This is a genomic window from Brevundimonas sp. A19_0 (assembly GCF_017744255.1).
Lineage (GTDB): Bacteria > Pseudomonadota > Alphaproteobacteria > Caulobacterales > Caulobacteraceae > Brevundimonas.
In genome coordinates this window covers 169166-225176 of the sequence record NZ_JAGHQP010000004.1, presented here as the reverse complement: position 1 = coordinate 225176, position 56011 = coordinate 169166, and the positions used below count along the sequence as shown (strand labels likewise).

The window sequence follows — 56011 nt, the reverse complement described above, 5'->3', positions numbered from 1 at the left end:
GCATCACATCATGGCCCACGCCCCCGACCAGATAGTCAACGCCCGCGCCGCCATACAGGGTGTCATTCCCCGCCTCGCCGAACAGGCTGTCACTGCCCGCCCCGCCATAGACGACGTCCGCCCCGGCCCCGCCCAGCAGCAGATTGTCGCCCGCATTGCCCGTCAGGGTGTTGTCCAGCGCATTGCCCACGCCGAACGCATTGCCCGCCGACGACGACAGCGTCAGCGCCTCGATGTTGTCGTACAGATAGAAGCCCGACGACGCGACGATGGTGTCGTAGCCCTCCCCGGCGTTCTCAAACACGAGGTCCTGCTGGGACTGGACATGGAAGGTGTCATTGCCCGTGCCGCCCGACATACGGTCGGGGCCCGAGCCCCCGTAGAGGGTGTCGTTCCCGGCCCCGCCCTGCATGGTCGAGCCCTGCAACGTCGCGGTCACAGGCGTCGCGCTCGGGAGAGAGACGTGCAGGGTATAGGTTCCATTGGCGGGCGGTGCGCTCGAGACCAGGAAATCGCCGGCACCCGACTCCCACTGGCCGACCTCGATGTAATAGGTTCCGGCGAACTGAACGACGAAATTCAACCCGGAATCGGTCGTGGCCCCGCCATCCGGATTATCCGCATCGTCATTCGCCGCCAGGACGTTGCCACTGCTGCTCAGCAGACGCAGGGTGGTGTCGAAGCTGGCGCCGTCGATGTCGAGCACGACGCGATCACCGGCCGCGACCGTTATGGCATAGTATTCGCGGCCCGAACCGCTGGCCGTGCCCCGGATCGTGGAGTGCGGCGTCGTGGTGGAGTTCACGATGTCGTCATTCTCCTCCAGATCGAAGGTGCCGGTCAGGGAGACGGCCGTTCCGGTGCTCGTATTGGCCGTGCTGGCGGGTTTGACGACATCGGGGGCGGCCACGGACTCGGGTGCGCCGGCATACAGGAAGTCGTCCCCTGCGCCGCCGTCGATCTGGTCCGCGCCGCCGTTGCCCCGCAGCACGTCATTGCCCGACGTACCCGTCATCACATCGCCCTGGGTCGAGCCGATCACCTCCTCGATGCCGCTCAGGGTGTCGTTACCGGCCGCACCGCTGACCGAGGTGCCGTTCAGGACGATTGCTCCGGTCGCCGTCGTGTAGTCGGCGATGTCATGGCCGGCCCCGCCATTCAGGGTGTCATTGCCCAGACCGCCGATCAGGACGTCATTCCCGTCGCCCCCGTTCAGGGTGTCATTGCCGTAGCCACCGTCGAGGGTGTCATTGCCGGCCAGGCCGTTGACGGTGTCATTGCCGCCCAGACCCGCGATCGCATCGGCCAGGCCCGAACCATTGATGATCTCGTCGGTAATGTCACCGGCGACCACCAGTCCGCCGGACGGCGTGGCCGCGATCGTCTGGTCGGCGAACTGCAGATATTCGACATTGGTGATGGTGTCGGTGCCATCCGGCCCGACCACGGTGCCGATCTGGCCGTTCCAGGTGATGGTGTACTGGCTGCGATTGCCCGAGAAGACCACCGTGTCCTCGCCCAGACCGCCGTCGATCTGGTCGTTGCCGGCATTGCCGCGCAGGCTGTTGTTGCCGGAGTTCCCGCGCATCTGGTCATTGCCCGAGCCACCGATGGCGTTCTCGATGACCGCGCCGAGGGCGATCGACACATTGCCGGTGTAGTCGCCGACGTTCGAAAAGGCCCCCTGACGCAGGTCGATCAGCTGATTGGTGCTGTAGCCCGAGAAGTCAAAGGTGTCATTGCCACCGGCATCCCAGACCGCAAAGATCATCGTGCCGTTGGTGTCCGGGGTGAACCACGGCTGACCGGCGTTGGAATTGAACCCGTAGGTCGTATCCCCGGTGCGGGTCGTCATGTTGGCGCCGTAGAGGCGCTGGGCCGCTGCGATGTCGTCCATCAGCGGGGCAGCCGAGTACTGGTAGAATCCGGTGGTGCCTTCCCAGCGGATGAAATCCGCCCCCGTATAGCTCTCGCGGAAATAGCTCATCAGCGAGTACTGGCGGGAATCCTCGAAATAGGTGGCGTGCGCCTCATAGGTGATGGAGACCCCGGCCCCGGCGTTGTAGGCCGCCGGGTGGCTCAGCCCGATGGCGTGGCCGATTTCGTGGGTGAGCACCTGATAGCCATAGGCGTTCAGCACCGGCGACGAATTGTAGCCCAGGCTGTTGTTGATCCACACATCGCCTTGCACGGCACTGGTGAGCCGGTTTCCCGGGAGATAGGCGAAGGCGGCCGCGCCGTCAGCGCCATCGGCATAGTTGCCGAACAGGATGGTCGCATTGTTGGAATAGGCGCTGCCCGTATCCGTCACGCGCTGGAAGGTGATGCCCGCCACATCCGCCCAGGATTGCAGCGCCAGCAGGGTTGCCGTGATCTGCGACTGGCTGAACTGCGAGAAGCCCTGGGTGTCGCTCGGCATGGAGGTGGGCTGGGTGGCCCGGAAGGCGAAGGTGACCGTGGTGGGCTGACCGATGCCGGTCGCCCAGCTCAGGTCGGTCCGGGTGATCTGTCGGCCCGCATCGATCGGATTCAGCGAGGGCTTGCCGTTGGGGCCGAACCCGCCCCGATCGTCACCGTTCACGATAACCGATTGCCCGTCGCCCCCGTCGCCAAGGTCGACGGCACCATGGAAGCGACCGCATCCGGCGCACAGGCCGTAGCTCGAGATCGCCCCGAAGGCGGAATAGGTGTCGTCATTCGGCGTGGAATCTTCCACAAACCGGCCCGAGTTACCGGTGCCGCCGAAGACCGAAAGCGCGGTCGACTGACGACCGGTGAACAGGGTGTCGAACATGGGAAGGCCCCTCACATAAATATCCATCGCGCACCCTAGAGCAGGATTTCCGAACGACAAGCGTTACCGGAACGATGGGTATCAACTGCTGGTGAGCGCGGTACCCGGGCCACACGCGTTCCGCGCCCGCTTCCGTTTTGGGGCGATCCGCTCTAGTGAGCGCGGGCCATGGACGAGATCGAACGCCAATCCGAAGACCGCGCCTGGACCACGGCCAAGACCCTGGCCGAGGCGCTGCCCTATATCCAGAACTATGACCGCCAGACCGTGGTCATAAAGTACGGCGGCCACGCCATGGGCGAGACGGCCGTGGCGAAACAGTTCGCCGCCGATATCGTGCTGCTGAAGCTGATGGGGGTGAACCCGGTCGTGGTGCACGGCGGCGGGCCCCAGATCAGCGCCATGCTGGACAAGGCGGGCGTCAAGTCCAGTTTTGTCGACGGCCTGCGGGTCACCGATCCCGACACCATGCAGGTGGCCGAAATGGTCCTGTCCGGCGCGGTCAACAAGGAGATCGCCCACTGGATCACCGTCGCCGGCAAACAGGCCGACGTGCGCGGCGTGGGCCTGTCGGGCAAGGACGCCGGCCTGCTGACCGTCGAAAAGACCCGCCGCACCCGGCGCGACCCTGACAGCCTGATCGAGCAGGAGGTCGATCTGGGCTTTGTCGGCGAACCGACCCGCGTCGACGCCAAGCTGATTACCCGGCTGATCGAATCCGATGCCGACTGGGTGCCGGTCGTCGCCCCGATCGGCGTGGCCGAGGACGGCCAGACCTATAACGTCAATGCCGACACGGTCGCGGGCGCCCTGGCCGGGGCGCTCGGCGCCAGGCGCATGCTGCTGCTCACCGACGTCGAGGGGGTCAAGGGCAAGGACGGCCAGATCATCCGCCAGATGACCCTGGCCGAGGCCGAGGGCCTGATCGCCGACGGCACCGCCACCGGCGGCATGATCCCCAAGCTGCAGACCGCCATGGCCGCCGTGCGTGCCGGGGTCGAGGCCGTGGTTATCCTCGACGGTCGCCGCCCCCACGCCATGCTGGTCGAGCTGTTCACCGAACACGGGGCCGGAACCCTGGTGCGGGCCAGATGAGCGTCGAGCTCCACCGCGCCCGCGTCTGGATCTTCGACATGGACGACACCCTGTATCCGCGCGAACAGGGCGTGATGCGGCTGGTACAGGAGCGCATCAACACCTTCATGATGGCGGCCGTCGGCCTGCCGCGCGAGGAGGCCCGTGTCCTGCAAAAGCAGTTCCTGAACGAGCACGGCACGACGCTCGCCGGCCTGATGGCCAACTATGCGGTCGACCCCGAGGCCTTCCTGACCGAGGTCCATGACGTGCCGCTGGATTCGCTCGAGCCCAATCCGGATCTGGACGCGGCCCTGCGCCGCCTGCCCGGCCGGCGGTTCGTCCTGACGAATGGCGCCCGCTATCATGCCGCCCGGGTGCTGGAGCGCATCGGCATCACCGGCGCCTTCGAGGGCGTGTTCGCCATCGAGGACATGGATCTGGTGCCCAAGCCGGCCCCGGCCACCTTCCGGCGGTTCCTCGCCGCCCACGCCATCGAGGCCGAGGAAGCCGTCTTCTTCGAGGACACGCCGCGCAACCTGGCCCCGGCCAAGGCGCTGGGCATGACCACGGTGCTGGTCGGCGACGGCCATGGCCACGAGATCGGCGACTGGGTCGATCACCACACCCCCGATCTGCTCGAATTCCTGACCGAAACTGCCCTCAAGGAGGCCGCATGAGCGACCCCGCCCACTTCAAGTCCGTCATCGAACAGGCGTGGGAAGACCGCGCCTCGGTCTCGACCGCCACGACCGGCGACATCCGCGACGCCGTCGATCATGTGCTGGCCGGGCTGGACGATGGCTCGCTCCGGGTCGCCTCGCGCGAGGCTGACGGCACCTGGACGACCCACCAGTGGCTGAAGAAGGCCGTGCTGCTGTCCTTCCGACTCAACCCCAACCGGCGTCAGGGCGTCGCCACCAGTGCCGGCACCGGCATGCCGGATTCCACCCCCGGCCCGTACTGGGACAAGGTGCCGGTCAAATGGGCCGGCTGGACCGACAGCCGGTTCGAGGCGGCGGGCTTCCGCGCCGTGCCGGGCGCCGTCGTGCGCCAGGGCGCCTTCATCGGCCGCGACGTCGTGCTGATGCCCTCCTTCGTCAACATCGGCGCCTTCGTGGGCGAGGGCACCATGGTCGACACCTGGGCCACCGTCGGCAGCTGCGCCCAGATCGGCCGGAATGTGCACCTGTCGGGCGGCGCCGGCATCGGCGGTGTTCTGGAGCCGCTGCAGGCCAATCCCACCATCATCGAGGACGGCTGTTTCATCGGCGCCCGCGCCGAGGTGGCCGAGGGCGTGATCGTCCGCGAGGGCGCGGTTCTGGCCATGGGCGTCTATCTGTCGGGCTCGACCAGGATTGTCGATCGCGCCACCGGCGAGGTCTTCCGCGGCGAGGTGCCCGCATACTCCGTCGTGGTGCCCGGCACCCTGCCCGACCCGAACGGCGGTCCCGGCCTCTACTGCGCCGTGATCGTCAAGCGCGTCGATGCCCAGACCCGGGCCAAGACCGGCGTCAACGAGCTACTGCGCGCCTGAGCCATTCCGCCGCGAGGTTCGGGCTTGGGAACCGGCCCCCCTTGCTTTACTCAGGACGCGCGGACCGGATCCGCGGCAACAGTTGGGTGAGTGACGATGCGCGTTCTGGTTCTCGGGGGTGACGGATTCTGCGGCTGGCCCACGGCCTTGCACCTGTCGGCCCGCGGCTGGGATGTGACCATCGTCGACAATCTGTCGCGCCGGAACATCGACAATGAGCTCGAGGTCTCGTCCCTGACGCCCATCCGCTCGATGGGCGAGCGGATCGAGGCCTGGAAGGCCGTCTCCGGCAAGGACATCGGCTTCGTCAATATGACGGTCGGCAAGGAGTTTGACCGGCTGGTCGCCCTGATCCGCGACTTCGCGCCCGACAGCGTCGTCCACTTCGCCGAACAGCGCGCCGCGCCCTATTCGATGAAGTCGGCCCGGCACAAGCTCTACACCGTCGACAACAATCTGAACGCCACCAACCACCTGCTGGCCGCCATCGTCGAGAGCGGCCGCGACGTCCACCTGGCCCACCTCGGCACCATGGGCGTCTATGGCTACACCACCGCCGGCCTGCGCATCCCCGAGGGCTATCTCAAGGTCACCGTCGAGACCGACTTCGGCCCGACCGAACAGGAAATCCTGTTCCCCCCGAACCCCGGCTCCATCTACCATATGACCAAGACGCAGGACGCCCTGCTCTTCCAGTTCTACGCCAAGAACGACGGCCTGCGAATCACCGACCTGCACCAGGGCATCGTCTGGGGCGCCGAGACCGAGGAAACCCGCAAGGACGAGCGCCTGATCAACCGTTTCGACTATGACGGCGACTACGGCACCGTGCTGAACCGCTTCCTCATCCAGGCCGCACTCGGCTATCCGTTGACGGTGCACGGATCGGGTGGCCAGACGCGCGCCTTCATCCACATCCAGGACACGGTCCGCTGCGTCGAGCTGGCCCTGCAGAACCCGCCCAAGGCCGGCGACCGGGTCAAGATCCTCAACCAGATGACCGAGAGCCGCCGCGTGCGCGACCTCGCCGAACTGATCTCGGGCATGACCGGCGCCGAGATCCACAACGTCCCCAACCCCCGTCAGGAAGCCGACGAGAACGAGCTCGTCGTCGCCAATGATCAGTTCCGGGAACTGGGCCTCAAGCCCATCACCCTGGCCGAGGGGCTGATGCAGGACGTGACCGAGATCGCCCGCCGCTATGCCGAGCGGGCCGACCGCTCCAAGATCCCCTGCGTCTCCAGCTGGAACGCCCGGCGCGCCGAGGCCCTCAAGTCCGAGCCCGTGGTGTCGGCGACCGCCGCCGCCCATCTGCGCACGGCCTGATCCCGGATCACGCGTGAGCCCGTCCCGCCCTCACCAGACCCCGTCGATTCTGGTCTTCGGCGGCGGCTGGCTGGGTCAGGCTGCTGGGCGCGACATACAGGCCGGGGGCGGCACGGCCTGGCTGACCTCGCGCTCGCCCGGGACCCGCGCCGAACTTGCGGACGCCGGCTTTCAGGCCGTCGACCCGGCCGATCCCGACGCGCTCAAGGAGGCCGTATCGACCGTCCAGACCCTGCTGATCACCACCCCGCCCGAGCCCACCGGCTGCCCGGGGCTCAAGGCCCTGATCCCGGCGCTGTCGACCGCGGGCGCCTGGCCGGACTGGATCGGCTATATCTCGTCCAGCGCCGTCTATGGCGACCGGGCCGGCGCCTGGGCCTTTGAGGACGAGCCCCTCCATGCCTCCAGCCTGACCGGCGCCCGCCGCGTCCGCGCCGAGGCCGAATGGCTGGAGGCCGGTCAGGGCATGGGCCTGACCATCCAGATCTTCCGCCTGCCCGCCCTCTATGGCCCGGGACGCAATGTCATCGGGCGTCTGCGCGACGGCACCGCCCGGCTGGTGCACAAGCCCGGCCAGGTCTTCAACCGCATCCACGTCGACGATGTGGTCTCGGGGCTCAGGGCCTCGATGGACCGGCCCAACCCCGGCCGCGCCTATACCCTGTGCGACGACGCGCCCTCGCCCGCCGATGCCGTCATGGCCTGGACCGCTCGCCGCATGGGCCTTCCGACCCCGCCCGAGATTGACTGGACCGACCCCTCGGTGTCGGACTCCATGCGCCGCTTCTACCTCGACAACAAACGCCTCTCCAACGCCCGCGCCAAGGCCGAACTCGGCTGGCGCCCCCGCTACCCCAGCTACCGGGAGGGGATGGAGGCCCTGCTGCAGGGGGAGTGAGGCTTCACCGGGCAGGCGGGCTGTCCAGGAGGCCGCCATGGGTGGAATGCGGACGTTCGCTTCGATAGCCTCGACGAATGAAGAAGCGAACACGCGTCCTGTTCGGCATCGCCGCAGTTCTGTTGGCCGCGTATCTCATTTGGCGCGGGCCTTCGCTCTATCAACTCTATCAAGATTGGCCGCTGATTGCTGCTTGCGCCCAAGATGACCGAAGTTGCCCGTAGGGGCGGTTAAAGTCCGCTTTGGGTCGGGTCGGTCGCGGACCGTCGCCTGGCGGTGAGGCGCTGACATTGGTCATTCGTCAGAGGCCCAGGGCCTGTCCTTGTCGAATCCCCTGAGCGCGAACCTGCCATCCGGATAGTTCGTCTCGAACCATACCTTGCCGGCGCTGAAGAAGCACCCGCGGTAGCCTGCGGGATGGAGGCTCCTCTCGCCCCTTCTGGATATCTCCCGCCAATCGGCCAGTGTCGGCAACCGCTCGGCCTGGGGTCCCATCTCCTTGATGCGGAACGATAGCCTTCTGCCGCCCTCGGTGAGGGTGACGACATCTGCATAGAAGTCGAGGGGCACAGGCTCGTCCGAGCGTTCCAGATGCCGGGCAAGGCGGTCGAAATAGGCCGCCGCGGCACCTTCGGGCAACTCCCCACCACAATACTCGCGGTCCGGCTCGTCAGCGAGTTCCTCTCGACCTGGCTGCTCGCCGCTGGGCCCGTCGCGACCGCACGAGGCAGCAAGCAACGTCACTCCCACGCATGCGGCCAGACAGGTCCGTTGTCCGATCGTCCGCCGTCGGTGTTCATCTCGTTGCATGTCGGATCATTGAACACGGAGGGAAGGTCCGCAACGGGTCGCAACCGGCCCTGTCCACTGAGCCGGAGATCCCCCCTTGCGTCTATCGACAGCCCAGATCGACCGGCAGGCCCCACAACTCGATCAGCGCGGCGAGGTTTTCCTCGTCAAAGTCGAGCCGGTTGTCATAGGGATGGAGTACATTTCCCCCCGTGGCCGGAAACAATGCGGGCCAGGCGCTGGCCCCGTGACAGCAGAAGCAGACCGCGATCTCCCCGATCAGGGCGCCCTCCGCATCATAGTACCGGAAAAAATGGTGGGGCACGAAGCAGGCCGCACCGGAGCTGTAGCGCTCCGAAGCCCGTATCAGGGTTGCTCCGAACGCCCGCCGGTCCTGATCGGACAGTTCTCGACCCTCACGATCGTCCGGGGGTCTGCCACCGTCTTCCGAGAGCACCAGACGGACTGTCGTCGCCGTCGGATAGGGCCTGACAGGGGCTTCGCCGACGCGCTCGTAAATCGCAATCCCGTTTTCATCGACCGGCATGGGCCAGATCGCTTCCTCAACGAGCGGCTGCCAAATGCCGAAACTGACCCAGCCCAGCAAGGCCAGCACAACCAGCCCGCCCGTCACCAGAAGTCTGCGCATCTTCATAGTGGACATCCCCCTCCCCTCATAATGGCACCCCGCCCCTCGCCCTCCAAGCCGCTCTTGGTCAAACGCGTCAGCCATCACAGCCGCGCCCGAATTTCCTCGCCCTTTCAGCACCCCCACCGTTTCCCGCCCCGACTTCCCCGCCTTGGTCCAGCCGTGTGCAAACCTCCTCCCGTCCCGTCGCACGGAGGGCTCGTAAGGCCTGCGACCTTGTGAGCGGCGGGAGCGATGGAGCGGGGTTGGAGGGGCCTCAAGCAGCGAGCGACCGCGTCGCGAGCGGTAGGCCATTTCAAACACCCTCGATCACCGCCTCCGGGTGCGTGATGAGGGCAAGGGTCGAGGGGGATACTCGGCCGTTCCGGGAGGTGTCGCAGGACATCCCCGCCCGCCGGGGGCGCTGCGGTAAGGCCCGAATACGGCCACCCGACGCAAGCTTCCGGAAAACCACCGCGCGGAGCGTCAGCCTTCGTCGAAACGGTATTATTCATCATCTCCGGGCGAAGGCCCGGCGCTCCGCCTGCCCTTCAACCCGCCGCAATCACGGACGGGGGCTTGGGCGTGCCTAGAACGGCAGCAGGTTCCGTTGGCGGCTGTAGGCCATGGTGCCGACATTGGCGCCGAGGCGCAGGCCGACCCCGGTCCGTACGGGCGCCAGGATGATGCCGTCGGCCTGCTGGTAGTTCACGCCCACCCCGCCGATCAGATAGGCCGACCCTTCGACCCCCGGATAGCGGCGATAGATCATGTCCGGATAGTAGAGTCCGTAGACCAGGGTGAAGACGCGACTGGCGTTGCCGCCCACGTCCCAGCCGATGGAGATGCCCTGCCAGAAGATTTCCTGCGAGGCGCTGAGGTCCTTCATGTGCAGCGCGCCGCGCCCGTAGCGGACCCCGACGCCCATGGCCCCCGCGCCTTCCTCGCCCGCGATATAGGCCGTCGGGCGATCGCCCTGGTCGGCGAAGATGCGTTCGATGGCGGCGCCCATGGCCTCGGCGGCGATGCCCAGCTCGCGCGAGCCGGCGGCCACCAGTTCATCGGCGGTATAGGCGGGCGCATCCTGGTCCGAGCGGATCGGATAGTTGGGTCCGGCCTGCCCCTGTCCCGGCTGCGAGGTCGCGCATCCGCCCAGCGAAGAGGCGGCCAGCGGCGTGGCGGCGGCCAGGCCGGTCATGATCAGCTTGCGGCGGTCCATGGCGATTCTCCTCAGGCAGCGACGGGCACACCCTGTCGCGGCCCACACTGTCGCTGCATTGAGTCAGACTTGCGGCGACAAGGTTAACCGCACATTGCCGTCAGCACCGGGTGACGATCTCCCGGGGCATCACCGACGGCGTCATATAGACGAAGTCGCTGGTCTCGCCGGGCTCCAGATAGAAGTTGCTTTCATAGCCCGTGTTCCAGGTGACCGTGGCCTGCATCGGGGTCCGTCCGGTGTTGCGCACCCGGTAGTAGGTCTGGTTGTTGACGTGGCCGTACTCGCTGTAGGCCGGGCAGACCCCCGTCACCACATCGGTCAGATGCTCGTCGGGCCACCAGGCCCCGTTCTCCATGTCGAGCTGGTCGGCATAGGCCATCAGCCCGGTCTCGAATTCCGCACAGCCCGACAGGGCCGCGCACGCGGCAACGGCAAACAGCACCTTGAATTTCATGGTCATCCCCTCAGTTCCGGAAAACTGTAATCCGGACTTTGGAAATCGACAATCTGACCGGCCCTGACGATCTACTGACGCAGGGTGGCGCCCAATTTGCCGGCTGCGGCCACGACCTTCGCCGACAGGGCGTCGATCTCGGCCTCGGTCAGGGTCGCCTGATCCGGCTGGATCGTGACCTCCAGCGCCACCGACTTGAAGCCCGGCTCGATACCCTTGCCGCGATAGACGTCAAAGACGGCGACCTCGGTGATCAGGGTCTTGTCCGCGCCCTGCACGGCCCGGACCAGATCGCCGGCCGGCACGCGGTCCTCGACCACAAAGGCAAAGTCGCGGCTGAGCGGCATCAAGGTCGACAGCTTCGCCGACCCGCGCGACTTGGTCCGCGCGCCGCGCGGCTCAGGCACGGCGTCGAGGATCAGCTCGAAGCCCAGCATCGGCGCCTCGGCGTCGAGGGTCTTGAGCGTCGCCGGATGCAGGGCTCCGAACTGGGCCAGCACCATCTTCGGGCCCAGCTGGACCCGGGCCGAACGGCCGGGGTGCCACCACGGGTCGACCGGTGCGCGTTCGGCGTCCTGCACGGTCTGAAGACCCGCCGGCGCGCCGATCAGGGTCAGCAACCGCATCAGGTCGCCCTTCAGCTGGAACAGCGGGTCCTCGCCCGCGCCGCTCCAGTGGCGGGCGGCATGGGGGGCGACCACCACGGTGATCGCCGTGCGCTGGCCGGTCGGGCTGTCGTCGCGATAGACCGGCCCGATCTCGAACAGGGCCACATCGGGGTGGCCCCGGTCGGCATTCCGCGCCGCCGCCTGGATCAGGTTCGGCAGGATCGAGGGCCGCATGCAGTCCAGCCCCTGGGCGATCGGGTTCTCGACGTGCAGCCGGGCATCGCCGCCCCCGAAGGCCCCGGCGATCGCCTCGCTGGTGAAGGACCAGGTTGCGGCCTCGGCATAGCCCATGGCAGCCAGCGCCCGGCGGGCCAGCCGCACGCGGGTTTGCATCGGCGAGAGCAGACCGGCGCTGGGCGCGCCCAGATCGGGCAGCGGGGTCGACGGCAGGGCGTCATAGCCGACGATCCGGGCGACTTCCTCGACCAGATCCGCCGGTCCCTCAACGTCAGCACGCCAGCTGGGCGGGGTCACCGTCCACGGCTGGCCGGTCTCGACGGCAAAGCCGAGCGCGGTCAGCACTTCGGCCGTGCGGTCGGCGCTGATGTCCAGCCCCGTCAGGCGGCCGACCCGCGCCGGGTCAAAGGCAAAGGCCTGAGGCGCCGCCGGAGCCGCGCCGGCGACCACCACCTCGGACGGCTCGCCGCCGCACAGGTCCAGGATCATCCGGGTGGCCAGCTCGATCCCCGGCACCACGGTGGCCGGGTCGACCCGGCGGGCAAATCGATACTGGGCGTCCGAACTGATCCCCAGGGTCCGGCCGGTCTGGGCCGTAACCAGCGGATCGAACCAGGCGCTCTCGAGGAAGACGTCGGTCGTGGCGTCCGAACAGCCGGTTGTCTCGCCGCCCATCACGCCGCCCAGGCCGATGGCGCGGCGTCCGTCGTCATCCGCGATCACGCAGATGTCGGGCGCCGTCGCATAGGTCTTGCCGTCCAGCGCGGCCAGGCTTTCGCCCTCGGCGCCGGCCCGCGCGACCACGGTCGCACCCTGCAGGGCCGCCAGGTCGTAGACGTGCAGCGGCCGGGCGCGGTCATAGGCGATCAGATTGGTCACATCGACCAGCCGGTTGATCGAGCGCAGCCCAATGGCTGTCAGACGCTGCTGCAGCCAGTCGGGCGACGGGCCGTTGGTCACGCCGCGGATCACCCGGCCGGCAAAGACCGGGCACTGCTCCGGTGCGTCCAGCCGGATCGAGACCGGACACGGAAACTGTCCCGCCACCGGGGTGATGGTCGGCGTGGTCAGGGTGCCGAGACCGGTGGCCGCCAGATCGCGGGCGATACCGTCGACGCCCAGCCAGTCGGGCCGGTTGGGCGTGACCTCGAAGTCGATGACCGGCTCGGCCCCGAACACTCCCGCGGCCGGCGTGCCCACGGCGAGGCCCGGGTCCAGATCCAGGATGCCGTCGCTGTCGCCGGCCAACTCCAGCTCGGCGGCCGAGCAGAGCATGCCGTTCGACACCACGCCGCGCACCGGCTTTTCGACCAGGGTCACGTCCAGCCCCGGCACATAGGCCCCGATCGGCGCATAGATGGTCACCAGGCCGGCGCGGGCATTGGGCGCCCCGCACACGATCTCCTTCATCCCGTCCACCGTCTCGACCTGACAGACCTGCAGCCGGTCGGCATTCGGGTGGCGCTCGGCCGAAACGATCCGGGCGACGGTGAAGGGCGCCAGCTTCGCCGTCGGGTCGATGACGTCCTCGACCTCAAGCCCCGCCATGGTCATGGCGTCGGCCACGGCTTTGACGTCGGCGGTCGTGTCGAGGTGCGCCTTCAGCCAGGAGAGTGTGGACTTCACGACGTCTTGCCCTGGGCCTCTTGCTGGGCCTTTTCGGCGACGGCGCGCGCGCTGATCAGCCCTTCCTCCATGAGCGCGACGTCAGCCTCGTTGCTGGAGAAGCCGACCATCATGAAGCGGCAGCGGACGAACCGGCAATGCGCCATGCCCACCACACCGATGACCTTCTGGCTGCGCGGCACGAGAAACAGGGACTTCACATCCTGGGTCATGCCCATGTTGCAGCCGTCGAACTGCACGCCCTCTCCCATACCCATCACCGCCGGCCCTTCGATCAGACAATCGGTGAAGGTCTTGCCCTCGATCATGAATTTGCCGGCGTTCATATGCTGGGCCGCCATGGCCGGCAGCCAGATCGCCTCGTTCTGGAAGGTGTCGCGTTCGACCAGTTCGCGTCCGGACGGGCTGGTGATCGGGGGCTGGGTCGAAGGTTCGGTCATGGGATACGTCCTGAAATCGTTGGGGTCAGCTCAGCCCGGCGGCGGGGCTGGGCGTGGCGAAGGCCGAGAAGCCGTAGTGGGCCAGCCAGCGGCTGTCGGCCTCAAACATGGGGCGGAGGTCAGGGATGCCGTATTTGAGCATGGCCAGCCGGTCGAGGCCCATGCCAAAGGCGAAACCCTGATACTCGTCCGGGTCAATGCCGCAGGTGCGCAGCACATTGGGGTGCACCATGCCGCAGCCCAGGATCTCCATCCAGCTGTCGCCCTCGTTGAGCCTCAACACCCCGCCCGAGCGGTCGCAGCGGATGTCCATCTCGGCCGAGGGCTCGGTGAACGGGAAATGGTGGGGCCGGAAGCGCGCGTCGATTCCCTCGACCTCGAAAAAGCGGGCGACGAAGGTCTCGAGCGTCCACTTGAGGTGGCCCATGTGGATGTCGCGGTCGATGACCAGACCCTCGACCTGATGGAACATGGGCGTGTGGGTCGCGTCCGAGTCCTTCCGGAAGGTCCGACCCGGCGCGATGATGCGGATCGGCGGCTGGCCCGCCATCATGGTGCGGATCTGCACCGGGCTGGTGTGGGTCCGCAGCACCTTGCGCTCGCCCGTCTCCGGGTCGGGCTTCAGGAAGAAGGTGTCGTGCATCTCCCGCGCCGGGTGCTTGGGCGGAAAGTTCAGCGCGGTGAAATTGTGGAAGTCGTCCTCGATGTCCGGCCCTTCGGCGACCGCAAAGCCCATCTCGGCGAACAGGGCAACGACCTCGTCCATGACCTGAAGCGTGGGATGGACACTGCCGGAACGGGCCGGTCGGGAGGGCAGGGTCAGATCGAGGTGTTCGGAGCGCAGGCGCGTCTCCAGTTCCCGGGCCTCCAGATCGGCCTTCCGGGTCGTCAGGGCCGCACTGACCCGGTCGCGCAGGCCGTTGATGCGCGGACCCTCGACGCGACGCTCGTCGGGGCTCATGGCGCCCAGACCCTTGAGCAGGCCCGAGATCGACCCCGTCTTGCCGAGGGCCGAGACGCGCAGTTCTTCCAGCGCCTGCACACTGTCGGCCGAGCCGATGGCGTTGATCAGGTCGAGTTCCAGTTGATTGAGGTCTGTCATGACGCCCGTCGTCTAGCGAGCCGCAGGCCGTTCGTCACCCCGAAAGGCCCCTCCGAGGTCGTCGACCCGACGGGTGGCAAGGGCCAATACCGTCGACGGCCCACCAATTTTCGTCCGGACAAGGATTTATCTCTATGTTTTCGTTGCAAAAACTTCGATTTCAGCAAAGCCATCCTTAAGAGATGAGCGGTCAGGATGCTCCGGTAAGTCAGGAGTACCGGCATGGCCCGCATCAGGGACTATCGCGTCATCGCTGAACCCGTGGGGCCCGATGTCAGGGGATCATTCGTCTTTGAACGCTTCCGGGCCGAGCCGGATACCCTGGCCATCGCGGTCGTGGATGACGCCGGCCAGCCGCTGGGTCTGATCGAGCGGAACGCCTTCACACTCAAGATGGCCGCGGAGTTCGGGCGGGCCCTCTATGCCCGTCGCCCGGTGACGGCGCTGATGGACCCCGCACCTCTGGTCGTCGACGGAGAGATGGACGCCGCCACCCTGTTCGAGAACCTCGACAACGCCGCACTCGGCGGCCTGCTGGGCGGATTCATAGTCACCGAGGAGGGGCGCTACAGCGGAGTGGGATCGGGCGTGCAGCTGCTGCAGGCGGCCAGTGCGCTGGCCCGTGCCTCCAGCCGCGCCAAGTCGGAGTTCCTGGCGGTCATGAGCCACGAGATCCGCACGCCCCTCAACGGGGTGCTGGGGGTGGCGGCCCTGATGGAGCGCGAACTGATGCAGGAGGACCTGCGTCCGTACGTCCGGACCATCCTCGACTCCGGCCAGGGCCTGCTGCGCCTGCTGAACGATGCCCTCGACATGTCACGCGCCGATGCCGGGGCGCTGACGCTGGAGCCCCAGCCTCTGGACCTGACGGTCGTGGCCGATGACCTGAAGGCGCTCTGGCGGGCGCGGGCCGAGGAAAAAGGCATCACCCTGTCGGTGACCTGCGAGAATCCGGACGAGGTCTGGGTGATGGGCGACGAGGTCCGCATCAAGCAGGTGCTCAACAATCTGATCGGCAATGCGCTGAAGTTCACCCCGTCGGGCGAGGTCCGCGCGACCCTGAGGGTGCAGGCCCGGGACACCGGTATTTGCGTCGAGGGCCAGGTTGACGACAGCGGTCCGGGCATCCCTGCCGACCGCATCGAGCAGGTCTTCCAGCCCGTCAACACCGGCGGAGCCGGGCGCGAGGGGGCGGGGGCGGGCATGGGACTGGCCATCTGCCGACAGATCGTGGACCGCATGGGCGGCCGGATTTCCGCAGACCGGTCGGGATCGGGCGGGGCGTCGTTCCGGTTCACCCTCCAACTGGAAGCCGCGACGCCGGAGCACCGGGCCGCGCGTCAGCAGCGGCCCGAGCCGACCGCCCACGACAGTCTGCATGTGCTGGTGGCCGACGACCATCCAACCAATCGCTTCCTGGCCGGAAAGCTGCTGGAACTGTTCGGGTGCAGCCACGAGGCCGTCCAGAACGGCGCCGAGGCGGTCGACGCCGTGCGGACCGGCGCTTTCGACCTCGTGCTCATGGACATCAAGATGCCGGTGATGGACGGGGTAGCGGCGACGCGGGCGATCCGCGCGCTTGGTCCGGCGGGGGCCGCCCTGCCCATCCTGGCGCTTACGGCCAATGCGGATGAGCAGGACGCCCGGTCCTATATCGCTGCAGGCATGAATGCGGTGGTGTCCAAGCCCATCCAGCCGGACGTCCTGCTGGACGCGATCCGGCGGGCCATGGGCGCACCCTCCCTGCAGCAGGCGGCCTGAGCCTAGTCCTTCAGGACGAAGGTGATCTTCAGATTGACGCGGTATTCGGTGATCTGGCCGCCGTCGACGACGACCTTCTGCTCCTGGACCCAGGCGCCGCGCACCTGGTCGAGCGTTTCGTCGGCGCGGGCAATGCCCTTCTTGATCGCGTCCTCGAAGCTGACGGTCGAGGCAGAGGTGATCTCGGTGACGCGGGCAACGGACATGGGGGAACTCCTGTATGGTTGAGGTTCCCTTCCAACGGCGCGGGGCTGTCGGGGTTGCCTCACCACTGAGTCCGGACATGAAAACGCCCGCCGTCCGGAGCCGGAGGCGGGCGTCTTCAGGGTCTCAATGCGGACCGGTTCAGGCCAGGGCGGCGCGAACCTTGTCGGCCACGGCCTTGAAGCCAGCCTCGTCAGCGGCCATCGCGGCCAGAACCTTGCGGTCCATCTCGATGCCGGCCTTGGACAGGCCGTGCATGAACTGCGAATAGGTGAAGCCTTCCAGGCGGGCCGCAGCGTTGATGCGCTGAATCCACAGGGCGCGGAAGTTGCGCTTCTTGGTGCGGCGGTCGCGATAGGCGTACTGACCGGCGCGGTCCACGGCGGCCTTGGCGGCGCGGATGGTGTTCTTGCGGCGGCCGTAGAAGCCCTTGGCCTGCTTCAGGACCTTCTTGTGCTTGGCGTGGGACGTAACGCCCCGGGTAACGCGAGCCATGATGTGTGTCTCTTCGAGATGCGCCCCTGAGGTCGGCCGCGCGGCGGCTCAGTGGTTCAGGGACGAGGTTTCAAACTGATGCGGTGGGAGATCTGGTGATGCGACGCCGATCAGGCGTACGGCATGTAGGACTTGATCTTCTTGGCATCGGCATCCGACATCACCTGCGTGCCGCGGTTCTGGCGAATGTACTTCGAGTTGTGGCTGATCAGCCGGTGGCGCTTGCCCGCCACGCCGGCCTTCACCTTGCCCGAGGCCGTCAGTTTGAAGCGCTTCTTGGCGCCCGACTTGGTCTTCAATTTCGGCATTTTCACTCTCTCTCTTGAAGCCACCGCCCCGGGACCAGAGGTCCGATCGGGAACGGAGAGCGGATGAACGGTCGCCAAGGCATGCCTGTTCGCCCGACGACCGGTACGCGAAGCCGCGCCTCATACGGCAAGGCCCGTCCGAAGGCAAGGGCGTCCCGCCCCTAGTCCGCCGGGTTGTGCTCATTGAGGAAGCGGATCGTCTCGGTCAACATCCGCACACGGGTGTCGGAGCGCGACAGCCAGTGATCCTCGCCATCCAGCTCGATGAATTCCACCGGTTTGCCTGCCCGACGCAGGGCGCGCTACATGATGCGGCTCTGCTCGATCGGCACGACCGTGTCATCGCGACCGTGAATCAGCAGGATGGGGGCGTCGGCCTGGTCCGCGAGGCGGGCAGGCGACCGGGCATCGAGAGAGCGGTCCCCCAGGCGCTCGGCGCCCATGAACCGGTTCCAGTAGCGCGTGGTCGAGTTTTCGCGTCGGGCCCCGCGGGACGCCGCATCGTCCACGAATACGCCGAGGTCCGACAGGCCCGCTACGGCCACGGCGCATCGATAGACGCCGGGATCGAGCGTCGGCCCTGCCATGGCCGCATAGCCCCCGTAACTGGCCCCCACGATGCATACCCTTTCGGGATCGATGATCCCCTGATCGGCGAGATAACGGACCCCGTCGGACAGGTCGGTCTGCATCTTGCGGCCCCATTCCCCATAGCCCGCCTCGAGGAAGGCGTCGCCATAGCCGGTCGAGCCGGGGAAATTCGGTTGAAGAACGGCGTAGCCACGCGAGGCCATCGCCTGGGCCCACCAGTCGAACTGCAGATAGTCGCGCGCCGCGGGCCCCCCGTGGACCAGAACCACCAGAGGCAGGTCCCCTGCCTCCGACATGCCGGGCGGCGTGGTCAGATAGCCATGGATCTCGAGGCCATCCGAGGCGGGATAGGTAACCGGACGAACCGCGGCGACCCGCTCCGGGGTGATGCCCGGATAGCCCCCCCCCGGCGGGCGTCCGGCAAAGGCTCGTTGCACGGTGATCCAGAGCGCCGAGGCGTCGTCGTCAATGAAGGCGTAGACAGGACCCGCATCGCCCCGGCGCATGGCCCCGATGAGCCGACGGGTCACCGGGTGAAAGAACAGGGCGTCGGGCGAAAACTCGAAGCGCAGGGCGCGCCATGCGCCCGTTTCCAGATTGACGTCAAAAAATTCGGCGTCCGGACGGCCGGGCTGACTCAGATCGGGCCTGTCAGCTGCAACGATGACACTGTCCCCGTTGATGCCGAGGCCCATCAGTGCCGGCCTCTCGATCGGCGCAACGGTCTCCCAGTTCTCGCGAAATCCACTGCCCTGCCTCAGGTGCAGGCTCCATTCGCGCGCCTCGTCATTGTACTGGCTGCGCGCCACCGATCGGCCGTCGGGCCCGAGCAGAAAGTCGGTGACGTTCGCACCCATGACCTCGGCCAGATCGCCCCTGCCCGTTGCTGAAGGCGTAGGCCCGGATGAAGACCGATGTCGGGTCACCCCGGACCACGCGGGCGGAGCTGAACATGATCGGAAAAAGATCGAGGGTGTTCTTCAGCACCTCGATGATACGGTTCCGGCCGGGGTCATAGATCTGGCTGCTAAACATCTCGGCGCTCTCGATGCCGAGGCCGGGATGTTTTCCGTCTTGGAGGTCGTGACCAGGATCTGGTCCTCACCGAGCCAGTCCAGGTCCCGGACCTTGGCCACGCCCACGTCCGCCCCGCCGACCTGCTCGCGGGTCGTCAGGTCCAGGAGCACCAGGGTGCGCGCCTCCCCGGTCACGGTGATGAAGGCGAGCCGCTGGCCTGACGGCGACAGTTCCAGCATCTCGAGGGAAGGCAGGGCGCCGTAGACCGACAGCGGCGCCGGTCCGTCCGCCTCCTGGGCGAGTACCGGGGCCGCCAAAAGGGCAGTAGTGGCCGTGAACATCAGGACGAGGAGACTGCCCCGGGCAAGTGAACGCAGCATGGACGCCCCCGCGCATGAAGAACAGCGCTATCATCCCACGCACGCGCACAATCTCAAGTCGTTTTCTGCAGTCGGAGCGCTGCCGGTGGGGCGCGCCCGGGTTGAATGCGGGCAGCGGCGGCAGGCGCCGGATATGCAAACGCCCCGACCGTTTCCGATCGGGGCGCGGGATCCTCGGTGAAACGGCAACCCTAGCGGGGTGCCAGTATCATGATCATCTGACGGCCTTCCATGCGCGGGGCATATTCGACCTTTGCGACTTCCTCGAAGTCGGCCTGCACCTTGTTGAGCAGCTTCATGCCCAGTTCCGGGTGGGCCATCTCGCGGCCCCGGAAGCGCAGGGTCACCTTGACCTTGTCACCGTCCTCGAAGAAGCGGTGCATGGCCTTGGCCTTCACATCATAGTCGTGGGTGTCGATGTTCGGCCGAAGCTTGATTTCCTTCAGCTCGACGATCTTCTGCCGCTTGCGCGCCTCGGCCTTCTTCTTCTGCTCCTGGAAGCGGAACTTGCCGTAGTCGAGGATTTTGCAGACCGGGGTCTCGGCGTTCGAGACCATCTGCACCAGGTCCATACCGGCCTCTTCGGCGGCTTCAAGCGCCGCAGCCAGAGGCATGACGCCCTGTTTTTCACCGTTTTGGTCGATCAGGAGTACGCGCGCGGCGCGGATATCCTGGTTCATGGGCGGCCCATCCTTGACGGGCGGTGTTTGCATCGGACGGCGAATGGGCGTCGTTTCCTTGTGTGGTCAAAAGGGATATCGCGGATGTCGTGCGGAAACGCGCGGCGGGCCGCCCCGTTTCCTGACGGGACAATATGCCCCCGCAAGCCCGTTTCTTCAAGGCGCGGGGACCGAACGCCCCCCGGGCCATGCGTCATGCAGGGCCACCACGGCAGAAAAGACACGCTCGACGGTCAGGTCCTCGATGGGCGCGAACTGGCCGCGGGTCTCGTTTGAGGCGACCGTGCGGGTGCGGGGACCCCAGGGTCCGTAGAGCCACCATTCGGTCGGGCCGAACAGGCCGAGCGTCGGCTGGCCGAGGGCGGCGGCCACATGCATCAGGCCCGAGTCATTGCCGACGAACAGGGTGGCGCGGTCGATCGCGGCCGCCGAACACAGGATGTCACCCTTGCCCACGCAGTCGATGCCCCGGTCCCCCGCGGCCTCGAGGGCGGGGGTGGCCGGCGGCCGGTCACCGGGCCCGCCCACCGGCATGAAGCGGCAGCCGTCGAAGCGGGCGTCGGCGGACAGCTTTTCAACCAGCTGGCCCCAGCGGTCGGCGGGCCAGGACTTGCCCGGCTGGTGGGCGATGGGGGCGAGCGCGAGGATGGGCCCGGGACCCGATCCTGCCTGAAGCTGGGGATCGATGACAGCCGCCGCCTCGGCGCGGGCCTGATCATCAAGGAAGATTTCAGGATCGAGCGGCGCCTCGGCCCCCATCAGGCGCGAGACCATCTCGACCTTGCGCAGGCCGGTCTCCCACTTGCGGGTGTAGACCACGCGCCGCTTAGAGGGGACGGTCCAGGCCAGGGCGGAGCCGCGGATATCGACCACCAGATCCCAGCGTGTGCTGCGTACCTGCTGCCACAGGTCCAGCCAGTGGCCGGACATCGGCTTCTTGTCGAGGATGATGACACGCTCCACCCCGGGCGCGGACCGGAACAGGGGGGCAGGCGGCCGGCCCGCCGCCACCGTGATGCGGGCGCCGGGCAGCTGGCGGCCGATCTCGCGGATCACGCCGGAGGAAATCACACAGTCGCCGATGCGGTTGGAGCTGACGAACAGGACTCGGGGCGTTTGGGGGACTGTGGGGGCGGGGGCCATGCAATTCCGACTTCGCTTCCGGGGCCGGGTCTGGCTATCAGGGTCTGAAGCCCATGGCGAGAGGAGCCGGCAATGCGCGCATCCGACATCGAGTATCTGGCCCGCCCCGACGGCGCGCGTCTGGCCCTGAAGCAGGTCGAGGGACAGGGGCCGGTCATCCTGTGGGTCGGCGGCTTCCGCTCGGACATGGAAGGGACCAAGGCCCTTGCGCTGGATGCCGCTGCCCGCGAGCGCGGCTGGGCCTTCGTCCGCTACGATCACTTCGCCCACGGCCAGTCGTCGGGGAACTGGCGCGACGCGACCGTGGGGCGCTGGTGCGACGACGCTGCGGCCCTCGTCGATCACCTGACGGAGACGACCGGGCGAACGGTCATTCCGGTCGGGTCCTCCATGGGCGGCTGGGTGGCGCTGAACCTGACGCTGGCCCGTCCGGCGGCGGTCAGGGCCCTGCTGCTGATCAATCCGGCCCAGGATTTCACCGAGCGGTTGATGTGGCCCGACCTCGGCCCCGAGCGCCAGAAGGAGGTCCTGGAGCACGGCGAGACGGTGATGCCCGACGAGGGGCTGGGCGCCTATCCGCTGACCCGCACCATGTTCGAGGAAGCCAGGACCCGGATGCTGCCGGAAGGGCCGCTGCCGATCCGGTGCCCGGTGCACATCCTTCAGGGGCGGCAGGACACGTCAGTGCCCTGGCGGCACCAGCTGCCGCTGGTCGAGGCGTTGGAGGGAGCTGACGTCCGGCTGGACCTGATCGCGGGGGGCGACCACCGGCTGTCCGGACCCGCAGACCTGACGCGCATGGTCGAGGCCGTGGAGCGGCTCAGGTCAATCTAGAAGGTCGAGAGCCGGATCAGGCGCCGACGCGACGCAGGCCGTCGGCGGTGGCGGGGCGCTGTTCGCCACCCGACAGGATGACGCGGTCGATACGGGTCTTTTCGGCCCGGAAGGCCGCCAGATCGGCGCCACCGAGGATGGTGCCCTCCTGGGTCTTGACCCCGGCCGGATTGATCCGCTGGCCGTTGCGCCAGATTTCATAGTGCAGGTGCGGGCCGGTCGAGGCGCCGGTCGAGCCGACATAGGCCACGACCTGGCCCTGACGAACGCGGGTCCCGGCGCGGATGCCCGAGCCATAGCGGGACAGGTGGCCATAGCCGGTCTCAAGGCCATTGGCGTGGCGGATGCGCAGCCAGTTGCCGTAACCACCCCAGCGGCGCGCCTCGACCACAACGCCGTCGGCGGGGGCCAGCACTGGCGTGCCCGTACCGGCAGCAAAGTCGATGCCCTGGTGCATGCGGCGGTAGCCCGAGATCGGGTGGCGACGATAGCCGTAGGAGGAGCTGACGCGGGCGCGATCCAGCGGGGTGCGCATCATGGCCGAGCGCATGTTCTTGCCCGAGGCGTCGAAATACTGGGCTTCGGCCGAGTTGGCCGGCTTGAAGCGATAGAAGACCTGGCCCTTCAGCTCGGCATAGAGCAGCTCACCGGCCTCGACCACGCGACCACTCTCGGTCACCGTCTGACTGAAGACCATCACGAACTCGTCCGAGGCGCGGATGTCGCGATCCAGGTCGAACTTGTGCGAGAATAGCTGGGTGGCCTTGCGGATCACCTGGGCATTGGCCCCGGCCTGACGCGCGGTGGCATAGATGGAGCCCTTGACCTGGCTGCGCACCACGACGGTCTCGTGGGTGACCTTTTCCTCGATGGCCCGCAGACGCAGGGCGCCGTCAAAGGTGCGCGAGACGGTCAGCTGGCTGGCCGGCCCCGTGCGCATGGTCAGGCCGATCAGGCGCGCCCCGCCCCGTCCGCCGCGCGGCTGGGCAATGGCGGTTTCGAACCGCAGGCCCGCACGCAACTCGGTGACGTCATAGGCGTTGGCAATGGTCTGGGTGACGGCGCGGGCCTCTTCTTCCGGGATTCCGGTGCGGCGCACGGCCTGCTCGAAGGTCTCGCCCTTGCGGATCTGGACGGGAATGGCTTCCGGGGTGCTCATGCCCACCGGGGTGCCGGCGGCGGCGATCGCCTCGGCTTCCAGCTCGGTGATGTTCTCGGCGACGACCGCGACGGGAACCTCGGCCCTTACGGGGTGGTAGACCCGACCGGCCAGCATGGCGACCACCAGGGCCGCGCAGGCGGTAAAGACATGAGGCGCAAGGCGCATCGGTTGGCGGCGCGGATCAAATTGAGCCATCGTTTCCCGACAAATCGACGACGCCAGCGCGGCGCCACACGTGATACCAGCAAGTTCCGGGCCGAAGACGCCCCTCCGTAACCGGAGGTCCGCCTATAGCCCGTCAGCCTCCGAATGTGAAGCGCAAGGGTTACGAAGCCTTAACGGCCAAGGCTGTTTTCCCGTATCTCCACGCGAAAGGCCGAGAACAAACCGGGCCGTTCCGAGTTACGGTCGCGTGCCGCCCCGTCTTTTCTATTGCTTCACCCCCATGTGCGACAGAAGGTCTCGCGGTTTTCACTAGTGTTCTTGAGGCCACTACTCAGTGTTCCGGATGCAACATCAAGGCCTCGTCCCCGGTCCGGATGACCGGAATCGCGACATCCGCCCGGCTGGCTGTCCCGCAGGGGAACAGGCCGGTTGAGCGCTCCTTCGCCACCTTCGACCGAGCCTTCGCCGCCTGCACGGCGCCGCGCCGCCAGCACCGCCGGACGGGTGGCGCTCGGCATCCTGCTGGGCCTGCTTGTTCTTCTGGCGGCCCTCTATCTGAACCGCCGCCATGTGGCGCGCGAGGTTCTGGTCGGCTGGCTGGACCGGCAGGGAATCGCCGCTGACGTCGAGGTCGAGCGCTTCGAACTGGATGGATTTATCGGCCGCATCCGCATCGGCGACCCGGACAATCCTGACTTTCTGGCCGAGCGGGTCGAGGTCGACTACAGCCTGACCGCGCCCTGGTCCGCCTCGGGTCTGGGCGCGCGCCCCAGCCGCATTCGCCTGGTCCGGCCAACGTTGCGCGGCACCTGGCGGGAGGGTCGCTTCAGCTTTGGCAGCCTTGATCCACTGATCCAGCGGTTCACCGGTCGACCGACCCAGCCCGAGGCAGCCTCGCCCCTCATCCTGGTCGAACAGGGTCAGGTACGCCTGACCACCGACTGGGGCCCGGTCGGCATACTGGCGGATGCGCGCATCGAGGATGGCCGGCTCGTGCGCCTTGAGGCTCAAATGCCCAAAGCTTCGCTGGCGCTGGACGACCAGTCCGTTCAGGGCTTGAGCGCCACGCTCGACCTGACCACCGAGGGCGACCGCAGCACCCTGAAACTGGCCGCGCGCGCGGACGCCATGACCGCGCCCGACCGGGTCGTGCGTGACGCGGTCCTGACGCTCAACGCCATCTTGCCCTACCCCACCGGAACGCCGCTGAGGCTGGACGGCCCCGGTCAGATCGATCTCGAGCTCGCGGCCGACGAGGGTCGTACCGGTACGACCTCCGGTCAGACGCTCTCGGCCCGCCTCGCCGGCCGGGGGCAGTTCGCCGGCGTTCTGACCCGCCCGGTCTTCGACGGACGGGTCGACGGCCAGCTGAACGGCCAGCGCGTAGAGGTCGCCGGTGTGGACGCGCGCGCCGTCTCGACCACACTCGACGCGGCCGCCTTCCGCCTTGACCTGTCAGCGACGTCGCCGCGCTGGAGCCTGTCCGGCCCGGCAAGGGTCCGCATGGACCGGGCCGCCGCCGAAGCCTTTACCGGACAGGGGATCACCCTCGAGACAGCGCGGCTGGAGGCCGGGGGTCAGGAGGGACGGTTCGAGGTCACCGGCCCGTGGTCGGTTTCGGCCAACCGCCTGTCGTCAGGCGACCTTGTGCTGACCAACACCTCGGGCCGGGTCGATCTGGACCTCGTGTCCGACGCCGGTTTGACGCTAGCCGGACGTCTGGAGGCCCGTGGCGGGCGCTGGCCCCTGCTGGGGCAGCCCGCAGCCGACGACGTGCCCGAGCTGGCCGCGATGAAGGCGGCGCTGGGCGATTTCAGTCTTGTGGCGCCGGGCTTTACCTATCGCTCGGGCAGTGGCGGCGGGCGGCTGGACCTGACCCGGGCGGCGGTCCTGCGCCCCCGCACCGGTGGCGCCCTGACGATCGCACCGGCCGGCGCGCCCGTCCTTGTGCTGAGGGACGGACAGGCGCCGGGCGGCCAGTTTCGCATCACCGCCACGCGCGGCGGGGGCCTGCCCGAGGCGGACCTGGCCATCCCCCGCTGGACGCTGGAACCCGGCGGCTTCTCGGCCGACTTCAACGGACGCGCCGCGCTGGATTTCGGACTGGGTCGCGGCCTGAGCGTGCGGGGCGGCGGTCGCCTGCGGAACGACAATGGCGTGGTCAGCATCTCCACGACCGAGTGTCTCGACGTCACGGCGGAACGGCTCGAACTGGGCGAGAACGACGTCATCGACCTCAAGACTGGCCTGTGCCCGACCGGGCGCGTCCCTCTGGTGCGGATCGCAGACGGCAGCTGGCGAGTCGATGGACGGCTGGCCGACGGTTCTGGCAGCGCGCCCTTCCTCGCGCTGGAGGTCGAGGACCTGTCCGGGGGGCTGATGGCCACCGGGCGACCGTCCGGCCTGTCGCTGGATCTGAACGTGGGCGAGGCCCAGGTCGTCGATGCCACCCGGCCGATCCGCTTCAACCCGGTTACTGCACGGGGCGCGGCCCATATGCGGGGCGAGTCCTGGACCGGAGACTTCACCCTGTCGCGCGCGTCCACCGTCGTCGCAACGCTCGACCTCGCCCACGACGGGACCACCGGGATCGGCGGCGTGGACATTGCGACCGGCGATCTGGTGTTCGCTGAAGGGGGTCTTCAGCCCTCGGACCTGACCCCCATGGGCGCCGATGTGCTGGGTGAACCGGTCACCGGGACCGCGCGGTTCGACGGGCGCGTCGCCTGGACGGAAAAGGACGGCACCAGCACCGGGCGCCTCACGCTCGGCAATCTGGGCTTCTCCAGCCCCGCCGGGCGGGTCGAGGGCGTCGAAGGCACGATCGAATTCACCAGCCTTGCGCCGCTGACGACGGCACCGGACCAGTCGCTGACGGCGCAATCACTGGAAGTGGCCGGCGGCGTGTCCGATCTCGGCGCCACCTTCACCCTCGACAAGGCGGCCCTGACCGTTTCGGGCGCCACCCTGTCGGTGGGCGAAGGCCGGGTCACGGTCGAACCGTTCGATATTCCGCTGGACCCGGCCGTGGCCTGGGGCGGCACGATCCGCGTCGAGCGCCTGCAGCTGGGTGATCTGGTGGCGGGCGCGGGCTTTGGCGACAAGGTCCAGCTGGATGCAGTCGTCTCAGGTCGTGTGCCCTTCGTGCGCAGCCCGGACGGCCAGATTCGCATATCGGGCGGCACGCTTGACGCCGTTCAGCCCGGGCGCCTGTCGATCCAGCGCGAGGCCCTGTCCGGGCTGGAGGCCGGCGGCGGTGGCGAGGACGTCCCCCCCAACACGGTCGAGGACCTGGCCTATCAGGCGATGGAGTATCTGGCGTTCGACACCCTGACCGCCCGCGTCGACAGTCTGGACGAGGGCCGGATCGGCGTGTTGTTCCGGATCAGGGGGCGGCACGATCCGCCCGAACGGCAGGAGCTGCGGCTGGGCTGGATGGACCTGATCCGCCGGGACCTCCTGGGTCAGGCGCTGGAGCTGCCGTCCGACACCGGCATTAACCTGACGCTCGACACCACCTTCAATCTGGACCAGATCATTTCGGACATTCTGGCGCTGAACCGCGCGCGGCGCGGCGAAGCCGACCCGCCGCCTTCCGAATGACCTGCACCATGCGCCGACTTGTGCGTTCAGACCCTGTTCACCCCCGCGGGCGCTGTATGGCCGCATCGAATTGAGGAGACTTCCGGATATGAGGCCACCTTCGCCCCTCCGCCTTGCGCCCGCCTTCGTCATGGCCGCGACGGTCCTGTCGCTGGGCGCCTGCACGCCGACGGTCCGGCTGGAAGTCGCGCCGATCGAGATCTACGCCAAGCTGGATGCCGATGTGCGGGTGCGTCTGGATCGGGAGCTGCAGCAGCTCCTGGTCGAAAACCCCAACCTGTTCTGATGATCGAAACCCTGAAGGGTATGACCATGTCTTTCCGCAAACTCTTCGTGATCGCCGCCGCCGTCCTGGCCCTCGGCGTCGCAGCGACCAGCGTCTTCGCCCAGTCGGCCGAACAGAAGGCCATGGTGGATCGCGCCAAGGCCGAGGGCATCGTCGGCGAGCAGTCCGACGGCTATCTGGGCTTCCGTGTCCCGTCGTCGAATGCCGCCCTGACCGAGGCGGTCGAGGTCATCAACCAGGGCCGCCGCCAGGCCTATGCCCGCAGCGCCGCCGAAGCGGGCACCACCACGGCTGTGGCCGGCGCAGTGATGTTCGAGAACCAGCTGCTGCCGCGCATCACCTCGGGCCAGTGGTACCGCACGGCCGACGGTCGCTGGGTGCAACGCTAGACCGGGGCTAGACCCGGATATCCAGATAACTGCCGGGGCGCAGGGGGCGATCCACCGCCTGCGCCTCGCCTTGTGTGCCCTGCGTGTTCACCGGCGTCTGCGTGACAGTGAGGGCCTTCGGGGGGGCCGTGGCCGCGTCGGCGCCGGCCAGCGCCGCCCGGAAAAAGGCCGCCTGGGCCTGACGCGAGGCCGGGGTCGGCGCCGTCTGGGTCGGGCCGTTCAGAGGGGCAGGCAGGAAGGGGCGAATCTCGCTCATCCCCGATACCTTAACAGACGCGGTATATAAGTCGTTAACGCGGGCGCGTAGCCGGGGTGGCCAGCGCCTCGGTCAGGCGGCGAATGTCGGCAGGGTCGGTCAAGGGACCCGTGTGCTTGGCGACAATCCGGCCATAGGGGTCGACCGCATAGGTCTCGGGTACGCCGGCGATGCCCAGCTCCAGCCCGGCTCGGCCCTCGGCATCCACCAGTACCATGGCAAAGGGGTCGCCCAGTTCGTCGAGGAAGGCGCGCGTGGCGGCGGGCTCATCCTTGTAGGCGATCCCGACAATGGCGATCCCCTGATCCTTGAGCGCCATCAGGGCGGGGTGCTCGATACGGCAGGGCCCGCACCAGGAGGCGAACAGATTGATCAGCATGGGCCGCCCGACGCCGGCGGTCTTGAGGTCGACCTGACCGGGCCCCGCGACCGCGCCCGTCAGCATGGGCAGGACGGTTTCCGGCACCGGCTGGCCCACCAGGGCATCGGGCTTGTAGGCCGGGTCCCGGTTGAGCGCCCAGACGCCGAACAGCACCGCCAGTCCCAGCAGGACCACCAGCGGAAGGACAGCCAGCCAGCGCTTCATTGGTCAGGCCCCTGGACCCGGTCGAGCTCGCAGCGCCAGCGCCGGGCCTCGGCCACACAGCGGGCCACGACCGCGCCCAGCACCACAGCGGTGATGCCCCACGCCGGCCAGACGAAGGCGGCATAGCGGCCCATATCCAGATCAAACATGGCGGTCCTCCCGGGCCTGGCGGGCGCGCAGCGCCAGCACGCGGCGACGCATGATCTCGGTATGCAGGGCGGTCAACCAGATCGCCAGGAACAGGCCGAAATAGGCGGCCATCATGACCAGCAGCGGCCACAGATAGGCGGGGTCCAGACTGGTGCCCCCGGCCCGCAAAAGCGACGCCGGCTGATGCAGGGTGTTCCACCAGTCGACCGAGAATTTCACGATCGGCAAATTGATCAGGCCGACCAGACCCAGAACCGAGGCGGCCCGGGCGGCGCGCCCCTCGTCGTCGAAGGCCCCGCGCAGGACCGCATAGGCGATGTAGAGCAGGAACAGCACCAGCATGGAGGTCAGGCGCGCATCCCAGACCCACCATGTGCCCCACATGGGCTGGCCCCACAGGGCGCCGGTGATCAGGGCCAGACCGGTATAGGCCGCGCCCGGCAGTACAGCGGCCCGCGCCGCCGCATCGGCCAGCGAGTGCCGGAAGATTAGATAGAACAGGCAGCTGAGGCCCAGCGAGCCATAGACCGCCAGACCCAGACTGGCCGCCGGCACATGGATGAACAGGATGCGGACGGTGTCGCCCTGCAGGGCATCCTCGGGCACACGGAAGGCCCAGACGGCGCCCGTGATCAGCAGTCCGGCCGCGATGACCCACAGCGGGGCGATCAGCGGGCGGGTGACGCGGGCAAAGGTGTCGGGATTGGCCAGACCGAACATGGGCGCGGCTTACCCCCCTGACCGGGAGGCGGCAAGCGGCCTGCATGTCGCGCCGGTCCGCGCGGTCCGGATCATGTCCGGCTGCCCCTCAGGCCCGCGGCCCCGGCCAGCACTCCCACCACCCCGGCCACCAGAACGCAGGCCGCCAGCAGGGCCAGCGCAGGGCCGGGCGAACGGCCATCCGCCTGGGCGACCAGCGCCCCCGCCCCGAAGATCACCGGGGGCAGGAACAGGGGCAGGACGATGACGGCGATCAGCAGGCCGCCCTTGCGCGCCCCGATGGCGAGCGCCGCTCCCAATCCACCGGTAAAGGAAAAGGCGAGCGCTCCCAGGGCGGCCGTCGCGGCCAGCAGCGGCAGCTGGTCAGGGGCGAGGCCGAGGCTGATGCCGACCGGCAGCGTCATGAGCGCGAGCGGCAGGCCAATGGTCAGCCAGTGGGCGAGGACCTTGACCCCCACCACGGCTTCGTCCGCCAGCGGCCCCATCGCCAGAAGATCAAGCGTCCCGTCCTCGAAATCGCGCTCGAACAGGCGCTCGAGCGTCAGCAGACTGGCGAGCGACAGCGCCAGCCAGACCAGTCCGGGCGCGAGGTTCGCCAGTTGATCCAGCTGCGGCCCGGCGCCCAGCGGCACGATGACGGCGAGGCTGAGCAGAAAGCCGCAGGCCAGCAGCGGCCCCCCACCCCCGTTCCAGGCCAGGGCCATCTCGCGCCGAAGAAGGAGCCCGGCGCCGTTCATGCCGCCTCTCCGACCGGGCAGGTCCGCGCGGGGATCGGCAGGGGATCGTGCACCGCGGCCAGTACCATGCCGCCGCTCTCAAGATGGGCCTGAAGGATCTGGCCGACCTCGGCGCGCCAGTGAGAATCCAGTGGCGACAGTGGCTCGTCCAGCAGCCAGACCGGACGGGGCACGGCCAGCAGGCGTGCGAGGGCGAGGCGCCGCCTCTGTCCGGCCGACAGGCGCCGCACCTCGAGCGGCATCAGGGCTCCGAGCGCGAGTCGGCGAACCGCCGCCTCCATGGCTTCGGCCGTGCCGCCGCACCAGCCGACCTGGAACGCGAGCTCGTCCGCGGCCGTCCGGCCCGAGCGGAACCCGTCCTGATGGCCCAGCAGGTGCAGATGCCGGGCGCGAGCCTCGGCCGGTTCAAGCGCCTGCCCCCCCTCTTCGAACCGCACCGCTCCGGCCACGGGGGCAAGGAGGCCGGCCACGACCCGCAAAAGACTGCTTTTCCCCGCGCCATTGGCCCCGGTCAGGGCCACGGCCTCGCCCGGGCCCACATCCAGACCCAACCCCTCGAACAGGGTGCGGTCGCCGCGCCGGACCGCGAGGTCCTTGAGGGAAAGGGTGATCATTGGCCGGACGCCGTGTTGCGAGCGGCTCTCAATGTCCATGACGCTGACAGGGATACATGGACGACGGCCCGGGCGCGGACTATATCCGCCATGGCCGCAGCAGGCTTTCGCCGCGCGCGCCGGGGACCTGTGTGCCCTTGCGTCTGTCGCGCGATCGCGCAACCGGATGTCCGGGCGGCCTTTGCCAGAGGAAGCTCTCCATGCCGTCAGTCGACACTCACTCCACCCGCCGGGATCTCTCCGTCGGGCGTAAGAAGTATGCCTATTACAGCCTTGCCGCCGCAGAGGAAGCCGGTCTGACCGGGATTTCCCGCCTGCCGCGCTCCATGAAGGTGCTGCTCGAGAACCTGCTCCGCAACGAGGACGGTGTCTCGGTCACGGCCGAGGACCTGAAGGCGGTCGCCGCCTGGGTCGAGAACAAGGGCACGGTCGAGCACGAGATCGCCTTCCGCCCCGCGCGCGTGCTGATGCAGGACTTCACCGGCGTTCCGGCCGTGGTCGACCTGGCCGCCATGCGCGACGCCATGGCCAGGCTGGAAGCCGACCCCAAGAAGATCAATCCGCTCAACCCGGTCGATCTGGTCATCGACCACTCGGTCATGGTGGACCACTACGGCACGCCGGAAGCCTTCGAGGCCAATGTCGCCCGTGAGTATGAGCGCAATATCGAGCGCTACAAATTCCTGCGCTGGGGCTCGTCGGCCTTCAACAATTTCCGCGTCGTGCCCCCGGGCACCGGCATCTGCCACCAGGTGAACCTGGAGCATCTGGCCCAGACCGTCTGGACCGCCGAGGAAGGCAAGAAGACCGTCGCCTATCCCGACACCGTGGTCGGCACCGACTCCCACACCACCATGATCAACGGCCTGTCCGTCCTGGGCTGGGGCGTGGGCGGCATCGAGGCCGAGGCGGCCATGCTGGGCCAGCCGATCCCGATGCTGATCCCCGAGGTGATCGGCTTCAAGCTGACCGGTCGGCTGCCGGAAGGCGCCACCGCCACCGATCTGGTGCTGACCGTCACCCAGATGCTGCGCAAGAAGGGCGTGGTCGGCAAGTTCGTGGAATTCTTCGGCCCGGGCGTGAACGTCCTGACCATCGAGGACCAGGCCACCATCGCCAATATGGCGCCGGAATACGGGGCCACCTGCGGCTTCTTCCCGGTGTCGCAGGCCACCCTCGACTATCTGGCGGCCACCGGCCGCGACAAGGCGCGGGTCGCCCTCGTCAAGGCCTATGCCGAAGCCCAGGGCCTGTGGATCGATGAGTCGTCCGAGGACCCAGTCTTCACCGACGTTCTGGAACTGGACATGGGCGAGGTGGTCCCCTCACTGGCCGGTCCCAAGCGCCCGCAGGACCGCGTCGAGCTGACCAATGCCGCCCCGGCCTTTGCCACTGCGCTCAAGGACGTCTTCAACCGCGAGGGGGACGCCCCGCGCGTGGCGGTCGAGGGCGAGACGTTCGACCTGGGCGACGGCGACGTGGTGATCGCCGCCATCACCAGCTGCACCAACACCTCCAACCCGTCGGTGCTGATCGCCGCCGGTCTGGTGGCGCGCAAGGCCCGCAAGCTGGGCCTGTCAGTCAAGCCGTGGGTCAAGACCTCGCTGGCGCCCGGCTCGCAGGTGGTCACCGACTATCTGACTGCCGCCGGCCTGCAGGAAGACCTGGACGCCATGGGCTTCAACCTGGTCGGCTATGGCTGCACCACCTGTATCGGCAACTCGGGTCCGCTGGATCCCGCCGTGGCGAAGGCCATCAATGACAATGGCCTGGTGGCAACCTCTGTGCTCTCGGGCAACCGGAATTTCGAAGGCCGGGTGAACCCCGACGTCCAGGCCAACTATCTCGCCAGCCCGCCGCTGGTCGTGGCCTATGCCCTGGCCGGCTCGATGCGGATCGACATCACCCAGGAGCCGATCGGCAAGGACAAGAAGGGCAAGGACGTCTTCCTGAAGGACGTCTGGCCGACCACCAAGGAAATCGCCGACATCCAGAAGAAGGCCGTCACCCCGGCCATGTTCGCCAAGCGCTATGCCGACGTCTTCAAGGGCGACAAGCACTGGCAGGCGATCTCGGTCGAGGGCGGCCAGACCTATGCCTGGGACGACAGCTCGACCTATGTGCAGAACCCGCCCTACTTCGACGGCATGACCATGGAGCCGGCGGCGATCACCGATATCGTCGAGGCGCGCATCCTCGGCATCTTCGGCGACTCGATCACCACCGACCACATCAGCCCGGCCGGCTCGATCAAGAAGAGCTCGCCCGCCGGCGCCTATCTGACCGATCACGGCGTCGATGCGCTGGACTTCAACTCGTACGGGGCCCGTCGCGGCAACCACGAGGTTATGATGCGCGGCACCTTCGCTAACATCCGCATCCGCAACAAGATCACCCCGGACATTGAAGGGGGTGTGACCAAGCACTTCCCGTCGGGCGACACCATGTCGATCTATGACGCGGCCATGCGCTACCAGGCCGAAGGCCGCCCGCTGGTGGTGTTCGCCGGCAAGGAATACGGCACGGGCTCGTCGCGCGACTGGGCGGCCAAGGGCACGCGCCTGCTGGGCGTTCGTGCGGTCATCGCCGAGAGCTATGAGCGCATTCACCGGTCCAACCTGATCGGCATGGGCGTCGTGCCGCTGCAGTTCAAGCAGGACGGCTGGACCAAGCTGGGCCTGACCGGCGACGAAATCGTCACCATCCGCGGCCTGTCCGACGCCAACATCGGCAAGCTGAAGCCCCGTCAGGACCTGTGGGTCGAGCTGTTCCGCGCGGCCGACGGCAAGATGGCGCGCTTCCCGGTCCGCTGCCGGATCGATAACGCCACCGAGCTGGACTATTTCCGCGCCGGGGGCGTCATGCCCTACGTCCTGCGGAACCTGGCCCGCAACGAGGGCTAGGTCCCGTCTGATCGATCAGGAGGGGCGCGAGCGATCGCGCCCCTTTTTTCGTGGCAGAATCCCGGCCAGGGTGTCCCCTTCCAGGGAGGGCAATCCATGCGCGCCATCAGTCGCGGGTTCATGAACCTGTTCCGGTTCGGCGGTCGGGACAGCCCCGGCCAATTCTGGCCCTATGCGGCCGTCGTTTTCGTTATCGGTTTTGCCGTGATGAGCTTCGGCGTGGCGATGGCCATGGGGCCGCTGTTTGAACAGGCCCTTCTTGCCGCACAGCAAAACCCGGACTCGGTGCACGTCACGCAGTCGCCGACCCACTACTCCGTCCGGATCGAGCCCGGCGCCGGGTTCGCGCCTGACTTCTCGAACTTCTTCCTGGCCCTCGGGACCGGCGCCGCGCTGCTGATCGGCCTGCTGGCTGCGGCGGTCACGCGAAGGCTGCATGACCGCGGCCTGTCCGGCTTCATCGGACTGGTTCCGGTCGTCTTTCTGGTGACCGGACTGGTCGGAATGCAGAGACTGATGGCCGCCTTTGACTCGCCCGACTTCGACGAGCGCCTGTTGATCCTGATCGTCCTGAACAACCTGGTCTATCTGGCCTCGCTGGCCGGGCTCGTCATCTTGCTGATCCTGCCCGGACAATCCGGCGCGAATGCCTATGGCGCACCTGCGGCCTCTCGCGTCGCGTCACTCGCCGACTGACCAAAGGCCTCGCGACAGAGCTGGGTGCCCAGCGCACTGGCCAACGCCGCCCGGCGGTCGGCCAGGTCGCCCCCGGTCCCCGGCAGGGCCGCCGACAGGGGATACCGCCCGATGACCCGTCCCCGTGAATCCACGAGGTCCACACTGCCGGACAGCCGTCCGCGCCCCTCCTCGTCCAGCAGGGTGCCGCCCCGGTCCAGCGCGTGAATGAAGACGACGGCGCGCAGCGCGGTCTGGCCCCGGGCGCAGGTGTCAGTCCGGCTCCGGAAGGCCGGAACAAACGCCGCCGAGAAGTCATCCGGCGGGTTGTAGAAGCTGCTGCGCACCTCGACCGCCTCGATCCTCGCGCTGGAGGCAACGGCCGGGGCAAGGTCGAGCCTCACCTCAGGATCCAGGTCCCAGAATCCCGCTGAACATCCCGCCAGCGAGACGGCCGCAAGCGATGACGCGATGATCCTGTGCATCAGCCGCGCGTGGCGTTGTGCGGACCCGGGCGGCGCGGATTGCGCGAGAAGGCGGCGTCGCAGAGTGCGCGGCCGAAGGCCTCGGCCAGGATCATCTGACGGTCGCCCAAGATGCCCGCCATACGACCGCCGGCATCCACCTCGACGACCAGCGGGTAGCGTCCCACGACAAGATTATCCCGACGGGGATCGACCAATTCGGCCACGGCGCGGACCTGGTGCCGGCCTTCGCCATTCAGGGCGACCTCCAGTCGTCCCGCGCGGTGCACGTCCTCGACGTGAAGCCGGAGGTCGAGCGGCCAGGTGCCGTAGGCGCACATGCGCATCTCTTCGCCGACCTCGTCCACAAAAGTGTCCGAGAAATCGTCCTCGACCTGCAGCCAGTCGCTGGACATGTAGATGGTCCCGATCGAGGCCGTCTCGGCCAGACCGGGCGGCAGGTCGAGCGGCGGGCCCCCCTCGATGACGGGAGCGCAGGCGGCGGTGGCCAAGACGGCGAAGGCCGCGACGGAGACAAGGGCGGGGCGGATCATTTCAGGGACCGGGGTTATGGAAGACCTGAATTGCCTCATGACCCGGCTATTCGCCGATGCCTAGTGTATTTTCGGCAATAAAGCCGGTGGCCGAGGCCGGTCAGTCGAGGGCCAATCAGTCGAGGGTCAGCGCCTCGGCCAGAAGCCGCGCCTCGGCCGCGCGACTGGAGCCCGTCCGCCAGGCCACCACAATCTCGCGCCGGGGCGCCTCGGCGCTGATCGGCCGGATCACCACGCCCGGATCGTCGGCCAGTCCGGCGCGGACCGCCATTTCCGGCAGGAAGCTGACGCCCAGTCCCGAGGACACCATCTGGACCAGGGTGTGGAGCGAGGTCGCGGCAAACACATCCTCGCCGCGAGGCGCCTCGATGTCGAAGGCCGCCAGCGCCTGGTCCCGCAGACAGTGGCCGTCCTCCAGCAGGATCAGGTCATCGGCGCCCAGCGACCCGGGCGGGATGGGGCCGGACCCGGCCAGCCGGTGGCCGACCGGAGCGGCTGCCAGGATTTCGTCATCGCCGATGCGCGCGTGGTCTATGCCCGGAGCATTGTAGGGCAGGGCAATGACGGCGGCGTCCAGTTGTCCGGCTTTCAGTCCCGCCACCAGACGCGGGGTCAGGTCTTCGCGGATGAACAGGCGCAGCGCGGGATAGCGGGCTTTCAGCCCCGGCAATTTGGCGGGCAGCAGGAAGGGCGCGACGGTCGGGATGACGCCGAGGCGGAACCGGCCCGACAGGGGCCTGCCGGCATTGCGGGCGGCCTCGACCAGATCCTCGGTGCGGGCAAGGACATCCTCGGCCCGGCGCACGGCCTCGGCCCCGACGGCAGTCAGCTGCACCCGGCCCCGGGTCCGCTCGACCACGGCGGCGCCCAGAATCCGCTCCAGTTCCTGCACGCCTGAACTGAGGGCCGGCTGACTGACATGGGCGGCCTCGGCCGCGCGACTGAACGAGCCGTGCTCGGCGAGAAGCTTCAGATATTGCAGCTGACGCAGGGTGGGCAGCACGGGCGGTCTCCTTGAAACGCCCCCTCCTACACCGGCCCTTCGCATAAGCGAAATCTATTCGCAAGCGCGAAAGGATTGATTTGACTTCCGGCCCGTGAGCCCCCAAGTGCCACCCAAGCGGTCGGCTCCCCCCGGCCCTTGACCCTGCAATTCCAGCAACCCAAGGAGAGCCCATGCTCGGCGTTGGCGAAAAACTGCCTGAATTCAAGATCATCGGCGTGAAACCCGGCTTCAACAGCCACGAGGAAGACGGCGTCTCGGCGTTCGAGCCGATCACCGAAACCAGCTTTGAAGGCAAGTGGAAGGTCATCTTCTTCTATCCGAAGGACTTCACCTTCGTCTGCCCGACCGAAATCGCCGAATTCGCCTCGCTGGCCCGCGACTTCGAGGACCGCGACACCGTCGTGCTCGGCGGCTCGACCGACAACGAATTCGTCAAGCTGGCCTGGCGCCGCGACCACGCCGACCTGAACAAGCTGCCGATCTGGCAGTTTGCCGACAACGGCGGCAAGTTCGCCCGCGAGCTGGGCATCCTGAACGAGGAAGAAGGCGTGGCCCTGCGTGCGACCTTCGTCGTCGACCCGCACAACGTCGTCCAGCACGTCTATGTGACCAACCTGAACGTCGGACGCGCCCCGGCTGACACCCTGCGTGTCGTCGACGCCCTGCAGACCGATGAACTGTGCGCCTGCAACCGCCCCGTCGGCGGCGAGACGCTGGCTGCATAAGCAGTGACGTGTGGCGAGTGATGAGTGGCGAGGCCTTCGTCGCCCATCACTCGCCCGTTTCCCCACCCAGTTCTCCGTGGCTCAGGCAGCGAGCAACCGCGTTGCGAGCGTTAGCCACGTCCCGAAGGGAAGGCTTAAAAATATGTCCCTCGACGCCCTGCGCGACCTGATCCCCGCCTATGCCAAGGATATCTCGCTGAACCTCGGCTCGCTGGCCAGCGAGACCGTGCTGAATGACCAGCAGAAGTGGGGCTGTTTCCTCGCCTCGGCCCATGCTGTGGGTACAGTGCCGGTGGTGCGTGCGATCGAGGCCGCTGCGGCCGAAAAGCTGTCGCCGGAGGCCCTGAATGCGGCACGGTCGGCCGCCGCCATCATGGGCATGAACAACATCTACTACCGGTCCCTGCACCTGATGAAGAACAAGGAGTACGGGACCCTGCCGGCGCGGCTGCGGATGAACGTCATCGGCAACCCCGGCGTGGACAAGATGGACTTTGAGCTGTGGTGCACGGCCGTGTCGGCCATCAATGGCTGCGGCGCCTGTATCGACGCCCACGAGGCCCCCCTGCGCCAGCACGGCTTCACCGCACCCCAGGTCCAGGCCGCCCTGCGCATCGGCGCCGTGGTGCATGCCGCCAGCCGCATCGTCGCCTCGGCCGAGGCGCTGGCGGGCTAGGTCGCCCCTAGTCGGGAGAGGGGGCAGTCACTACCGCGAGGCTGCCGCCGCGATAGCCCTCCTGAAACGGCACTCCGGGGATCTCGAGAGGATAAATCCCGACGCCGAAAGGGCATAGGGTGGTGGACCCATTGTTGTATTGCGCAGGACGCAGACGGTCGCGCAGCGTACCGTCCAGCTGCGCCGGCACCTCGCTCACGTCGAGGGTCGGCCCCAGGGTTTCTCCCTCCAGAAGGAATCGACCGGCATAGACGACGTCTCCCGCCGTGATCTCGAAGGCCGGGGAACCTAGGCAGTGATTGACCCATCCGGTGCCGACAATCCTGTATCGACCGGCTGGTACCTCAAAGGCATGCCACAGACCTCTACGGCTGGACCTGAGGCCGAAGGCAATTTCGCCCCCCGTGTCGGCGGTTCGGGCAAAGCCGATCCACCGGTTTCCGAATCCCCCGACAACGACAATGGCCTTCCCCGGGGCAGGGGCGACGATACGATCCAGGGGCACGCCCCGGACATTCGTATATGTGGGCCCACTGGCCTCTTCGGGAGTCCGCAAATGCACCTCCAGACCACTCAGGCGGAAAGACCGGGCACTCAGTTGATCCCCGCTCTGGGCCCGCGGCCGCGAGGGGGTGTGATATCGCGCCGGTCGCGAAGCCTGATTGTCCCACGTCCGAGCCAGAACGCCTGGAGGAGTCGGCGCCCCCACCATACCTGCGAACCGGGCCTTGAAATCGGCGTCCGCGAGTCGGGCGATCGTCCGACCCTCGGCCGCAGGAAGCTGAAACACGCGCCAACCGCTGGCGATCATGCAGTTCTCGATCGCCGATGTGCCGATGGCCTGGATCACACCTCCCCACACCCACTGGTGGGCAACGGAGCCCCCGACACCGTTCCGCTGGACATTGGTCGCCACCAGACAGTCGCGGAACTCCGCGTCGTGCTGTTCGACGGTGGCCCCGGGGCGATTGTAGTAGGCGTACCCCTGCACGGGCTCGCTGATCAGCAGCCGATCAGGACGCGACTGGGCCGACACGCCGAATGCAGCAGCCGACAACGCCACGGCCAGCAGGCCAGTTCTCCAGAGCATTTTATCCCCCCATTCCATTCGAGCCCGCCAATACCCGGGCCTGACCACACGTAACACCCCGCTTCCCCATCAGGATGATCGTCAGTCGCGCGATTGACCCTCTGCTGTCCCCCGCCGTCAAGCCTTCTCGAAAGTCAGGGGTTCGCCCCAGAAGCGTTCGATCCGCTCGCCCTGCCCGCCGGGGGAGCCGGTCGTCAGGAACCGCAGCCGGCCCTGATCGCCCAGCGCATATTCCGGATGGCGGGCGAAATAGCGGTCCAGCGCATCGGCCACGGCATCCGGCTGGCCGATCACGGGTGTGCCCTCGGGCAGGGCCTCGGCGAACAGGTGGGCGACGATGCCATAGTGGGTACAGCCCAGGATGACCTTGTCGGGCCAGCGGCCGATGCGACGGCGCAGGGCCTCCACATGGTCGCGCACCGTGGTCCGGAGTTCATCCTCATCGACACCCGCCTCGATCTGGCCGGCCAGGCCGGGGCAGGGCTCGGTGAAGACCGCCAGGTCCTCGCGCCGCTTGTCGATCTCGATCTCATAGACCCGGCTGTTCGCCGTCGCCTGGGTGCAGAACAGGCCCAGCACCTCGACCGCCGACTTGCGCTCGTCGCGGAAACGGTCGTCGGTCTCGCGCGCATAGGTCCAGGGCAGGCCGGTGGCCGCCTCGATCGTCGGCACGATGATCCCCAGCACATTGACCGGGCGGCCGAGGGTCCGCACGGCCTCGGGCACCCAGGTCTGCTGGAGACGCCGGAGGGCGATGGCCGAGGCGGTATTGCAGGCCAGCACCACTACCGACGCACCTTCGGCGAACAGGCGCTCGCAGCCCGCCCGGGTCAGGTCGACGATCTCCTCGCCGGCCCGGCCGCCGTAGGGCGCATGCTGCTGATCGGCCAGATAGAGCAGGTCCCGGCCCGGGAAACGGCGCGTCAGGGTGTGGTGGATGGTCAGGCCACCCACGCCGGAATCGAACACGCCAATGGCCATACAGGCCCTCCAGGGTCGCGAAAACGGGCAGGCCCGCAAGCCCTCCCTCTTGCCCGCGCACCCTCACCTGATGCAAGTCTTTGCGAAAGAGCGCACCGAAACCCACATGAGGGTGTCAATGACCCATGGCCGCCGTTGGCCCGGGGCGTGCGACAGGACACAAAGGGAGTCATTTATGGACAGACGCCAGCTTCTTGCAGCGGGGGGCAGCCTGTTCGCCCTTACGGGGTGCGCGAACATGGGCATGCGTATGGGCGCTGCGCCCGTCGGCCTCTCGCCCGAGGATCTGGCCCGCGACGCGGCCATCGCCCGCGCGGTCCTGCCGCAACAGACTCCGCGCGCGGAACTGCTTCAGCCCTGGACCGGCCCGTATGAGGGCCTGCCGCCCTTCCCGGCCGCCACGCCCGAGAAGCTGAAGGCCGCGATTGTCGAGGGCATCGCGCTGCAACGCGCCGAGATCAACGCCATCGTCAACAACCCCGAGCCGCCGACCTTTGCCAACACCATGGTCGCCCTGCAGATGGCGGGTGAGCCGCTGGACCGCGCCCTGACGGTGTTTGGGGTGATGACCTCCAACATCGGCTCGGAAGACTATCAGGCCGTCGACACCGAGGTGTCGCCCCTGCTGTCGGCTGCCGGTGACGAGATCACCTTCAACGCCGGACTGTTCGAGCGCGTGCGCACCGTGGCCGACAACGCCCGCGCCATGGGCCTGACCGCCGAGCAGACGCGGGTGGCCGAGCGCAGCCGCGACAGCTTCATCCGCAACGGTGCCGCCCTGGACGCGGCCGGCAAGGCCGAACTGGGCCGGATCAACACCGCCCTGTCGAGCGCCTTCACGCGCTTCGGCCAGAAGGTGGTCGCCGACGAGAACACCTGGACGGTCCTGACCGACGAGTCGCAGACTGCGGGCCTGCCGACCTCGAACAAGGCGGCCGCTGCGGCCGCCGCGCGCAATCGGGGTATCGAGGGCTGGGCCATCGTCAACACCCGCTCCAGCGTCGACCCGTATCTTAGCTTCGCCGACGACCGCGCCATGCGCGAGGTAGTCTGGCGCAAATTCGTGAACCGCGGTGACAATGGCGACGCCAACGACACCAACTCCACCATCGCCGAGATCGTGCGCCTGCGCGCCGAACGGGCCCGCCTGCTGGGCTATGGCAACCATGCCGAATGGCGCATGCAGGACACCATGGCCAAGACGCCCGAGGCCGCCATGGACCTGATGATGCGGGTCTGGGAACCGGCCAAGGCGCGCGTGGCCGAAGAGGTCGCCGACATGCGGGAGATCGCCGGTCACGAGATCGAGCCGTGGGATTACCTGTACTATGCCGAGAAGGTCCGGAAGGCGAAGTACGACCTCGACCAGAACGAACTGAAGCCCTATTTCGAGCTCAACAACGTCAAGCGCGGCGCCTTCTACATGGCCGAGCGCCTGTACGGCTTCACCTTCACCCCGCTGCCGGCGGGCACCGTGCCGGTCTTCCATCCGGACGTCGAGGTGTTCGAGGTCAAGGACAAGGCCTCGGGCCGCCACGTGGGCCTGTTCTATTCCGACGACTTCGCCCGTCCGGGCAAGCGGTCGGGGGCCTGGATGACCACCTACCGGTCCTACTCGACCTATGACGGGGTCAAGAATGTGCTGGCCTCGAACAACAACAACTTCATCAAGGCCGAGGGCGACGAGCCCATCCTGATCTCGCTGGACGACGCCGAGACCCTGTTCCACGAGTTCGGCCACGCCCTGCACTATCTGTCCTACAAGATCACCTATCCGGCGCTGGGCGGCACGCCGCGCGACTACGTCGAATATCCGTCGCAGGTGCATGAGCACTGGGTGCTGTCGCGACCGATCCTGGACGGCTTCATGAAGCACGTCGAAACGGGCCAGCCGATGCCGCAGGCCCTGGTCGACAAGATCGAGGCCGCCTCGACCTTCAACCAGGGTTATGCGACCGTCAGCTATCTGTCGTCGGCCCTGGTCGACATGGATCTGCACACGCGCGCCACGCCGCCGAGCGACATCGACGCCTTTGAGCGGGAAAGCCTGGCGCGCATCGGCATGCCCAAGGAGATCGTGATGCGGCACCGCCTGCCGCAGTTCAATCACCTGTTCACCTCAGATGCCTATTCGGCGGGCTATTACAGCTATCTGTGGTCCGAGGTGATGGACGCCGATACCTGGGCCTACTTCGAGCAGTCGGGCGATGTGTTCAATCCGGACATCGCGGCCCGCTACAAGTCGATCATCCTGTCCGAGGGCAATACGACGGATCGCGGCGAGGCCTATCGCCGCTTCCGCGGTCGCAACCCGGATGTCGACGCCCTGCTGCGCGTGCGCGGCTTCCCGGTGAACTAGGGACAGCCCTGAAGAGACGGAACGGGCCGGTGGAGCGATCCACCGGCCCGTTTTCGTGTCAGCCGCTGTTCCGGAGGCCTGCGGCGATGCCGTTCAGCGCCACGAGGATACCCTCGCGCACGGCCGGGTCGTCGTCGCCCGCGCGACGGCGCCGGATCAGGTCAACCTGCACATGGTTGAGCGGCTCGATATAGGGCAGGCGCAGCCGGATCAGACGGGCCAGCTCCGGCTGGCGCTCGAGCAGACTGGTCTGGCCGGTCAGGCGCATCACGGCATCATGGGTCCGCTGCCATTCCGCTGCGATCCGGCCATGGATGTCCTCGGCCAGGGCCTGATCGGGCACCAGACCGGCATAGCGCCGGGCGATGACCATGTCGGACTTGGCCATGACCATTTCCATGTTCTGGATCAGGGTCGACAGGAACGGCCATTCGGAGACCAGCCCGGTCAGGGTCTCCACATCCCCCGCATCCAGACTGTCGAGGGCCGAGCCGAAGCCGTACCAGCCGGGCAGCATGACGCGCGACTGGCTCCAGCTGAACACCCAGGGGATGGCGCGCAGGTCCTCGATCCGGGTGGACGAACTGCGCGAGGCCGGGCGCGAGCCGATCTTGAGCTCGGACAGCTCCGAGATCGGCGTGGCCGCGCGGAAATAGTCGACGAAGCCCGGCGTCTCATAGACCAGGGCGCGGTAGGCCTTCATCGAGGCCTGGCTGAGGCGCGAGATCAGATCGCCGTGCCGCTCGGCCGGACCCTCGCCCGACTCGCGGCGCAGGGACGCGAGGATCACGCCGCTGGTCAGGGCATCCAGATTGCGGCGCGCCACGCCGGGCTCGCCGTATTTGTTGGCGATCACCTCGCCCTGTTCGGTGACGCGGATCCGGCCCTCGACCGTGCCACGCGGCTGGGCGACAACAGCCCCGAAACTGGACCCGCCCCCCCGACCGACGGCCCCGCCGCGACCGTGGAACAGCTGCAGCCCGACACCCGCCTCGCGCGCCACATCGCGCAGGGCCCGCGAGGCGTGGTTCAACTCCCAGGTCGAGGTCAGATAGCTGCCGTCCTTGTTGGAGTCCGAATAGCCGATCATCACCTCCTGCACCCCGCGCGCACGGGCGAGGGCCAGAGGCGCCGGCTCGGCCATCAGGGCGCGCAGGGTGACGGGGGCCGCCTGCAGGTCAGTGATGGTCTCGAACAGGGGAACGGCCTGGATGGGACAGGTTTCGGGCGATGCCGGGTCGAACAGGCCGACTTCCTTCAGCACCAGATAGACTTCCAGAAGGTCCGAGGGGCTCTCGGTCTTGGAGACGATATAGGTGCGGATCGCGGCCGGGCCGAAGGTCTGGATGGCCTCGGCAGCGGCCTGCAGGATGGCGCGCTCCTTGAGGGTCTCTTCGGCATAGTCGCCCGCCCCCGGCACGAACAGCGGGCGACGGCTGGCCAGTTCGGCACGCAACAGCGCCATCCGTCCGGCCTCGTCGCGCGCCTCATAGTCGTCGGCTACGCCTGCGACCCGGAAAAGGTCGGCCACCACCCGTTCGTGGACATCGGCATTCTGGCGCATGTCGAGCACCGCCAGATGGAAGCCGAAGGCCTCCACCCGGTCGATCAGGCGCGACAGCCCATCGTCACGGAAGGCTTGGGGGTCTGCTGCCAGCAGGGCCTGCCGCAGGATCTGCAGATCGGCGACGAAGGCCTCGGGCCGGCCATAGGGCTCGGCCTTGAAGCCTGCCGGACGCGGCGGCGTAGCACCGACCTTCGCCTGATAGTCGGCGGCCAGGCGCGCATAGATGCGGGTCAGGGCGCGGCGGAACGGCTCGCCCGCCCGGTGGGGCGAGGTATCGCCCGAGGCCGCCGACAGGGCGGCCAGCTCGGGGGTCAGGTCGATCAGGGCATCGGAGAGGCTGAGCTCGGCCCCGAGCGCATGAACATCGTCCAGATAGGCGCCCAGTGCCGCCTGGGACTGGGTGCGGAAGGCAGCCTTCATGACGTCGGCGTCGACATTGGGATTGCCGTCGCGATCGCCGCCCACCCAGCTTCCGACCTTGAGGAAGGGCTTGAGGTCCGGCGCCTCCAGCCGGTCGCGCCAGGCATTCAGATGCTCGGGCACGGCCTCGAGGAAAACCTGCTCAAGGAAGGAAACCACAGTGTCGATCTCGTCCTGGACCACCAGACCCGAGGTGCGGACCAGTCGCGTGGCCCACAGGAGGAAGACCTGACGGCGGAGGGCGCGGCTGGCCCCCTGTCCCTCGCCACGGCCGTCCAGCAGGGCGGACAGGGCGGCAATGCGGTCCAGCACACTCTTGCGCCGCACCTCGGACGGGTGAGCCGTCAGCACCGGAGAAATCAGCCCCTTGGCCAGAATATCGACCACAGCCTTGCGGTCCGCGCCGCCGCGCGACAGCCACGCCAGGGCGGCCTCGGGCGTGGCGGTGGATTCGCCCGCCGGCGCTGAATCCGCCTCAGCCTCGCGGGCACGGCGGCGCGCCTCGCGGTCCTCGGCGACATTGGCCAGCAGGGAGAAAACTGCAAAGCCGTGCGAGAGACCCACCGCCTGCTCCGAGCTGAGGCCTGCCAGCAGGCGCTCCATTTCGGTGACGTCCCGCGTATCCGCGCCATCGCGGTGATAGGCGACGGAGGCCCGGCGGACCGCCTCGATCCGGTCGTACAGATCCTGCCCCCCGGCCTCGCGGATGACATCCCCCAGCACGGCGCCCAGCAGGCGGACCTCCTCGCGCAGGCGGTCGGCAGGCAGGGCATCGGCGGGCAGGGTGTCAGTCATGAGGTCTCCTTGAAGATCGACGATAGGCGTGCGAACCCCCGCGGGGATAGGTGACACGCCCCTGCGTAACGGAATTTGCGCGGTTCGGTGCCCTGCGGACCGGCCCTTTGGCCCGTCCTGCCGGGATCGGCTTGCCCTTTTCGTGGTTTTCCGCCATACACCGCCGCTTCCGGCGCAAGTTGACCTCGCGCCCTCCACCCGGACGACCCCCGGTCCTCGCTTCTGGACACGGGCTGAGCCGGGAGAGGCCCCCAGCCGACGTGATCGTCCGCTGGGGCTGATCTCGTTTGGAGCCTCGGGGTCATTCTGCGCGAGACCTGAGGTTCTGATGTTCGAGGCTCTGAACGAGCGACTGACAGGCGTCTTTGACCGGATCACCGGCCGCGGCGCCCTGTCCGAAAAGGACATTGCCGAGGCCATGCGCGAGGTGCGCGTGGCCCTGCTCGAAGCCGACGTCGCCCTGCCGGTGGTGAAAGACTTCATCGCCTTCGCCAGCGAGAAGGCGAAGGGCGAGGAGGTCATCCGCTCGGTCCGGCCGGCCGACCAGGTGGTCAAGATCGTCTATGACGGCCTGATCGAGATGCTGGGCGGCGAGGAGCCGGTCGGCATCAATCTGAACGCCGCCCCGCCCGCCGTGATCCTGATGGCCGGCCTGCAGGGCTCGGGCAAGACCACCAGCTCGGCCAAGCTGGCGCTGCGCCTGACGAAGTTCGACAAGAAGAAGGTCATGATGGCCTCGCTGGACACGCGGCGTCCGGCGGCCATGGAGCAGCTGGCCACCTTGGGCCAGCAGATCGAGGTCGCGACCCTGCCCATCGTGGCGGGCGAGAGCGCGGTCCAGATCACCAGACGCGCCCTGCAATCGGCGAAACTGCAGGGCTTTGACGTCCTGATCCTGGATACCGCCGGCCGCATCACCCTCGACGAAGGGCTGATGAATGAGGTGGCCGAGGTCGCCGCGGTGTCGAAGCCCGTCGAGACCCTGCTGGTCGCCGACAGCCTGACCGGTCAGGACGCGGTGCGCACCGCGCGCGCCTTCCACGAGCGTCTGCCGCTGACCGGTCTGGTACTGACCCGCGCCGACGGCGACGGGCGGGGCGGGGCCATGCTGTCGATGCGGGCCGTCACCGGCCTGCCGATCAAATACATCGGCGCGGGCGAAAAGGTCGACGCGCTCGACGCGTTCGACGCTCGCCGCGTCGCCGGTCGCATCCTGGGCCAGGGCGACATCGTGGCCCTGGTCGAAAAGGCCAGTCAGGACCTCGATGCTGCCAAGGCCGAGGCCATGGCGAAGAAGCTGGCCAAGGGCAAGTTCGACCTGGACGACCTGGCCGGCCAGCTGGCCCAGATGAAGCAGATGGGCGGCCTTCAGGGCATCATGGGCATGCTGCCCGGCGTGGCCAAGATGAAGGCCCAGATGGCCGACTCGGGCGTCGACGACCGGATGATCGGGCGCCAGCAGGCCATCCTCAGCTCGATGACGAAGGCCGAGCGCAAGAAGCCCGACCTGCTCAACGCCAGCCGCAAGAAGCGCATCGCCGCCGGCGCCGGCGTCGAGGTGCAGGAGATCAACCGCCTGCTGAAACAGCACCGCCAGATGGCCGATATGGTCAAGTCGCTGGCGCGCGGCGGACCCAAGAAGATGCAGCAGATGGCCGCCATGCTGGGCGGTCTCGGCGGCGGACCCGGCCAGCCTGACATGGCCCGGCTGAAGGCCATGGGTGGCGGGCGGATGCCCGAGCCCTCGGCCGAAGAGATGAAGGCCATCCAGGACCGGCTGTCCGGTCTGGGTGGCGGCATGCCCCCCGGTGGACTGCCCGGCCTGCCCGGTCTGCCCACCAAGAAATCCTGACCCTTTTCCCTAAAGAAAGAGACTGAAAATGCTGAAGATTCGTCTGTCGCGTGGCGGCACCAAGAAGCGCCCCTACTACCACATCGTCGTCGCCGACAGCCACTCGCCGCGCGATGGCAAATTCATCGAGAAGGTCGGCAGCTACAACCCGATGCTGCCCAAGGACGGCGAGACCCCGCGCGTGGCCCTGAAGGCCGACCGCATCGCCGAGTGGCTGGGCAAGGGCGCCCAGCCGACCGACCGCGTCGCCCGCTTCATCAGCCAGAGCCAGGACGAAGCCCTGGTCGGCAAGGTCAAGTGGACCCAGGGCAACAACCCGAACAAGGGCCAGCCGGGCAAGAAGGCCCAGGAACGCGCCGCCGAGCGCGCCCAGCGCGAAGCTGACCGTCTGGAAGCCGAAGCCGCTGCCAAGGCCGAAGCCGCCGAAGCCGCTGCCAAGGCCAAGGAAGAAGCCGAAGCCGCCAAGAACGCTCCGGCGGAAGAAGCGCCCGCCGAGGAAGCCCCCGCTGCGGACGCTCCGGCTGAGGAGGCTCCCGCCGCCGAAGAGGCGACCGAGGAAAAGGCCGAGGGCTGATTTCCCCGCGCGCGACCTGAACAGGGGCGGTGTCCATGCGGCACCGCCCTTTTTCATGGGCGCCGGTCTGCTGTAGAGGCTCGGACATGACGACCGACAGACTGATCCTGGTGGCCCAGTTGGGCGGCGCCTTTGGCGTGAAGGGCGAGGTGCGCCTGACCACCTTCACGGCCGAACCCATGGCCGTGATGGACTATGGCCCGCTGTTGCGCGCCGACGGCACCCCGGCCCTGACCCTGACCACCGCCCGGCCGGACAAGAAGGGCGTGGTGGGCCGCGCCGAACAGGTGAAGACCCGTGAGGACGCCGAGGCCCTGCGCGGCCTCAAGCTCTACATCGCCCGCGATACCCTGCCTCCGCCCGGGGAAGACGAATTCTATCTGGCCGATCTGATCGGGCTGGAGGCCCGCGACGCGGCTGACGCCGTGATCGGCACGGTCCGCGCCGTGCAGAATTTCGGCGCCGACGACATGCTCGAGATCACGCCGGCAGGTGGCGGCCAGACCTGGTACCTGCCCTTTACCCGAGAGGCCGTGCCCGAAATCCACACGGCCGACGGCTGGCTGCTCGCCCTGCGCCCTGCCGAGGTGGGCGAACGCGAGCCGGACTGAAGCTCAGTCGAACAAGCACCAACTGAATGACGGCAAGGTGGTGTGGGGCGATGAACGGTCCAGATAGCAATCGATGTCCACTATATCGGACGGACCATAGCCTTCCGGATAGTCAACGAAGTCATGGGCGTCGCCGCCCCTGACGGTCATCCGACGGCCGTCGCGGAAAACCAGGGCGAAGAGAGCGCCGCCCATTCCACCATTGGTCCCCATGTAAGGCTTTGCCGCCCAGTGGGCGGGAATTCGCGTCGGGCTCTCGCGCACGTCGGCGACATCGCGCACATCGACTTCGCTCTTCCCGGGGTCTTGGTCAGGCCATACGCCCCAGACTTCGAACCATGGCGCCGCCTGGGCCAGATACACGCGGTCCATGGTGAGCCCGCTGTGGAGGCGGACCTCGCACGGCCAAACCCATAGGTCGGGCGATGTTTGAACCGGCGCAATCCCTTCAATCTGCTGCCTGAGGTGTGAAGACAGAGAAGGAAAACGCCGCACCCCTACTCCTCCGCGTCGCCTAGGCCCATCATGTGGAAGCCGGCATCAACGTGGACCACTTCGCCCGTGGTTGAGAAGCCGAGGTCCGAGCACAGCCACAGGGCACAGCCGGCGACACCTTCCATCGAGGTGTCTTCCTTCATGGCCGACATGGCGCGGCCCTGGGCGATCATGCCGCGCCCGCCGGAGATGCCGGCCAGCGACAGGGTGCGCATGGCGCCCGCCGAGATGGCGTTGACGCGAATGCCCTTCGGCCCCAGATCGCGGGCGATATAGCGGGTCGCGGCTTCCAGCCCGGCCTTGGCCACGCCCATGGTGTTGTAGTTGGGAATGGCGCGCTCGGCGCCGAGGTAGGTCATGGTGACCATCGACCCGCCGTTCGGCATCAGTTTGGCGGCGCGCTTTGCCACATCGACGAAGCTGAACACCGAGATGTTCATGGCCAGCAAGAAGCTGTCGCGGGTGGTGTTGTCGACGAATGAACCCTGAAGCTCGTTCTTGTTGGCGAAGGCCACCGAATGGACCACGAAGTCGATGGTGCCGAAGGTCTTTTCCAGCTCGGCAAAGGCGGCGTCCATCGAGGCGTCGTCGGTGACGTCGGCCTGGACGATCAGCTTGGCGCCCACGCTCTCGGCCAGCGGACGCACCCGGCGCTCCAGCCCCTCGCCCAGATAGGTGAAGGCCAGCTCGGCGCCCTGGGCGGCCAGTTGCTGGGCAATGCCCCAGGCGATGGAGTTGGCGTTCGCCACCCCCAGGATCAGGCCCTTCTTGCCCTTCATCAGGTCGCCGGTGGGGAAGGTCCAGCCGCTGTCGGAAGCCATGGTCGTCTCCTCGGAAATCAGGGTGGGAGGGTTAGCAGGGCCTCCGCCCGGGGAAAAGCACCTGTTTGCCGTCAGTCCACCGCGCGCCAGCGCCGCAACCGCTCGAGCAGGGGATTGGCGGTCACGCCATGGATGACGATGGAGGCGAGGATGACAAAGCCCAGAATGGACCACAGCCGCTCGCTGGAGCCGAAGTCTCCATGGTTGATGCCATAGGCGACATAATAGACCGAGCCGATGCCGCGGATGCCGAGGAAGGCCATCAGCAGCCGGTCGCGGAAGGGCTCGGGCGAGCCGATCATGGCGATCATCCCGGCGACCGGCCGCACGACCAGCAGGATGGCCAGACCGATCGCGGCATCGGTCCACGTCAGGGAGTCCATCAGGCCGTTGGCGATCGCCCCGCCGAACAGCACCAGCACCAGCATGATCAGCAGCCGTTCGAACTGATCGGCGAAATGGTGCATCTCCTTGTGGAAGTCATTGTCCCGCTCCCAGGCGCGGATGGTCACCCCGCAGACGAAGACGGCGAGGAAGCCGTACCCATGGGCCACCTCGGCCACCGCATAGGCGATGAAGGTGGCGGCCAGCGCCACCAGACCGTCGCCCAGACGCGACAGGCCCGCCTTTTCACTGGCGAAGATCAGCCAGCCCAAACCCTTGCCGACGAGGAAGCCCACGCCGGCGCCGGCCAGCAGTTTCCACACCACCTTGATGGCGAACCAGTCGGTCAGGGCCGCGGTCGAGGCCAGCCCGCCCAGCGACACCAGAATGGCCAGGTGGACAAAGGGAAAGGCGAGAGAATCGTTCAGCCCGGCCTCGGACGTCAGGCCGAAGCGGACCTCGTCCTCATCACCCGACTTGGGCGGACCGACCTGGACGTCGGCGGCGAGTACCGGATCTGTGGGGGCCAGCGAGGCGCCGAGCAGCAGGGCCATCGCCAGCGAGAAGCCAAGGCCGTACAGGCCCAGCGCCATCACGCCGAGGATGGTCAGCGGCATGGCGATGGCCAGCAACCGCCAGGTCGAGCCCCACGCCCGCCAGCCCAGTGACCGGTCGAGCTTGAGCCCCGCCCCCATCAGGCTGATGATCACCACCACCTCGGTCACCCGCTCGGTCAGCGTGTCCCAGGTCCGGGGGTCCGGATTGAAGTTCAACGCGCCGACGCTGAACACGGCAATGCCCAGCAGGACGCAGACGATGGCGAGCGTGAGCGGCGTCTTCTTGAGGCCGACCGGGGCCCAGGACACCATCAGCACGACCACGCCGAGGCCGAGCAGGAACAGGATGTAGGACTCAGGAGGTGTCAGGGGTGATCTCCGGCATAGTCAGGTCTGGTAGATTGGCGCGGCGGCGGTGTGCTGGCTAGGGTCAGATCGCCGGGTCCTGCGCCCGCCAGAGAAAGGCTTCAGCATCATGCGCGTTCCCTTTGGCTTGTCCGCGGCCGCCCTCCTTGTCCTTGGCACAGCCGCGGCCGCTCCGCCCCCTCGCCTGCCGGTCGCGATCGAGGTTCTGCCCCTCGACGCCACCACCCATGGCGACAGCCGCTATGTTCAGGGTCTGGTCGACAGCGCAGGAGAACCTTCGGCCTGGTTTGAGTATCAGCCCTCGCAGATCGAACCGGGCAGTCTGGAGCGCTGTGCGGACAGCACCCTGTCCGGCGCCGTCCACTGCGTGCGCTACCATCTGGCGGACCAGAACCTGCGTGAAGTGATGCCGGTGCATGTGGTCGTGGTGATCGGCGAAGGACCGATGCCCTCGGTCCGGTGCATCGGCATCGGCGGCGAGGATCACCGCGCCGAGGTGCAGACAATCTCCGTCAATCCCGGCTCCCTCGCCTATGCCAGTGCGACGGAGTTCAACCGCGACCTTGGCGCGATGGCCGGATGCATCACCGCCGCCGGGGCCGAGAGCGGCTGGTAGCTGCTCAGACCTTCGACAGGATCAGGGTGCCGTTGGTGCCGCCAAAACCGAACGAGTTGGACATGACGTGGGTCAGCGCGCCGTCGTGCCGCTCGCGCAGGATCGGCATGCCCTCGAACTCTGGGTCGAGGGTTTCGATGTGCGCGCTCTCGCAGGCGAAATTGTTCTGCATCATCAGCAGGCAGTAGATCGCCTCCTGGGCGCCGGCGGCGCCCAGGCTGTGGCCGGTCAGGGATTTGGTCGAGGAGATCATCGGCAACTGGTCGCCGAACACATTGCGGACGGCGCCCATCTCCTTGGAGTCCCCCACCGGCGTCGAGGTGCCGTGCGGGTTGAGGTAGTCGATCCGGGGATTGCCGGCCATTTCCAGCGCGATCTTCATGCAGCGCTCGGCGCCCTCTCCCGAAGGCGCGACCATGTCATAGCCGTCGGAATTGGCGCCATAGCCTGTCACTTCGGCCAGGATGGTCGCGCCGCGCGCCTTCGCCCGCTCATACTCTTCCAGCACCACAATGCCCGCCCCGCCGGCGATGACGAAGCCGTCGCGGTCCTTGTCATAGGCCCGCGAGGCGACCGACGGCGTGTCGTTGAAGTTGGACGACATGGCGCCCATGGCATCGAACAGGTTCGACATTGACCAGTGAATGTCCTCGCAGCCACCGGCGAACACCACGTCCTGCTTGCCCCAGGCAATCTGTTCGGCGGCCGCGCCGATGCAATGGGCGCTGGTCGCACAGGCCGAGCTGATCGAATAGTTGATGCCCTTCATCTCGAACCAGGTGGCCAGGACGGCCGAGGGCCCGGACGCCATGGCCTTGGGCACGGCGAACGGTCCGATGCGCTTGGGCGAACCCTTTTCGATCGTGGTCTGGGCCGCTTCGAGGATCACGCGCGTCGAGGGCCCGCCCTCGCCGACGATAAGGCCGATGCGGTCGTCCTTGATCTCGTCCGCCGTCATGCCGCTGGAGGCCAGGGCTTCCTCAAAGGCGATGTGCGCCCAGGCCGTGCCGTCCGCGAGGAAGCGCGCCGCGCGGCGGTCGACCAGCTGGGTCCAGTCGCCGACCTGCGGCGGGGCCCAGACCTGGCTGCGGAATCCGTGCGCCGCGTGGTCGGGGGCCGCGACCACGCCCGAGCGGGCATGGCGAAGGGACTCGGTGACGGCGGCCGCACCGGTCCCGATCGAGGAGACGATACCCAATCCTGTAACTACGACGCGCCGCATTGTGGTTCTTGCTTTCCTGGTCCTGTCCGATCTGTCGCCGCGTTGTCCGCGATCCTGGGTCTCGGGTTATTCCGCCGGAGCGGCCTTGGTGTCCTGGCCGCCGAACAGACCAACCCGCATGTCCGTCGCCGTATAGATAGGCGTTCCATCGGCTTCGAGAACCCCGTCGGCGATTCCCATGACCAGCCGGCGATTGATGACCCGCTTCAGGTCGATCTTGTAGACGACCTTCTTCACGTCGGGCTGGACCTGGCCGGTGAACTTGACCTCGCCCACACCGAGAGCGCGGCCCTTGCCGGGGCCCCCGATCCAGCCGAGGTAGAAGCCGACCAGCTGCCACATGGCATCCAGTCCGAGGCAGCCCGGCATGACCGGGTCGCCGATGAAGTGGCATTTGAAGAACCAGAGGTCCGGATTGACGTCCAGCTCGGCCTCGACATAGCCCTTGCCGTGCACGCCGCCGTCGTCGCTGATCCGGGTGATACGGTCGAACATCAGCATCGGCGGGGCCGGCAGCTGGGCATTGCCCGGCCCGAAAAGCTCACCCCGGCCCGAGGCCAGCAGGGCCTCGTAATCATAGGAAGACTGGCGTTCAAACTGGCTCAAGACGGCCTCCGTATGCTGAGCGGCGGGCGTGGCACGTGAAATCGCCCCGGTCAACCGGCAAGGCTTGATGCCGGACGGGCTCAGCGGCGGCCGGGCGCCGGGCCCGCGGGGCGGTTGGCCTCGCACAGGGGCTCGCTCTGGGTGCCGAACACGGCGGCCTCGCGCACCCAGCCGCGCACGCGACCCGAGCGCACCTCGCACCAGCCCTCCTCGCAGCCGGTGACGGGCACCAGGGCATGGGGCGAGAGCCTTGCGCGCACGCCGGCATCGTCGCGACGGCCCGTACGTACCTCGATCGCCGCCTCGCCGGTGTTCAGCACGGTGCGGCGCCCCGAGGTGGTGCTGCGGTGAACCCAGACCAGCGAACCCTCCGGATCACAGATCTTGCGCCATTCGAACGTCTCGGCGACCACCTGCACCGGCAGGCCGGCCACGCGGTAGGTCCAGAGGATTTCATGGTCGAGGCCGGGGCCCTTTCGGGCGTGGACCTCATTGGCCTTCAGCGTGATCCAGCGCGGCACGGGATAGCTGCTGGGAGTCGGCCGCCCGTCGGGCCGCGTGGCCTGGGCGGACAGCATCAGGAACAGGCCAAGTGCGGTCGCGGTGACGCCCGCGATCCGGCGCCCCCTTTGGCCTCGGGTCCGGGGTTTGCTAGACACCCTTTCCATTCCGCTCCTGTCCTCCGGATTCAAAGTCCCGCCAATGTCGAGCCGCAGACTTAAGGTCGTGTTAACCAGACGCCTGTCGGACGCGGTGGAGACGCGCCTTCGGGAGCTTTTCGACACCGAGCTGAACCTCAAGGACCAGCCGTTCGACCGCTCAGCGCTGGAGGATGCCGTCGGCCGGGCCGATGTACTGGTGCCCACCATCACCGACCGGATCGATGCAGACTTGATCGGGAAGGCCGGTGAGTCCCTGAAAATGATCGCCAATTTCGGCGCGGGCGTCGACCATATCGACGTCGAGGCGGCGGTCGGGCGCGGGCTGATTGTCACCAATACCCCGGGGGTCCTGACCGAGGACACGGCCGATCTGGCCATGGGGCTGATCCTCGCGGTCAGCCGGCGTCTGGTGGAGGGGGCCGGCGTTGTGCAGAAAGGGGAATTCTCGGGCTGGACACCGACCTGGATGTGCGGTCGCAAGCTGTGGGGCAAGCGACTGGGCATCGTCGGCATGGGCCGGATCGGCCAGGCCCTGGCGCGGCGGGCCCGGGCGTTCGGCATGCAGGTGCACTACCACAACCGCAAACCCCTCAGCCCGATGGTCGTGGAGGATCTCCAGGCGACGTACTGGGATGACCTCGACGACATGCTGCCCCGTATGGATATTGTTTCGCTGAACTGTCCGGCGACGCGCGAGACCCACCATCTTATGGATGCCCGGCGCCTGGGCTTGCTGGCGACGCATGCCATCCTGATCAACACGGCCCGCGGCGAGCTGATCGACGAGGCTGCCCTCGCAGAGGTGGTCGGTCGGTCGGCGCTGGGTGGGGTCGGTCTCGACGTGTTCGAACAGGAACCCGTGGTCCATCCCCGGCTGCTGAACCGGCCCGAGGTGGTCCTGATGCCGCATCTGGGCTCGGCGACTCTCGAGTCCCGCCAGGACATGGGCGAGCGCGTGATCGCCAACATCATGACGTTCCAGAATGGCCACAGACCGCCCGATCGCGTCATTCCGGCCATGCTGTAACGCTTGACGCCCCTTGGCCTGCGTGGTCGATTTCCCCGGTTGCTTGGGGGGAAAGTTGATGAAATCCAGAGGTGTGACGACCCTTGCGGTCCTGTCGCGACGTCGGCTGCTGGCCACAGCTGCGGGGTTGGGCGGCGTCGGCCTGCTGGGGCTGCGGCCAGAGATGGCGCGGGCCGCAAGCCGGCGGCAGAGTGTCACGCCCTACCCCGTCGACGCCTTCTTCACCCCCGCCCGTACCCGCGCGGCGACCCTGTCGCCGGGCGGGACGCTGATTGCCGTGCTGGACCAGCTGGGGACCGAGGAGGAGCCGCATGGCGTCATCGACGTGCTGGACGCCAACGATCCCGAAGGCCAGCGCAAGCGCATCGACCTGGGCCCCACCGAGGTCGAGGGCCTGGAATGGGCCAATGACGAGCACCTGCTGGTGCGGGTCGCCGTCACGGTCAAGGTCGGTCCGCAGGCTGTGACCGGCTCCAACCGCCGGACCTCCGCCCAGGAGGTGACGTCCAAGCGCCTGCTGTCGGTCAGCGCCGTGACGGGCGAGATGGCCGTAATGTTCCAGGATGACCGGCGCCGGCTGCGCGCGTCCCGCGACCTCGGCTATGTGGTGGACCTGCTGCGCAACGACCCCGGCCATGTGCTGATGGCGGCGTGGGAACGCGACGGCATGCTCGGTCTGCACAGGGTCAATGTCGCCACCGGGGCCGCCGACCGGATCGAGCGCGGCAGTTCCGGCACCATCGGCTGGGAGACCCAGGGCGGGGTTCCGGTGATCCGCTATGACGTCAACCCGCGCGGCACCGTTCTGACCGTGTCCGGGCGCACCCCCGGCTCCAGCGCCTGGCGACCGATCCGCCGCAACCGGATCGGCGACCTGCCGGAGTTCGAATGGGTAGGCGAGGGCGACACGCCCGGCACCATTCTGGTCACCGCGCGCGTGGACGGCGAGGACACCATGGCTGTCCGTGAAATGGACCTGACGACGCTCGGCATGGGCACCCCCATGGCCCGGCGCGACGGCCGGGACGTCATGCATGGCGTGACGGACGCCGCCGGCCGCTATGTGGCGGCAGCCTTCTATGGCGAGCGGCTGGAGTATGACTTCGTCGATGCCTCGCTGGGCGCGCACCACCGGGCGCTGAACGCCTTCATGGACAATGACTGCGACGTCTATCTGAACGATCTCA

The 56011-nt window shown here is 67.7% G+C and carries 55 protein-coding genes (1 of these 55 only partly in view); 21 read left to right on the top strand and 34 right to left on the bottom strand.

Annotated features, from left to right (window positions below; translation table 11 throughout):
• Nucleotides 1-2794 (bottom strand): M57 family metalloprotease (locus J7346_RS06675; protein WP_209118999.1); only part of this gene is annotated, 2794 nt, incomplete at its 3' end.
• Between the two features lie 177 nt (nucleotides 2795-2971).
• On the opposite strand from J7346_RS06675, the gene argB reads away from it, so the two are divergent.
• From argB to J7346_RS06650, 5 genes are all read left to right on the top strand, one after another.
• Nucleotides 2972-3889: an acetylglutamate kinase gene (gene argB, locus J7346_RS06670; RefSeq protein WP_348521466.1), complete on the top strand. Its 918-nt coding sequence runs from the start codon at nucleotides 2972-2974 to the stop codon at nucleotides 3887-3889.
• Nucleotides 3886-4548 carry a pyrimidine 5'-nucleotidase gene (locus tag J7346_RS06665; protein ID WP_209118995.1) on the top strand — a complete coding sequence of 221 codons (663 nt, stop codon included), beginning with the start codon at nucleotides 3886-3888 and terminating at the stop codon, nucleotides 4546-4548. Before argB ends, J7346_RS06665 begins: the two co-directional genes overlap by 4 nt.
• Nucleotides 4545-5405 carry a 2,3,4,5-tetrahydropyridine-2,6-dicarboxylate N-succinyltransferase gene (gene dapD, locus J7346_RS06660; RefSeq protein WP_209118993.1) on the top strand — a complete coding sequence of 287 codons (861 nt, stop codon included), beginning with the start codon at nucleotides 4545-4547 and terminating at the stop codon, nucleotides 5403-5405. The genes J7346_RS06665 and dapD overlap by 4 nt, the downstream gene beginning before the upstream one ends.
• Before the next feature lie 96 nt (nucleotides 5406-5501).
• Nucleotides 5502-6731: an NAD-dependent epimerase/dehydratase family protein gene (locus J7346_RS06655; protein WP_209118991.1), complete on the top strand. Its 1230-nt coding sequence runs from the start codon at nucleotides 5502-5504 to the stop codon at nucleotides 6729-6731.
• A 13-nt stretch (nucleotides 6732-6744) separates the two neighbouring features.
• A complete protein-coding gene (locus J7346_RS06650; RefSeq protein WP_209118989.1) occupies nucleotides 6745-7629 on the top strand; it encodes an NAD-dependent epimerase/dehydratase family protein in 885 nt (294 codons plus the stop codon).
• Between the two features lie 294 nt (nucleotides 7630-7923).
• On the opposite strand, the gene J7346_RS06645 is transcribed toward J7346_RS06650, so the two are convergent.
• The 7 genes from J7346_RS06645 to pheS all read right to left on the bottom strand — a co-directional run bounded on the left by J7346_RS06645 (nucleotide 7924) and on the right by pheS (nucleotide 14735).
• On the bottom strand, nucleotides 7924-8367 hold the full coding sequence (locus J7346_RS06645; protein ID WP_209118988.1) for a hypothetical protein: 444 nt from the start codon (nucleotides 8365-8367) through the stop codon (nucleotides 7924-7926).
• A 154-nt stretch (nucleotides 8368-8521) separates the two neighbouring features.
• Nucleotides 8522-9073 (bottom strand): hypothetical protein, encoded by a 552-nt coding sequence (locus J7346_RS06640; RefSeq protein ID WP_209118986.1) that lies wholly within the window; start codon nucleotides 9071-9073, stop codon nucleotides 8522-8524.
• Nucleotides 9074-9635: 562 nt separating this feature from the next.
• Nucleotides 9636-10265: a DUF1134 domain-containing protein gene (locus tag J7346_RS06635; protein WP_209118984.1), complete on the bottom strand. Its 630-nt coding sequence runs from the start codon at nucleotides 10263-10265 to the stop codon at nucleotides 9636-9638.
• 100 nt (nucleotides 10266-10365) lie between these two features.
• The gene (locus tag J7346_RS06630; protein WP_209118982.1) at nucleotides 10366-10722 is read right to left on the bottom strand and encodes a hypothetical protein; all 357 of its coding nucleotides are present in this window, start codon (nucleotides 10720-10722) and stop codon (nucleotides 10366-10368) included.
• A gap of 71 nt (nucleotides 10723-10793) precedes the next feature.
• Nucleotides 10794-13193 (bottom strand): phenylalanine--tRNA ligase subunit beta, encoded by a 2400-nt coding sequence (gene pheT, locus J7346_RS06625; protein WP_209118980.1) that lies wholly within the window; start codon nucleotides 13191-13193, stop codon nucleotides 10794-10796.
• The gene (locus J7346_RS06620; protein WP_209118978.1) at nucleotides 13190-13633 is read right to left on the bottom strand and encodes a hypothetical protein; all 444 of its coding nucleotides are present in this window, start codon (nucleotides 13631-13633) and stop codon (nucleotides 13190-13192) included. The genes pheT and J7346_RS06620 overlap by 4 nt, the downstream gene beginning before the upstream one ends.
• A 25-nt stretch (nucleotides 13634-13658) precedes the next feature.
• Complete coding sequence (gene pheS, locus J7346_RS06615; RefSeq protein WP_209118976.1) at nucleotides 13659-14735, bottom strand: phenylalanine--tRNA ligase subunit alpha; 1077 nt, start codon at nucleotides 14733-14735, stop codon at nucleotides 13659-13661.
• 222 nt (nucleotides 14736-14957) lie between these two features.
• Between pheS and J7346_RS06610 the strand changes: the two genes are divergently transcribed.
• Nucleotides 14958-16496, top strand: a complete 1539-nt coding sequence (locus J7346_RS06610; protein WP_209118974.1) for a response regulator — start codon at nucleotides 14958-14960, stop codon at nucleotides 16494-16496.
• A 2-nt stretch (nucleotides 16497-16498) separates the two neighbouring features.
• On the opposite strand, the gene J7346_RS06605 is transcribed toward J7346_RS06610, so the two are convergent.
• The 7 genes from J7346_RS06605 to J7346_RS06575 form a co-directional block, all read right to left on the bottom strand.
• Nucleotides 16499-16702: a dodecin family protein gene (locus tag J7346_RS06605; RefSeq protein WP_209118972.1), complete on the bottom strand. Its 204-nt coding sequence runs from the start codon at nucleotides 16700-16702 to the stop codon at nucleotides 16499-16501.
• Nucleotides 16703-16841: 139 nt separating this feature from the next.
• Nucleotides 16842-17195, bottom strand: coding sequence for a 50S ribosomal protein L20 (rplT, locus tag J7346_RS06600; protein WP_209118970.1), 354 nt, complete (start codon nucleotides 17193-17195; stop codon nucleotides 16842-16844).
• A gap of 110 nt (nucleotides 17196-17305) precedes the next feature.
• Nucleotides 17306-17503: a 50S ribosomal protein L35 gene (rpmI, locus tag J7346_RS06595; protein WP_209118968.1), complete on the bottom strand. Its 198-nt coding sequence runs from the start codon at nucleotides 17501-17503 to the stop codon at nucleotides 17306-17308.
• 302 nt (nucleotides 17504-17805) lie between these two features.
• A complete protein-coding gene (locus tag J7346_RS06590) occupies nucleotides 17806-18951 on the bottom strand; it encodes an alpha/beta fold hydrolase (protein WP_245157688.1) in 1146 nt (381 codons plus the stop codon).
• A gap of 123 nt (nucleotides 18952-19074) precedes the next feature.
• The gene (locus J7346_RS06585; protein WP_209118967.1) at nucleotides 19075-19491 is read right to left on the bottom strand and encodes a hypothetical protein; all 417 of its coding nucleotides are present in this window, start codon (nucleotides 19489-19491) and stop codon (nucleotides 19075-19077) included.
• A 191-nt stretch (nucleotides 19492-19682) separates the two neighbouring features.
• Complete coding sequence (infC, locus tag J7346_RS06580; protein ID WP_209118965.1) at nucleotides 19683-20204, bottom strand: translation initiation factor IF-3; 522 nt, start codon at nucleotides 20202-20204, stop codon at nucleotides 19683-19685.
• Between the two features lie 123 nt (nucleotides 20205-20327).
• On the bottom strand, nucleotides 20328-21314 hold the full coding sequence (locus tag J7346_RS06575; protein WP_209118963.1) for a glycosyltransferase family 9 protein: 987 nt from the start codon (nucleotides 21312-21314) through the stop codon (nucleotides 20328-20330).
• A gap of 72 nt (nucleotides 21315-21386) precedes the next feature.
• Between J7346_RS06575 and J7346_RS06570 the strand changes: the two genes are divergently transcribed.
• Entirely contained in the window at nucleotides 21387-22148 is a 762-nt protein-coding gene (locus tag J7346_RS06570) for an alpha/beta hydrolase (RefSeq protein WP_209118962.1), read from the top strand.
• 16 nt (nucleotides 22149-22164) lie between these two features.
• On the opposite strand, the gene J7346_RS06565 is transcribed toward J7346_RS06570, so the two are convergent.
• Nucleotides 22165-23505 carry a M23 family metallopeptidase gene (locus J7346_RS06565; RefSeq protein ID WP_209118960.1) on the bottom strand — a complete coding sequence of 447 codons (1341 nt, stop codon included), beginning with the start codon at nucleotides 23503-23505 and terminating at the stop codon, nucleotides 22165-22167.
• Nucleotides 23506-23979: 474 nt separating this feature from the next.
• Here J7346_RS06565 and J7346_RS15205 point away from each other — a divergent pair, with 474 nt between their 5' ends.
• The 3 genes from J7346_RS15205 (at nucleotide 23980) to J7346_RS06550 (ending at nucleotide 27753) form a co-directional block, all read left to right on the top strand.
• The gene (locus J7346_RS15205; RefSeq protein ID WP_209118958.1) at nucleotides 23980-27078 is read left to right on the top strand and encodes a YdbH domain-containing protein; all 3099 of its coding nucleotides are present in this window, start codon (nucleotides 23980-23982) and stop codon (nucleotides 27076-27078) included.
• 130 nt (nucleotides 27079-27208) lie between these two features.
• Nucleotides 27209-27364 (top strand): YnbE family lipoprotein, encoded by a 156-nt coding sequence (locus J7346_RS06555; RefSeq protein ID WP_209119024.1) that lies wholly within the window; start codon nucleotides 27209-27211, stop codon nucleotides 27362-27364.
• Nucleotides 27365-27390: 26 nt separating this feature from the next.
• On the top strand, nucleotides 27391-27753 hold the full coding sequence (locus J7346_RS06550; protein ID WP_209118956.1) for a YdbL family protein: 363 nt from the start codon (nucleotides 27391-27393) through the stop codon (nucleotides 27751-27753).
• 7 nt (nucleotides 27754-27760) lie between these two features.
• Here the strand turns inward: J7346_RS06550 and J7346_RS06545 are convergent, their stop codons facing one another.
• The 6 genes from J7346_RS06545 to ccmA form a co-directional block, all read right to left on the bottom strand.
• Nucleotides 27761-28009: a hypothetical protein gene (locus J7346_RS06545; protein ID WP_209118954.1), complete on the bottom strand. Its 249-nt coding sequence runs from the start codon at nucleotides 28007-28009 to the stop codon at nucleotides 27761-27763.
• Between the two features lie 34 nt (nucleotides 28010-28043).
• Nucleotides 28044-28595, bottom strand: coding sequence for a DsbE family thiol:disulfide interchange protein (locus J7346_RS06540; RefSeq protein ID WP_209118952.1), 552 nt, complete (start codon nucleotides 28593-28595; stop codon nucleotides 28044-28046).
• Nucleotides 28592-28744, bottom strand: coding sequence for a heme exporter protein CcmD (gene ccmD / locus J7346_RS06535; protein ID WP_209118950.1), 153 nt, complete (start codon nucleotides 28742-28744; stop codon nucleotides 28592-28594). Before ccmD ends, J7346_RS06540 begins: the two co-directional genes overlap by 4 nt.
• Nucleotides 28737-29465 carry a heme ABC transporter permease CcmC gene (gene ccmC, locus J7346_RS06530; protein ID WP_209118948.1) on the bottom strand — a complete coding sequence of 243 codons (729 nt, stop codon included), beginning with the start codon at nucleotides 29463-29465 and terminating at the stop codon, nucleotides 28737-28739. The genes ccmD and ccmC overlap by 8 nt, the downstream gene beginning before the upstream one ends.
• 71 nt (nucleotides 29466-29536) lie before the next feature.
• Nucleotides 29537-30202 (bottom strand): heme exporter protein CcmB, encoded by a 666-nt coding sequence (gene ccmB / locus J7346_RS06525; RefSeq protein ID WP_209118946.1) that lies wholly within the window; start codon nucleotides 30200-30202, stop codon nucleotides 29537-29539.
• Nucleotides 30199-30816 (bottom strand): heme ABC exporter ATP-binding protein CcmA, encoded by a 618-nt coding sequence (gene ccmA / locus J7346_RS06520; RefSeq protein ID WP_209118944.1) that lies wholly within the window; start codon nucleotides 30814-30816, stop codon nucleotides 30199-30201. Before ccmA ends, ccmB begins: the two co-directional genes overlap by 4 nt.
• Nucleotides 30817-31016: 200 nt before the next feature.
• On the opposite strand from ccmA, the gene acnA reads away from it, so the two are divergent.
• Both acnA and J7346_RS06510 read left to right on the top strand, forming a co-directional pair.
• Nucleotides 31017-33719, top strand: a complete 2703-nt coding sequence (gene acnA / locus J7346_RS06515; RefSeq protein WP_209118942.1) for an aconitate hydratase AcnA — start codon at nucleotides 31017-31019, stop codon at nucleotides 33717-33719.
• 96 nt (nucleotides 33720-33815) lie between these two features.
• Nucleotides 33816-34415 (top strand): DUF805 domain-containing protein, encoded by a 600-nt coding sequence (locus J7346_RS06510; protein WP_209118940.1) that lies wholly within the window; start codon nucleotides 33816-33818, stop codon nucleotides 34413-34415.
• Here the strand turns inward: J7346_RS06510 and J7346_RS06505 are convergent.
• From J7346_RS06505 to J7346_RS06495, 3 genes are all read right to left on the bottom strand, one after another.
• Entirely contained in the window at nucleotides 34370-34798 is a 429-nt protein-coding gene (locus tag J7346_RS06505; protein ID WP_209118938.1) for a hypothetical protein, read from the bottom strand. The genes J7346_RS06510 and J7346_RS06505 overlap by 46 nt on opposite strands.
• An 80-nt stretch (nucleotides 34799-34878) precedes the next feature.
• Nucleotides 34879-35412 carry a hypothetical protein gene (locus J7346_RS06500; protein WP_209118936.1) on the bottom strand — a complete coding sequence of 178 codons (534 nt, stop codon included), beginning with the start codon at nucleotides 35410-35412 and terminating at the stop codon, nucleotides 34879-34881.
• Between the two features lie 115 nt (nucleotides 35413-35527).
• Nucleotides 35528-36415 (bottom strand): hydrogen peroxide-inducible genes activator, encoded by an 888-nt coding sequence (locus J7346_RS06495; RefSeq protein WP_209118934.1) that lies wholly within the window; start codon nucleotides 36413-36415, stop codon nucleotides 35528-35530.
• Nucleotides 36416-36588: 173 nt separating this feature from the next.
• Here J7346_RS06495 and J7346_RS06490 point away from each other — a divergent pair, with 173 nt between their 5' ends.
• Nucleotides 36589-37143 (top strand): peroxiredoxin, encoded by a 555-nt coding sequence (locus tag J7346_RS06490; RefSeq protein WP_209118932.1) that lies wholly within the window; start codon nucleotides 36589-36591, stop codon nucleotides 37141-37143.
• Between the two features lie 142 nt (nucleotides 37144-37285).
• Nucleotides 37286-37819, top strand: a complete 534-nt coding sequence (locus tag J7346_RS06485) for a carboxymuconolactone decarboxylase family protein (protein WP_209118930.1) — start codon at nucleotides 37286-37288, stop codon at nucleotides 37817-37819.
• Nucleotides 37820-37826: 7 nt separating this feature from the next.
• Here the strand turns inward: J7346_RS06485 and J7346_RS06480 are convergent, their stop codons facing one another.
• Complete coding sequence (locus J7346_RS06480) at nucleotides 37827-38909, bottom strand: hypothetical protein (RefSeq protein ID WP_209118928.1); 1083 nt, start codon at nucleotides 38907-38909, stop codon at nucleotides 37827-37829.
• 117 nt (nucleotides 38910-39026) lie between these two features.
• On the bottom strand, nucleotides 39027-39890 hold the full coding sequence (locus tag J7346_RS06475; RefSeq protein ID WP_209118927.1) for an aspartate/glutamate racemase family protein: 864 nt from the start codon (nucleotides 39888-39890) through the stop codon (nucleotides 39027-39029).
• Nucleotides 39891-40065: 175 nt separating this feature from the next.
• Between J7346_RS06475 and J7346_RS06470 the strand changes: the two genes are divergently transcribed.
• Entirely contained in the window at nucleotides 40066-42249 is a 2184-nt protein-coding gene (locus tag J7346_RS06470; RefSeq protein ID WP_209118925.1) for a M3 family metallopeptidase, read from the top strand.
• Between the two features lie 58 nt (nucleotides 42250-42307).
• Here J7346_RS06470 and ppc read toward each other — a convergent pair whose 3' ends face one another.
• Nucleotides 42308-45031, bottom strand: coding sequence for a phosphoenolpyruvate carboxylase (gene ppc / locus J7346_RS06465; protein ID WP_209118923.1), 2724 nt, complete (start codon nucleotides 45029-45031; stop codon nucleotides 42308-42310).
• 328 nt (nucleotides 45032-45359) lie between these two features.
• Here ppc and ffh point away from each other — a divergent pair, with 328 nt between their 5' ends.
• The 3 genes from ffh (at nucleotide 45360) to rimM (ending at nucleotide 48068) form a co-directional block, all read left to right on the top strand.
• Nucleotides 45360-46883 (top strand): signal recognition particle protein, encoded by a 1524-nt coding sequence (gene ffh / locus J7346_RS06460; protein WP_209118921.1) that lies wholly within the window; start codon nucleotides 45360-45362, stop codon nucleotides 46881-46883.
• A 28-nt stretch (nucleotides 46884-46911) separates the two neighbouring features.
• Nucleotides 46912-47457, top strand: a complete 546-nt coding sequence (rpsP, locus tag J7346_RS06455) for a 30S ribosomal protein S16 (RefSeq protein WP_209118919.1) — start codon at nucleotides 46912-46914, stop codon at nucleotides 47455-47457.
• An 86-nt stretch (nucleotides 47458-47543) separates the two neighbouring features.
• The gene (gene rimM, locus J7346_RS06450; protein WP_209118917.1) at nucleotides 47544-48068 is read left to right on the top strand and encodes a ribosome maturation factor RimM; all 525 of its coding nucleotides are present in this window, start codon (nucleotides 47544-47546) and stop codon (nucleotides 48066-48068) included.
• Between the two features lie 3 nt (nucleotides 48069-48071).
• Here rimM and J7346_RS06445 read toward each other — a convergent pair whose 3' ends face one another.
• From J7346_RS06445 to J7346_RS06435, 3 genes are all read right to left on the bottom strand, one after another.
• A complete protein-coding gene (locus J7346_RS06445; protein ID WP_209118916.1) occupies nucleotides 48072-48440 on the bottom strand; it encodes a hypothetical protein in 369 nt (122 codons plus the stop codon).
• 125 nt (nucleotides 48441-48565) lie between these two features.
• Nucleotides 48566-49384: an enoyl-ACP reductase gene (locus J7346_RS06440; RefSeq protein ID WP_209118914.1), complete on the bottom strand. Its 819-nt coding sequence runs from the start codon at nucleotides 49382-49384 to the stop codon at nucleotides 48566-48568.
• A gap of 71 nt (nucleotides 49385-49455) precedes the next feature.
• Complete coding sequence (locus J7346_RS06435; RefSeq protein ID WP_348521464.1) at nucleotides 49456-50649, bottom strand: sodium:proton antiporter; 1194 nt, start codon at nucleotides 50647-50649, stop codon at nucleotides 49456-49458.
• Between the two features lie 151 nt (nucleotides 50650-50800).
• Between J7346_RS06435 and J7346_RS06430 the strand changes: the two genes are divergently transcribed.
• The gene (locus J7346_RS06430) at nucleotides 50801-51307 is read left to right on the top strand and encodes a hypothetical protein (RefSeq protein WP_209118910.1); all 507 of its coding nucleotides are present in this window, start codon (nucleotides 50801-50803) and stop codon (nucleotides 51305-51307) included.
• A gap of 4 nt (nucleotides 51308-51311) precedes the next feature.
• On the opposite strand, the gene fabB is transcribed toward J7346_RS06430, so the two are convergent.
• The 3 genes from fabB to J7346_RS06415 all read right to left on the bottom strand — a co-directional run bounded on the left by fabB (nucleotide 51312) and on the right by J7346_RS06415 (nucleotide 53803).
• On the bottom strand, nucleotides 51312-52529 hold the full coding sequence (gene fabB, locus J7346_RS06425) for a beta-ketoacyl-ACP synthase I (protein WP_209118908.1): 1218 nt from the start codon (nucleotides 52527-52529) through the stop codon (nucleotides 51312-51314).
• A 66-nt stretch (nucleotides 52530-52595) separates the two neighbouring features.
• Nucleotides 52596-53135 (bottom strand): 3-hydroxyacyl-[acyl-carrier-protein] dehydratase FabA, encoded by a 540-nt coding sequence (gene fabA, locus J7346_RS06420; protein ID WP_209118906.1) that lies wholly within the window; start codon nucleotides 53133-53135, stop codon nucleotides 52596-52598.
• A gap of 80 nt (nucleotides 53136-53215) precedes the next feature.
• Entirely contained in the window at nucleotides 53216-53803 is a 588-nt protein-coding gene (locus tag J7346_RS06415; RefSeq protein WP_209118904.1) for an SH3 domain-containing protein, read from the bottom strand.
• Nucleotides 53804-53837: 34 nt separating this feature from the next.
• On the opposite strand from J7346_RS06415, the gene J7346_RS06410 reads away from it, so the two are divergent.
• Complete coding sequence (locus tag J7346_RS06410; protein ID WP_209118902.1) at nucleotides 53838-54824, top strand: D-glycerate dehydrogenase; 987 nt, start codon at nucleotides 53838-53840, stop codon at nucleotides 54822-54824.
• 58 nt (nucleotides 54825-54882) lie between these two features.
• On the top strand, nucleotides 54883-56011 hold the 5' portion of the coding sequence (locus J7346_RS06405; protein WP_209118900.1) for an alpha/beta fold hydrolase. 917 nt of this gene lie beyond the right edge of the window; only the first 1129 of its 2046 coding nucleotides appear in the window; the start codon lies at nucleotides 54883-54885; its stop codon lies beyond the right edge, outside the window.

Coding starts and splice junctions, on each gene's coding strand:
- J7346_RS06440 (WP_209118914.1), bottom strand. CDS start 49,384: ATGGCTTCCGACAGCGGCTGGACCTTCCCCACCGGCGACCTGATGAAG.
- J7346_RS06410 (WP_209118902.1), top strand. CDS start 53,838: ATGTCGAGCCGCAGACTTAAGGTCGTGTTAACCAGACGCCTGTCGGAC.
- infC (WP_209118965.1), bottom strand. CDS start 20,204: ATGCAAACACCGCCCGTCAAGGATGGGCCGCCCATGAACCAGGATATC.
- J7346_RS06635 (WP_209118984.1), bottom strand. CDS start 10,265: ATGGACCGCCGCAAGCTGATCATGACCGGCCTGGCCGCCGCCACGCCG.
- J7346_RS06620 (WP_209118978.1), bottom strand. CDS start 13,633: ATGACCGAACCTTCGACCCAGCCCCCGATCACCAGCCCGTCCGGACGC.
- ccmA (WP_209118944.1), bottom strand. CDS start 30,816: ATGATCACCCTTTCCCTCAAGGACCTCGCGGTCCGGCGCGGCGACCGC.
- J7346_RS06655 (WP_209118991.1), top strand. CDS start 5,502: ATGCGCGTTCTGGTTCTCGGGGGTGACGGATTCTGCGGCTGGCCCACG.
- J7346_RS06415 (WP_209118904.1), bottom strand. CDS start 53,803: ATGGAAAGGGTGTCTAGCAAACCCCGGACCCGAGGCCAAAGGGGGCGC.
- J7346_RS06485 (WP_209118930.1), top strand. CDS start 37,286: ATGTCCCTCGACGCCCTGCGCGACCTGATCCCCGCCTATGCCAAGGAT.
- rpmI (WP_209118968.1), bottom strand. CDS start 17,503: ATGCCGAAATTGAAGACCAAGTCGGGCGCCAAGAAGCGCTTCAAACTG.
- pheS (WP_209118976.1), bottom strand. CDS start 14,735: ATGACAGACCTCAATCAACTGGAACTCGACCTGATCAACGCCATCGGC.
- J7346_RS06590 (WP_245157688.1), bottom strand. CDS start 18,951: ATGGGTGCGAACGTCACCGACTTTCTGCTCGGGCCCGACGGCCGATCG.
- J7346_RS06510 (WP_209118940.1), top strand. CDS start 33,816: ATGCGCGCCATCAGTCGCGGGTTCATGAACCTGTTCCGGTTCGGCGGT.
- J7346_RS06470 (WP_209118925.1), top strand. CDS start 40,066: ATGGACAGACGCCAGCTTCTTGCAGCGGGGGGCAGCCTGTTCGCCCTT.
- ppc (WP_209118923.1), bottom strand. CDS start 45,031: ATGACTGACACCCTGCCCGCCGATGCCCTGCCTGCCGACCGCCTGCGC.
- J7346_RS06430 (WP_209118910.1), top strand. CDS start 50,801: ATGCGCGTTCCCTTTGGCTTGTCCGCGGCCGCCCTCCTTGTCCTTGGC.
- J7346_RS06565 (WP_209118960.1), bottom strand. CDS start 23,505: ATGGCTCAATTTGATCCGCGCCGCCAACCGATGCGCCTTGCGCCTCAT.
- rplT (WP_209118970.1), bottom strand. CDS start 17,195: ATGGCTCGCGTTACCCGGGGCGTTACGTCCCACGCCAAGCACAAGAAG.
- fabB (WP_209118908.1), bottom strand. CDS start 52,529: ATGCGGCGCGTCGTAGTTACAGGATTGGGTATCGTCTCCTCGATCGGG.
- dapD (WP_209118993.1), top strand. CDS start 4,545: ATGAGCGACCCCGCCCACTTCAAGTCCGTCATCGAACAGGCGTGGGAA.
- J7346_RS06665 (WP_209118995.1), top strand. CDS start 3,886: ATGAGCGTCGAGCTCCACCGCGCCCGCGTCTGGATCTTCGACATGGAC.
- J7346_RS06575 (WP_209118963.1), bottom strand. CDS start 21,314: ATGGCCCCCGCCCCCACAGTCCCCCAAACGCCCCGAGTCCTGTTCGTC.
- J7346_RS06585 (WP_209118967.1), bottom strand. CDS start 19,491: ATGCTGCGTTCACTTGCCCGGGGCAGTCTCCTCGTCCTGATGTTCACG.
- ccmB (WP_209118946.1), bottom strand. CDS start 30,202: ATGAACGGCGCCGGGCTCCTTCTTCGGCGCGAGATGGCCCTGGCCTGG.
- rimM (WP_209118917.1), top strand. CDS start 47,544: ATGACGACCGACAGACTGATCCTGGTGGCCCAGTTGGGCGGCGCCTTT.
- ccmC (WP_209118948.1), bottom strand. CDS start 29,465: ATGTTCGGTCTGGCCAATCCCGACACCTTTGCCCGCGTCACCCGCCCG.
- J7346_RS06475 (WP_209118927.1), bottom strand. CDS start 39,890: ATGGCCATTGGCGTGTTCGATTCCGGCGTGGGTGGCCTGACCATCCAC.
- J7346_RS06550 (WP_209118956.1), top strand. CDS start 27,391: ATGTCTTTCCGCAAACTCTTCGTGATCGCCGCCGCCGTCCTGGCCCTC.
- J7346_RS06555 (WP_209119024.1), top strand. CDS start 27,209: ATGGCCGCGACGGTCCTGTCGCTGGGCGCCTGCACGCCGACGGTCCGG.
- ccmD (WP_209118950.1), bottom strand. CDS start 28,744: ATGTTTGATCTGGATATGGGCCGCTATGCCGCCTTCGTCTGGCCGGCG.
- J7346_RS06500 (WP_209118936.1), bottom strand. CDS start 35,412: ATGATCCGCCCCGCCCTTGTCTCCGTCGCGGCCTTCGCCGTCTTGGCC.
- acnA (WP_209118942.1), top strand. CDS start 31,017: ATGCCGTCAGTCGACACTCACTCCACCCGCCGGGATCTCTCCGTCGGG.
- J7346_RS06540 (WP_209118952.1), bottom strand. CDS start 28,595: ATGAAGCGCTGGCTGGCTGTCCTTCCGCTGGTGGTCCTGCTGGGACTG.
- J7346_RS06610 (WP_209118974.1), top strand. CDS start 14,958: ATGGCCCGCATCAGGGACTATCGCGTCATCGCTGAACCCGTGGGGCCC.
- J7346_RS06640 (WP_209118986.1), bottom strand. CDS start 9,073: ATGAAGATGCGCAGACTTCTGGTGACGGGCGGGCTGGTTGTGCTGGCC.
- ffh (WP_209118921.1), top strand. CDS start 45,360: ATGTTCGAGGCTCTGAACGAGCGACTGACAGGCGTCTTTGACCGGATC.
- J7346_RS06605 (WP_209118972.1), bottom strand. CDS start 16,702: ATGTCCGTTGCCCGCGTCACCGAGATCACCTCTGCCTCGACCGTCAGC.
- J7346_RS06545 (WP_209118954.1), bottom strand. CDS start 28,009: ATGAGCGAGATTCGCCCCTTCCTGCCTGCCCCTCTGAACGGCCCGACC.
- J7346_RS06630 (WP_209118982.1), bottom strand. CDS start 10,722: ATGAAATTCAAGGTGCTGTTTGCCGTTGCCGCGTGCGCGGCCCTGTCG.
- rpsP (WP_209118919.1), top strand. CDS start 46,912: ATGCTGAAGATTCGTCTGTCGCGTGGCGGCACCAAGAAGCGCCCCTAC.
- J7346_RS06490 (WP_209118932.1), top strand. CDS start 36,589: ATGCTCGGCGTTGGCGAAAAACTGCCTGAATTCAAGATCATCGGCGTG.
- J7346_RS06480 (WP_209118928.1), bottom strand. CDS start 38,909: ATGCTCTGGAGAACTGGCCTGCTGGCCGTGGCGTTGTCGGCTGCTGCA.
- J7346_RS06445 (WP_209118916.1), bottom strand. CDS start 48,440: ATGGACCGCGTGTATCTGGCCCAGGCGGCGCCATGGTTCGAAGTCTGG.
- J7346_RS06570 (WP_209118962.1), top strand. CDS start 21,387: ATGCGCGCATCCGACATCGAGTATCTGGCCCGCCCCGACGGCGCGCGT.